The sequence below is a fragment of the Dongia sp. genome, from assembly GCF_041905885.1.
GTDB lineage: Bacteria > Pseudomonadota > Alphaproteobacteria > Dongiales > Dongiaceae > Dongia.
Window position 1 is genome coordinate 56,545 of record NZ_JAYRKD010000022.1, and the last position, 46,033, is coordinate 102,577.

At 66.6% G+C, this 46,033-nt stretch carries 49 protein-coding genes; 28 read left to right on the forward strand and 21 right to left on the reverse strand.

Translation table 11 applies throughout. The features are described 5' to 3' along the window. Positions 1 to 110: 110 nt before the first annotated feature. The 9 genes from ACH2CY_RS20070 (at position 111) to ACH2CY_RS20110 (ending at position 6,777) form a co-directional block, all read left to right on the forward strand. Positions 111 to 935 (forward strand): urease accessory protein UreD, encoded by an 825-nt coding sequence (locus ACH2CY_RS20070; protein ID WP_395021189.1) that lies wholly within the window; start codon positions 111 to 113, stop codon positions 933 to 935. 1 nt (position 936) lies between these two features. Continuing rightward, entirely contained in the window at positions 937 to 1,239 is a 303-nt protein-coding gene (locus ACH2CY_RS20075; RefSeq protein WP_395021191.1) for an urease subunit gamma, read from the forward strand. Positions 1,240 to 1,250: 11 nt separating this feature from the next. Beyond that, the gene (locus tag ACH2CY_RS20080; protein WP_395021193.1) at positions 1,251 to 1,559 is read left to right on the forward strand and encodes an urease subunit beta; all 309 of its coding nucleotides are present in this window, start codon (positions 1,251 to 1,253) and stop codon (positions 1,557 to 1,559) included. Positions 1,560 to 1,561: 2 nt separating this feature from the next. Then, positions 1,562 to 3,271 carry an urease subunit alpha gene (gene ureC / locus ACH2CY_RS20085; protein ID WP_395021194.1) on the forward strand — a complete coding sequence of 570 codons (1,710 nt, stop codon included), beginning with the start codon at positions 1,562 to 1,564 and terminating at the stop codon, positions 3,269 to 3,271. Between the two features lie 112 nt (positions 3,272 to 3,383). After that, on the forward strand, positions 3,384 to 3,845 hold the full coding sequence (locus ACH2CY_RS20090; protein WP_395021197.1) for an urease accessory protein UreE: 462 nt from the start codon (positions 3,384 to 3,386) through the stop codon (positions 3,843 to 3,845). Next, positions 3,835 to 4,545 carry an urease accessory protein UreF gene (locus ACH2CY_RS20095; RefSeq protein ID WP_395021198.1) on the forward strand — a complete coding sequence of 237 codons (711 nt, stop codon included), beginning with the start codon at positions 3,835 to 3,837 and terminating at the stop codon, positions 4,543 to 4,545. Before ACH2CY_RS20090 ends, ACH2CY_RS20095 begins: the two co-directional genes overlap by 11 nt. Further along, positions 4,542 to 5,231 carry an urease accessory protein UreG gene (gene ureG, locus ACH2CY_RS20100; RefSeq protein WP_395021200.1) on the forward strand — a complete coding sequence of 230 codons (690 nt, stop codon included), beginning with the start codon at positions 4,542 to 4,544 and terminating at the stop codon, positions 5,229 to 5,231. Before ACH2CY_RS20095 ends, ureG begins: the two co-directional genes overlap by 4 nt. Further along, positions 5,228 to 5,410, forward strand: a complete 183-nt coding sequence (locus tag ACH2CY_RS20105; protein WP_395021202.1) for a hypothetical protein — start codon at positions 5,228 to 5,230, stop codon at positions 5,408 to 5,410. Before ureG ends, ACH2CY_RS20105 begins: the two co-directional genes overlap by 4 nt. A gap of 29 nt (positions 5,411 to 5,439) precedes the next feature. Further along, positions 5,440 to 6,777, forward strand: a complete 1,338-nt coding sequence (locus ACH2CY_RS20110; RefSeq protein WP_395021203.1) for an ammonium transporter — start codon at positions 5,440 to 5,442, stop codon at positions 6,775 to 6,777. A 98-nt stretch (positions 6,778 to 6,875) separates the two neighbouring features. Here the strand turns inward: ACH2CY_RS20110 and ACH2CY_RS20115 are convergent, their stop codons facing one another. The 3 genes from ACH2CY_RS20115 to ACH2CY_RS20125 are packed head-to-tail and all read right to left on the reverse strand — an operon-like array spanning position 6,876 to position 11,070. Further along, positions 6,876 to 7,655: a ferritin-like domain-containing protein gene (locus ACH2CY_RS20115; protein WP_395021204.1), complete on the reverse strand. Its 780-nt coding sequence runs from the start codon at positions 7,653 to 7,655 to the stop codon at positions 6,876 to 6,878. After that, a complete protein-coding gene (gene bcp, locus ACH2CY_RS20120; protein WP_395021206.1) occupies positions 7,652 to 8,119 on the reverse strand; it encodes a thioredoxin-dependent thiol peroxidase in 468 nt (155 codons plus the stop codon). Before bcp ends, ACH2CY_RS20115 begins: the two co-directional genes overlap by 4 nt. Further along, the gene (locus tag ACH2CY_RS20125; protein WP_395021207.1) at positions 8,116 to 11,070 is read right to left on the reverse strand and encodes a bifunctional [glutamine synthetase] adenylyltransferase/[glutamine synthetase]-adenylyl-L-tyrosine phosphorylase; all 2,955 of its coding nucleotides are present in this window, start codon (positions 11,068 to 11,070) and stop codon (positions 8,116 to 8,118) included. The genes bcp and ACH2CY_RS20125 overlap by 4 nt, the downstream gene beginning before the upstream one ends. A gap of 99 nt (positions 11,071 to 11,169) precedes the next feature. On the opposite strand from ACH2CY_RS20125, the gene ACH2CY_RS20130 reads away from it, so the two are divergent. Further along, a complete protein-coding gene (locus ACH2CY_RS20130) occupies positions 11,170 to 14,355 on the forward strand; it encodes an AsmA-like C-terminal domain-containing protein (protein ID WP_395021209.1) in 3,186 nt (1,061 codons plus the stop codon). Next, entirely contained in the window at positions 14,352 to 14,819 is a 468-nt protein-coding gene (locus tag ACH2CY_RS20135) for a GNAT family N-acetyltransferase (protein ID WP_395021211.1), read from the forward strand. Before ACH2CY_RS20130 ends, ACH2CY_RS20135 begins: the two co-directional genes overlap by 4 nt. Positions 14,820 to 14,846: 27 nt before the next feature. Here the strand turns inward: ACH2CY_RS20135 and ACH2CY_RS20140 are convergent, their stop codons facing one another. From ACH2CY_RS20140 to ACH2CY_RS20160, 5 genes are all read right to left on the reverse strand, one after another. Continuing rightward, positions 14,847 to 15,347 carry a hypothetical protein gene (locus ACH2CY_RS20140; RefSeq protein ID WP_395021212.1) on the reverse strand — a complete coding sequence of 167 codons (501 nt, stop codon included), beginning with the start codon at positions 15,345 to 15,347 and terminating at the stop codon, positions 14,847 to 14,849. Positions 15,348 to 15,448: 101 nt separating this feature from the next. Next, the gene (locus ACH2CY_RS20145) at positions 15,449 to 16,243 is read right to left on the reverse strand and encodes an FAD binding domain-containing protein (RefSeq protein WP_395021213.1); all 795 of its coding nucleotides are present in this window, start codon (positions 16,241 to 16,243) and stop codon (positions 15,449 to 15,451) included. A gap of 13 nt (positions 16,244 to 16,256) precedes the next feature. Next, complete coding sequence (locus ACH2CY_RS20150; protein ID WP_395021214.1) at positions 16,257 to 18,641, reverse strand: xanthine dehydrogenase family protein molybdopterin-binding subunit; 2,385 nt, start codon at positions 18,639 to 18,641, stop codon at positions 16,257 to 16,259. A 1-nt stretch (position 18,642) separates the two neighbouring features. Then, entirely contained in the window at positions 18,643 to 19,113 is a 471-nt protein-coding gene (locus ACH2CY_RS20155) for a (2Fe-2S)-binding protein (RefSeq protein ID WP_395021215.1), read from the reverse strand. A gap of 196 nt (positions 19,114 to 19,309) precedes the next feature. Continuing rightward, a complete protein-coding gene (locus tag ACH2CY_RS20160) occupies positions 19,310 to 19,915 on the reverse strand; it encodes a carbon monoxide dehydrogenase subunit G (protein WP_395021216.1) in 606 nt (201 codons plus the stop codon). A 156-nt stretch (positions 19,916 to 20,071) separates the two neighbouring features. Between ACH2CY_RS20160 and ACH2CY_RS20165 the strand changes: the two genes are divergently transcribed. Together ACH2CY_RS20165 and ACH2CY_RS20170 are read left to right on the forward strand one after the other, a co-directional pair. After that, positions 20,072 to 20,551 carry a DUF1801 domain-containing protein gene (locus ACH2CY_RS20165; RefSeq protein ID WP_395021217.1) on the forward strand — a complete coding sequence of 160 codons (480 nt, stop codon included), beginning with the start codon at positions 20,072 to 20,074 and terminating at the stop codon, positions 20,549 to 20,551. A gap of 8 nt (positions 20,552 to 20,559) precedes the next feature. Beyond that, on the forward strand, positions 20,560 to 20,997 hold the full coding sequence (locus tag ACH2CY_RS20170; RefSeq protein ID WP_395021219.1) for a DUF192 domain-containing protein: 438 nt from the start codon (positions 20,560 to 20,562) through the stop codon (positions 20,995 to 20,997). A 7-nt stretch (positions 20,998 to 21,004) separates the two neighbouring features. Here the strand turns inward: ACH2CY_RS20170 and ACH2CY_RS20175 are convergent, their stop codons facing one another. Both ACH2CY_RS20175 and ACH2CY_RS20180 read right to left on the reverse strand, forming a co-directional pair. Then, positions 21,005 to 22,033, reverse strand: a complete 1,029-nt coding sequence (locus tag ACH2CY_RS20175) for a FecR domain-containing protein (RefSeq protein ID WP_395021221.1) — start codon at positions 22,031 to 22,033, stop codon at positions 21,005 to 21,007. Between the two features lie 258 nt (positions 22,034 to 22,291). Next, a complete protein-coding gene (locus ACH2CY_RS20180; RefSeq protein ID WP_395021223.1) occupies positions 22,292 to 22,903 on the reverse strand; it encodes a LysE family translocator in 612 nt (203 codons plus the stop codon). A 106-nt stretch (positions 22,904 to 23,009) separates the two neighbouring features. Between ACH2CY_RS20180 and ACH2CY_RS20185 the strand changes: the two genes are divergently transcribed. Together ACH2CY_RS20185 and ACH2CY_RS20190 are read left to right on the forward strand one after the other, a co-directional pair. After that, complete coding sequence (locus ACH2CY_RS20185; protein ID WP_395021224.1) at positions 23,010 to 24,026, forward strand: dimethylarginine dimethylaminohydrolase family protein; 1,017 nt, start codon at positions 23,010 to 23,012, stop codon at positions 24,024 to 24,026. A gap of 44 nt (positions 24,027 to 24,070) precedes the next feature. Beyond that, positions 24,071 to 24,700 (forward strand): hypothetical protein, encoded by a 630-nt coding sequence (locus ACH2CY_RS20190; protein ID WP_395021226.1) that lies wholly within the window; start codon positions 24,071 to 24,073, stop codon positions 24,698 to 24,700. 10 nt (positions 24,701 to 24,710) lie between these two features. Here the strand turns inward: ACH2CY_RS20190 and ACH2CY_RS20195 are convergent, their stop codons facing one another. The 6 genes from ACH2CY_RS20195 to ACH2CY_RS20220 form a co-directional block, all read right to left on the reverse strand. Further along, positions 24,711 to 25,181 (reverse strand): PAS domain-containing protein, encoded by a 471-nt coding sequence (locus ACH2CY_RS20195; RefSeq protein ID WP_395021228.1) that lies wholly within the window; start codon positions 25,179 to 25,181, stop codon positions 24,711 to 24,713. A 114-nt stretch (positions 25,182 to 25,295) separates the two neighbouring features. Beyond that, on the reverse strand, positions 25,296 to 25,529 hold the full coding sequence (locus tag ACH2CY_RS20200) for a hypothetical protein (protein ID WP_395021229.1): 234 nt from the start codon (positions 25,527 to 25,529) through the stop codon (positions 25,296 to 25,298). A gap of 175 nt (positions 25,530 to 25,704) precedes the next feature. Beyond that, positions 25,705 to 26,364: an O-methyltransferase gene (locus ACH2CY_RS20205; protein WP_395021231.1), complete on the reverse strand. Its 660-nt coding sequence runs from the start codon at positions 26,362 to 26,364 to the stop codon at positions 25,705 to 25,707. Between the two features lie 131 nt (positions 26,365 to 26,495). Then, positions 26,496 to 26,729: a hypothetical protein gene (locus ACH2CY_RS20210; protein ID WP_395021232.1), complete on the reverse strand. Its 234-nt coding sequence runs from the start codon at positions 26,727 to 26,729 to the stop codon at positions 26,496 to 26,498. A gap of 177 nt (positions 26,730 to 26,906) precedes the next feature. Continuing rightward, a complete protein-coding gene (locus ACH2CY_RS20215) occupies positions 26,907 to 28,298 on the reverse strand; it encodes a glutamine synthetase family protein (RefSeq protein WP_395021233.1) in 1,392 nt (463 codons plus the stop codon). Between the two features lie 75 nt (positions 28,299 to 28,373). Beyond that, positions 28,374 to 29,756: an aspartate aminotransferase family protein gene (locus ACH2CY_RS20220; protein WP_395021234.1), complete on the reverse strand. Its 1,383-nt coding sequence runs from the start codon at positions 29,754 to 29,756 to the stop codon at positions 28,374 to 28,376. 253 nt (positions 29,757 to 30,009) lie between these two features. Between ACH2CY_RS20220 and ACH2CY_RS20225 the strand changes: the two genes are divergently transcribed. The 3 genes from ACH2CY_RS20225 to ACH2CY_RS20235 are packed head-to-tail and all read left to right on the forward strand — an operon-like array spanning position 30,010 to position 31,914. After that, on the forward strand, positions 30,010 to 30,795 hold the full coding sequence (locus ACH2CY_RS20225; RefSeq protein ID WP_395021235.1) for an SDR family NAD(P)-dependent oxidoreductase: 786 nt from the start codon (positions 30,010 to 30,012) through the stop codon (positions 30,793 to 30,795). Then, positions 30,792 to 31,544 (forward strand): SDR family NAD(P)-dependent oxidoreductase, encoded by a 753-nt coding sequence (locus tag ACH2CY_RS20230; protein ID WP_395021236.1) that lies wholly within the window; start codon positions 30,792 to 30,794, stop codon positions 31,542 to 31,544. Before ACH2CY_RS20225 ends, ACH2CY_RS20230 begins: the two co-directional genes overlap by 4 nt. Positions 31,545 to 31,563: 19 nt before the next feature. After that, on the forward strand, positions 31,564 to 31,914 hold the full coding sequence (locus ACH2CY_RS20235) for an Hpt domain-containing protein (RefSeq protein WP_395021237.1): 351 nt from the start codon (positions 31,564 to 31,566) through the stop codon (positions 31,912 to 31,914). Here ACH2CY_RS20235 and ACH2CY_RS20240 read toward each other — a convergent pair. Then, on the reverse strand, positions 31,911 to 32,543 hold the full coding sequence (locus ACH2CY_RS20240) for a response regulator (RefSeq protein ID WP_395021239.1): 633 nt from the start codon (positions 32,541 to 32,543) through the stop codon (positions 31,911 to 31,913). The genes ACH2CY_RS20235 and ACH2CY_RS20240 overlap by 4 nt on opposite strands. Before the next feature lie 202 nt (positions 32,544 to 32,745). Here ACH2CY_RS20240 and ACH2CY_RS20245 point away from each other — a divergent pair, with 202 nt between their 5' ends. After that, positions 32,746 to 33,081: a hypothetical protein gene (locus tag ACH2CY_RS20245; protein ID WP_395021240.1), complete on the forward strand. Its 336-nt coding sequence runs from the start codon at positions 32,746 to 32,748 to the stop codon at positions 33,079 to 33,081. Positions 33,082 to 33,104: 23 nt separating this feature from the next. Here the strand turns inward: ACH2CY_RS20245 and ACH2CY_RS20250 are convergent, their stop codons facing one another. Both ACH2CY_RS20250 and ACH2CY_RS20255 read right to left on the reverse strand, forming a co-directional pair. Continuing rightward, positions 33,105 to 33,404: a PilZ domain-containing protein gene (locus ACH2CY_RS20250; RefSeq protein WP_395021241.1), complete on the reverse strand. Its 300-nt coding sequence runs from the start codon at positions 33,402 to 33,404 to the stop codon at positions 33,105 to 33,107. A gap of 145 nt (positions 33,405 to 33,549) precedes the next feature. Continuing rightward, positions 33,550 to 34,701, reverse strand: a complete 1,152-nt coding sequence (locus ACH2CY_RS20255; protein WP_395021242.1) for an NAD(P)/FAD-dependent oxidoreductase — start codon at positions 34,699 to 34,701, stop codon at positions 33,550 to 33,552. A 227-nt stretch (positions 34,702 to 34,928) separates the two neighbouring features. Here ACH2CY_RS20255 and ACH2CY_RS20260 point away from each other — a divergent pair, with 227 nt between their 5' ends. From ACH2CY_RS20260 to glcF, 5 genes are all read left to right on the forward strand, one after another. Then, positions 34,929 to 35,798: a methyltransferase domain-containing protein gene (locus ACH2CY_RS20260; RefSeq protein WP_395021243.1), complete on the forward strand. Its 870-nt coding sequence runs from the start codon at positions 34,929 to 34,931 to the stop codon at positions 35,796 to 35,798. Between the two features lie 94 nt (positions 35,799 to 35,892). After that, a complete protein-coding gene (ykgO, locus tag ACH2CY_RS20265; RefSeq protein ID WP_379954749.1) occupies positions 35,893 to 36,018 on the forward strand; it encodes a type B 50S ribosomal protein L36 in 126 nt (41 codons plus the stop codon). Between the two features lie 92 nt (positions 36,019 to 36,110). Next, positions 36,111 to 37,595, forward strand: a complete 1,485-nt coding sequence (locus tag ACH2CY_RS20270) for an FAD-linked oxidase C-terminal domain-containing protein (protein WP_395021245.1) — start codon at positions 36,111 to 36,113, stop codon at positions 37,593 to 37,595. A 1-nt stretch (position 37,596) separates the two neighbouring features. Further along, positions 37,597 to 38,826: a glycolate oxidase subunit GlcE gene (gene glcE / locus ACH2CY_RS20275; RefSeq protein WP_395021246.1), complete on the forward strand. Its 1,230-nt coding sequence runs from the start codon at positions 37,597 to 37,599 to the stop codon at positions 38,824 to 38,826. Position 38,827: 1 nt separating this feature from the next. Beyond that, on the forward strand, positions 38,828 to 40,120 hold the full coding sequence (glcF, locus tag ACH2CY_RS20280; protein ID WP_395021248.1) for a glycolate oxidase subunit GlcF: 1,293 nt from the start codon (positions 38,828 to 38,830) through the stop codon (positions 40,118 to 40,120). On the opposite strand, the gene ACH2CY_RS20285 is transcribed toward glcF, so the two are convergent. Continuing rightward, positions 40,107 to 41,204: a M14 family metallopeptidase gene (locus tag ACH2CY_RS20285; RefSeq protein ID WP_395021249.1), complete on the reverse strand. Its 1,098-nt coding sequence runs from the start codon at positions 41,202 to 41,204 to the stop codon at positions 40,107 to 40,109. The two genes, glcF and ACH2CY_RS20285, sit on opposite strands and share 14 nt — an antisense overlap. 113 nt (positions 41,205 to 41,317) lie before the next feature. On the opposite strand from ACH2CY_RS20285, the gene ACH2CY_RS20290 reads away from it, so the two are divergent. Together ACH2CY_RS20290 and ACH2CY_RS20295 are read left to right on the forward strand one after the other, a co-directional pair. After that, positions 41,318 to 41,854, forward strand: a complete 537-nt coding sequence (locus ACH2CY_RS20290; RefSeq protein ID WP_395021250.1) for a tetratricopeptide repeat protein — start codon at positions 41,318 to 41,320, stop codon at positions 41,852 to 41,854. 1 nt (position 41,855) lies between these two features. Then, the gene (locus tag ACH2CY_RS20295; RefSeq protein WP_395021252.1) at positions 41,856 to 42,416 is read left to right on the forward strand and encodes a tetratricopeptide repeat protein; all 561 of its coding nucleotides are present in this window, start codon (positions 41,856 to 41,858) and stop codon (positions 42,414 to 42,416) included. 8 nt (positions 42,417 to 42,424) lie between these two features. Here ACH2CY_RS20295 and ACH2CY_RS20300 read toward each other — a convergent pair whose 3' ends face one another. After that, the gene (locus ACH2CY_RS20300; RefSeq protein WP_395021253.1) at positions 42,425 to 44,443 is read right to left on the reverse strand and encodes a molybdopterin-dependent oxidoreductase; all 2,019 of its coding nucleotides are present in this window, start codon (positions 44,441 to 44,443) and stop codon (positions 42,425 to 42,427) included. An 81-nt stretch (positions 44,444 to 44,524) separates the two neighbouring features. Between ACH2CY_RS20300 and bfr the strand changes: the two genes are divergently transcribed. Continuing rightward, positions 44,525 to 45,004, forward strand: coding sequence for a bacterioferritin (gene bfr, locus ACH2CY_RS20305; RefSeq protein WP_395021255.1), 480 nt, complete (start codon positions 44,525 to 44,527; stop codon positions 45,002 to 45,004). Between the two features lie 195 nt (positions 45,005 to 45,199). Further along, complete coding sequence (locus ACH2CY_RS20310; protein WP_395021256.1) at positions 45,200 to 45,898, forward strand: pirin family protein; 699 nt, start codon at positions 45,200 to 45,202, stop codon at positions 45,896 to 45,898. Positions 45,899 to 46,033 lie beyond the last annotated feature (135 nt).

Below are 46,033 nucleotides of genomic sequence, written 5' to 3' on the forward strand. Positions count from 1 at the left end.
GGAGAGACTTGCGGCTGCGGCGGCGTAGATCCGTCCGTTGAAGCAGAAGGCCGGCTGCCGCGCTGACGCACCACGGCGGCCGGCGCTTTCCTCCATCGGCGCAGGGGGCCATGAACGGGACGCTTGAACTGGCCTTCGACAACAGCGGGGTTGCCGGTGCGACGCGGCTTGCGCACCTGCACCAGGCTGCACCCTTGCGCGCGCTCTTCCCCGAAACCTGCCGGATGGACCTTCCCGTAGTGGCGCTGACCGCGACCTGCGGCGGCTTCACCGGCGGCGATTGCATGTCGACGGCGATCGGGATGGGCAAGGGCAGCAAGGCCATGGCGATCGCCCAGGCGGCGGAGAAGCTCTACCGCTCGACCGGCGGCGAGACGCGGATCGAGATCGCGCTCGACGTCGCGGCCGGCGGCTGGCTGGAATGGTTGCCGCAGGAAACCATCCTGTTCAACGGCGCGCGCATGCGCCGCCGGACATCCATCGATCTCGCGGAGGATGCCGCGGTGCTGGCCGGCGAGATCCTGGTCTTTGGGCGCAGCGCGCATGGCGAAAGCATGACCCGCGGCCTGGTGCATGACGCCTGGTCGGTCCGGCGCAACGGCATGCTGATCTGGGCCGACCGCTTCCACGCCGCGGACGCGCTGCTGATCGAGGCGCTGGAGCATCCGGCGGCGCTCAAAGGCATGCGCGCCGCGGCGATGCTGATCCAGGCCGGCCCCGGCGCCGCGCAGCGGCTGGAATTGCTGCGCGACCTGATGCTGCTGGCGCCGGCGGAGGTGCGCTGCGCCGCGACCCTGGTCAACGGCGTGCTGGTGGCGCGCTGGCTGGCCGCCGATGCGCTGGCCCTGCGGCCGTCTTTTGCCGCCGCCTGGATGGCCTTGCGCAACGCGGCGCAAGGGCTGGCCCCGCGGCTTCCTTCATTCTGGGTGCACTGAAATGCGTCTGACCGAGCGGGAAAAAGACAAGCTGCTGATCGCCATGGCCGCGATGGTGGCGCGGCGGCGGCTGGAGCGCGGCTGCAAGCTCAACCATCCGGAAGCGATCGCGCTGATCGCCGACACCGTGGTCGAGGGCGCTCGCGACGGCCGCAGCGTCGCCGAGCTGATGCGCGACGGCGGCAGCGTGCTCACGCGCGCGCAAGTCATGGATGGCATCCCGGAGATGATCAAGGAGATCCAGGTGGAAGCGACCTTTCCCGACGGCGTCAAGCTCGTCACCGTCCATCACCCGATCCGCTGAAGGTGCCCAAGATGATCCCAGGCGAGCTGATGGTGCTGCCAGGCGAGATGGTGCTGAACGAAGGCCGCGACACGGTGAAGCTCACCGTCGCCAACACCGGCGACCGGCCGATCCAGGTCGGCAGCCATTTCCATTTCTTCGAGACCAATGCCGCGCTCGACTTCGACCGCGCCGCGGCGCGCGGCTTCCGGCTCGACATCCCGGCGGGCTCGGCGGTGCGGTTCGAGCCGGGCCAGTCGCGCAACGTCACCCTGGTGAAGATCGCCGGCGACCGCATCATCCACGGCTTCGGCGGCAAGATCTCAGGGAAGTTGGACTGACCATGGCCTATCGGATGGATCGCCAGACCTATGCGCTGACCTACGGGCCGACCGTCGGCGATCGGTTGCGCCTGGCCGATACCGATCTCATCATCGAGATCGAGAAGGACTACGCGATCTACGGCGAGGAGGTGAAGTTCGGCGGCGGCAAGGTGATCCGCGACGGCATGGGCCAGTCGCAGCGCAGTCGCGCCGAAGGCGCCGTCGACACCGTCATCACCAATGTCGTGATCCTCGACTGGTGGGGCATCGTGAAGGCCGATGTCGGCCTGAAGGATGGCCGCATCGCCGCGATCGGCAAGGCCGGCAATCCCGACACCCAGCCCGGCGTCAGCATCGTCATCGGCCCCGGCACGGAAGTCATCGCCGGCGAAGGCCGCATCATGACCGCGGGCGGCGTCGACTCCCACATCCACATGATCTGCCCGCAGCAGGCCTGGGAGGCGCTCTATTCCGGCGTCACCACCCTGGTCGGCGGCGGCACCGGGCCGGCCGAGGGCACCAGCGCCACCACCTGCGCGCCCGGCCCCTGGCATATCGCGCGGATGCTGCAGGCGGCCGAGGGCATGCCGGTGAATATCGGGCTGCTCGGCAAGGGCAACGCCTCCTTGCCCGCGGCCTTGCGCGAGGAGGTGAAGGCGGGCGTCGTCGGCTTGAAGCTGCACGAGGACTGGGGCACCACGCCCGCGGCGATCGATTGCTGCCTGTCCGTGGCGGACGAGATGGATGTGCAGGTCGCGATCCACACCGACACCTTGAACGAGTCCGGCTTCGTCGAGAACACGATCGCCGCCTTCAAGAACCGCGTCATCCACGCCTATCACACCGAGGGTGCGGGCGGCGGCCATGCGCCCGACATCATCAAGGTCTGCAGCCTGCCTTATGTGCTGCCGTCCTCGACCAACCCGACCCGGCCCTTCACCGTCAACACCCTCGACGAGCATCTCGACATGCTGATGGTGTGTCACCACTTGGACCCGCGCATTCCGGAAGATGTGGCCTTCGCCGAAAGCCGGATCCGGCGCGAGACCATCGCCGCCGAGGACATCCTGCATGATCTCGGCGCGATCAGCATGATGTCGTCGGACAGCCAGGCCATGGGCCGGGTCGGCGAGGTCATCATCCGCACCTGGCAGACCGCGCACAAGATGAAGATCCAGCGCGGCAGCCTCGCCGGCGACCCGGCGCAGCACGATAACGCGCGGGTCAAACGCTATGTCGCCAAATACACGATCAACCCGGCGCTGGCCCAGGGCATGGCGCATGCCGTCGGTTCGATCGAGGTCGGCAAGCTCGCCGATCTGGTGCTCTGGAAGCCGATGTTCTTCGGCGTGAAGCCCGACATGGTGCTGAAATGCGGCATGATCGCCGCGGCGCCGATGGGCGATCCCAACGCCTCGATCCCGACCCCGGAACCGGTGCATTACCGCCCGATGTTCGCCGGCTTCGGGCGCGCGCGCCAGGCGAGCTGCGTCACCTTCGTGAGCGCCGCCGCACTCGCGGACGGTGTCGGCGAGAAGCTAGACCTGAAACGCGAACTCATCGCCGTGAAAGGAACCCGCGCCGTGATGAAGCGCGACATGAAGCTCAACGACGCGACGCCTGCGCTCGAAGTCGATCCCGAGACCTACGAAGTCCGCGCCGACGGCGAATTGCTGGTCTGCGAACCGGCGACGGTGCTGCCGATGGCGCAGCGCTACTTCCTGTTCTGAGCCAAGGGAGGTGCTCTCAGGTGCACACACACTCGTCACACCGCTCACTTTCATCAAGCCGGAACGCCCGCGCCGGCGGATGGTCGTGCGCCGCAGCCGGATCCCGATAACAATGCGCCAGGCACTGCAATGGCATAGGGCCGGGAGCTGGCCGGAGATCGAAGCGGCGGGCACGGTCACGCTCTCCTATGCCGATCGCTGCAAGCGCCGCATCCAGATGACCGACGATGCCGGCGCCGCCTTCCTGCTCAGCCTGCAGCGCGCGGTGCGGCTTTCCGACGGCGACGGGCTGCAGCTCGATCAGGGCGGCTACCTGCGCGTGGTCGCGGGACCGGAGCCCCTGGTCGAGGCGGTGGCGCAGGATGCGCAGCATCTCGCCAAGCTGGCCTGGCATATCGGCAACCGCCATGTGCCGGCGGAGATCGTCGATGGAGTGCGGCTGCGCATCGTCGCGGATTCCGTGCTGGAGGCGATGCTGCGCCAGCTCGGCGCCGCGGTGCGCCGGATCGAGGCGCCCTTCGCGCCGGAAGGCGGCGCCTATGCGCAGCTCGGGATCAACGGCCATGCGCATTGACGCGCAGTCGCCCGGCGGCGACGCCGGCGAATCCGGCTTGCTGCTGCTGCAGGCCTGGCTCTCGCCGGCTTTTCCGGTCGGCGGCTATTCCTATTCGCACGGGCTGGAATACGCGGTGGAGGCGGGGGCGCTGCCGGATCGCGCCGCCCTGCAGAACTGGATCGAGGGCATCCTTCTCTTCGGCGCCGGCCGCACCGACGCGCTGCTGATCCGCGAGATTCACCGCGCCGTCCTGGCGCAGGAGTTCGACCGCTGCGACGAGATCGCCGCCTTCGCTTCCGCCTTCCGCGGCACGTCGGAGCTGGCGCTCGAAGCCTCGGCGCAAGGCGCTGCCTTCCTGAAGGCGCTGATCGCCGGCTGGCCGGAATTCGCCGCGCGCGAGCCGCTGCGCCAGTGGCAGCGGCCGGTCTATGCCGTCGCCTTCGGTGCCGCCGCCGCGGTCGCCGGCATCGACGCCCGGCAGGCGACCGTCGCCTATCTGCATGCCTTCTGCTCCAACCTGGTCTCGGCGGCGTTGCGGCTCATGCCGATCGGGCAGAGCGACGGGCTTGCTTGTCTCGCCCATCTCTCGAAGACGCTGCCGTCGCTCGCCCATGCGCTGGAGCTCACGCCGTTCGACGATATCGGTGCTTCGGCGCTGATGGTCGATGTCTTCAGCATGCGCCACGAAACCCAATACACGAGGCTGTTCCGCTCATGATGGCACCCCAGCTCAGCAATCTCCCCGTCCGCGTCGGCGTCGGCGGACCGGTCGGCTCCGGCAAGACTGCGCTGCTGGAACGGCTCTGCCGCTGCATGGCCGGCAGTTACGACATCGCCGCGATCACCAACGACATCTATACCAGCGAGGACGCGGCATTTCTCACGCGCTCCGGCGTGCTGCCGGCGGAGCGCATTCTCGGTGTCGAGACGGGAGGGTGTCCCCACACCGCGATCCGCGAGGATGCCTCGATCAACCTCGCCGCGGTCGACCAGATCAGCGGCCGCTTCCCCGGGCTCGAATACGTCTTCGTCGAATCCGGCGGCGACAATCTCTCGGCCACCTTCTCGCCTGAGCTCGCCGATCTCACGATCTACGTCATCGACGTCTCGGCGGGCGACAAGATCCCGCGCAAGGGCGGGCCGGGCATCACGCGCTCCGACCTGCTGGTCATCAACAAGATCGATCTCGCCCCCCATGTCGGTGCCGATCTCGACCTGATGGCGCGCGATGCCGCGAAGATGCGCGGGGTGAAGCCGGTGGTCTTCGCCAACATGCGCGACGGGACCGGATTGGAAGCGATCGTCGGTTTCCTGCTCGACGCCGGCGGCTTCCCGCACCGGAAACCCGCCTTCGCCCAGAGCCTGCCGCCGCTCACCGAGTGGAGCCGGGGTGTCGCGCGGTGAACGTCACCGGCCTGTCGCCGAGCCGCCTAGAAAAACGCCAGCGCCCCATGTGCTGCCTATTTGCTGTGCAGAATTTCCGGGCAATCGAACTAAGTCCGCTGAATTCCTTCGCTTTTCAGGTTGGCACGGGGGTTGCTCTTACTGTTGCGCTGCAAAAAGAAAACGGAGGGGCGGCATGAATCGGGCTGTGAGACAGTGGGGTCTCGATATGGATTTGAAGCGGGTCCTGGCATCCACTCTGGGTGTCGGGCTGATGATGTTGCCCGCTCTGGCACTGGCGCAGGATGCCGCCGCGCCGGCTGCGGATGCTGCGGCGCCGGCAGCGGATGCGGCAGCCGCCGCGGCGGCGCCGGCGATCAACAGCGGCGACACGGCTTGGATGCTGGCCTCGACCGCGATCGTGCTGATGATGACGACGCCGGGCCTGGCTCTGTTCTACGGCGGCATGGTTCGCAAGATGAACGTGCTCGCCACGATCATGCAGAGCTTCGCAATCCAGTGCCTGGTCACAATTGTCTGGTTCGTCATCGGCTACACCTTGGCCTTCAGCCCGGGCAACGCCTTCATCGGCAACATGGATCGGTTCTTCCTGGCAGGCCTGACCGTGGATGGTCTGAGCGGCACCATCCCGGAATCGGTCTTCATGATGTTCCAGATGACCTTCGCCATCATCACACCGGCGCTGATCTGCGGTGCTTATGCCGACCGCATGAAGTTCAGCGCCATGTGCCTGTTCTCGGTGCTGTGGTCGATCCTGGTCTACTCGCCGATCGCCCATATCATGTGGCAGGCCGACGGCCTGATGTTCAAGGCGGGCATCCTGGACTTCGCGGGCGGCACCGTGGTGCACATCAATGCCGGCATCGCCGGGCTGGTCGCCTGCCTCGTGCTCGGCAAGCGCATGGGCTATCCGAAGAACGCGATGGCGCCGCACAATCTGGTGCTCGCGGTGATCGGCGCGGGCCTGCTCTGGGTGGGCTGGTTCGGCTTCAATGCCGGCTCGGCGCTCGGCGCCTCCGGACGGGCCGGCATGGCGATGACCACGACCCAGATCGCCACCGGCGCGGCGGGCGTGGCTTGGATGTTCGCCGAATGGCTGACCAAGAAGAAGCCCTCGGTCCTGGGCATCATCTCGGGCGCGGTCGCCGGCCTCGTCGCCATCACCCCGGCTTGCGGCTTCGTGTCTCCGAGCGGTGCGTTGATCATCGGCCTGGTCGCCGGCGTGGCCTGCTACTTCGCCGCCACCGCGCTGAAGCATGCCCTCGGTTACGATGACTCGCTGGATGCCTTCGGCGTGCACGGCATCGGCGGCATCCTCGGCGCATTGCTGACCGGCGTGCTGGCCGACGAAGCGATCGGCGGGATCGCCGGCGGCATGAGCCAACTGATCATCCAGGCCGAAGGTGTGCTCCTGACGGTGGTCTGGACCGGCGTCGGCAGCTTCGTCATCTTGAAGGTGATCGACTTGATCATCGGCCTCCGGGTCTCGGAGGATGTCGAAAGGGATGGTCTCGACCTCGGGCTGCACGGCGAGACCGTGCAGTAAGAGGCGCGACGACCGGCGTCGCGGACGGCACTCCCAGACCGCCCGCGGCGCCGGACCAATCCGGAAACCCGGCTGCAAGACCCCTGCAGCCGGGTTTTCTATTGCGTGTAGTAGGCGGCGGGCATGCCCGCGGCGGCGCGGGCGGTGTCGTTGAAGGGCGGCTTCAGCACGCCGCGGAAATGTTGCTTCAGCAGCGCTTGCCAATGTGTCTGTGGGTCATGGCCCGCGGCCTTCGCGAAATGCTCGAACCAGCGCAAGCCGGCGGCGACATGGCCGATCTCGTCCCGGTAGATGCGGTCGAGCAAAGCGGCGGTGGCGTCATCGCCGGCCTGCCGCATCTGAGCGACGGTTGCTGGCGTCACATCGAGGCCGCGCGCTTCTAGCACCAGCGGCACGATCGCGAGCCGGGCGAGCAGATCTTGCGCGGTCACAGTGGCGGCTTCCCACAAGCCGTCATGGGCGGGGAGATCGCCATAGGCAGCACCGAGTTCCTGCAGCCTTGCCGAGAGCAGCTCGAAATGCAGCGCCTCCTCGTCGGCGACCTTCACCCAGTCGTCGAAAAAGCCGTGTGGCATCGCCTCGGTGCCGAAGCGCGCGATCAGGTCCCAGGCGAGATCGATCGCATTCAGCTCGATATGCGCAAGGGCGTGGAGGAGGGCGACCCGCTTCGCCGCATTGCCGCCTGCCTTGCGCTTCGGCATCTCTTTCGGCGCCAGGAGCTGCGGGCGCTCGGGGCGGGCGGGGCGGTCGGGCGGCTGCGCGCGCCCCACAGCAAGGGAGCCCGCCCGCCAGGCTTCGGCCGCGCGGTGGCTGGCCGCTGCCTTGGCGGCGGGATCGGCGGTCGCGAGGACGTCGACGGCGGCGCCGAGCAGGCTCAATCCAGCGCCTTCACGGCCTTCAGCACCTCATCGACATGGCCGTCGACCTTGACCTTGCGCCAGATGCCGCGGATGACGCCCTTGCCGTCGATGAGATAAGTGGCACGCTCGATGCCCATGTATTTCTTGCCGTACATGCTCTTCTCGACCCAGACCTCGTAATCGTCGGTGACCTTGCCGCTCTCGTCGGCGCCGAGCTGGAAGTTGAGGTCGTATTTCTTCTTGAACTTGTCGTGGCTGGCGACCGAATCCCGCGAGACGCCGAGCACCACCGCGTCCATCTTCTTGAACTTCGGCTGCTCGTCGCGGAAGCCGCAGGCCTCGGTGGTGCAGCCCGGCGTGTCGTCCTTCGGGTAGAAATAGAGCACGATATTCTTGCCCTTGAGCGATGCCGAGGTGAGCTTGCTGCCGCCATCGGTCATCAGGGTGAAGGCGGGCGCCTTGTCGCCGACTTTGAGTGTCATGGGGTTTCTCCCTTTGATGTCGTGGGTTCCGGACCGATGATTGCATGATACGCCGCATGCACGGCCGCGGCGCGCTTCTTGATCAGTTTCTTCAGCGCCTTGAAATCGTCGGCGCCGCCGCTCTGCGCCAGCTGGCGGCGGGTCGGCTCGCGGAGCTTCGCTTCCTCGACCTTGGCGCCGACCACCAGGCGGATCGTCTGCTGCAATTGCCGCCACAGCTTGCCGATCGCCATCAACTGGTCGGCGGTCTTGTCGTCCAGCAGCTTCAGGTCACGGGCGCGTTCCAGCACCTGGCCGCCGTCGCGCGCCAGGATCTCCGGATGCTCGTGGGCGTGGCGGAGCTGGAGATACTGGGCGATGAAGTCGAGATCGACCTGGCCGCCGCGCAGGAATTTCAAGTCCCAGATGTTGTCGCCGCGATATTGCTGCGCCATGCGCAAACGCATGTCGAGAATGTCGGCGGCGAGCTTCTGGGGATCGCGCGGGCGGGTGAGGATCCGCCGGAACACGGTCTCGCAATCGGCCGTCAGCCCCGGATCGCCGCAGATGACGCGGGCGCGGGTCAGCGCCATATGCTCCCAGGTCCAGGCTTCCTCGGTCTGGTATTTCTCGAAGGGCTGCAGGCCGCTGGCGATCGGGCCCGAGGCGCCGCTCGGCCGCAGGCGCATGTCGACCTCGAACAACCCGCCTTCGCCGGTCATCGCCGAGATCGCGTTGATGAAGCGCTGGGCGATCCGCGCGTAATAGGTGATCGGCGCCAGCGGCTTCGATCCGTCGGAGAGCGCGGTGTCCCAGTCCGCGACGCCCGCCGGGATGTCGTAGATGAAGATGAGGTCGAGGTCCGAGGTCACCGTCATCTCGCGGCTGCCGAGCTTGCCGAGCGCCACCAGCGCGAGGCCGCGGCCGGGCAGCTTGCCGTGCTGGCGCTCGAACTCGACGATGGCGCGCGGGAAGAGCTGGGAGAGCGCGATGTCGGCGATGTCGCTCAAGGCCGAGCCCGCCTCTTCGCCGTCGGCCGTCCCGCGCAGCAGCCGGACGCCGATCTGGAACTGGCGGTCCTTGGTCCAGCGGCGGACGATGTCGAGCGCATCCTCGAAATTGAGCGCCTGTTCGAGCTGGCGCTCGATGTCCTCGTTCAAGGCCTGGCGCTGCGGCACCGGCTCGAAGAAGCCGGCGGTGAGCACGCTTTCCAGCAGGGCCGGGCGGCGGCTCAGGCGATCGGCGAGCAGCGGCGCCGAGCCCATGATCTCGGCGACGAGGTCGAGCAGGCCAGGATTGGAATAGAGCAGGGAGAAGATCTGCACGCCGGCGGGGAGTGCCTGCAGGAAGTTGTCGAAGCGGCGGATCGCGAGATCGGCATCGGCGGTGCCGGCCAAGGCCTGCAGCAAGCGCGGCATCAATTCGGTCAGCAGCTCGCGGGCGCGGGCGCTGCGGGTGGCGCGGTAGCGCCCGCGATGCCAGTCGCGCACGAAGCCGGAGACCAGGCTGCCGTCGGGAAAGCCCATCTGCTGCAGCGACTGCACGGTGCCGGGATCGTCCTCGGTGCCGGTGAAGACCAGGTTGCTCGGGCCGCCGAGATCCGGCGCCTCCTCGAACAGCTCGGCATAATGGTCTTCCACCTTGGCCATATGCTCGAGCAGGGTCAGCTCGAAATCGTTGGTGTCCTTGTGGCCGCAGAACTTCGCCAGCACGTCGAGGGTCGGGCCGATCTGCGGCAGTGTCTGGGTCTGCTGGTCCTCCATCATCTGCAGGCGATGCTCGACATGGCGGAGATAGCGGTAGGCGGCGCCGAGGTCGTCGGCGACGTCGCGCTTGGTGCGGCCGAAGGCGACCAGGCCTTCCAAAGTGTCGAGCGTCGCCTGGGTGCGGAGATCGGGATTGCGGCCGCCCCAGATCAGCTGCTGGGTCTGCGCGAAGAACTCGATCTCGCGGATGCCGCCGCGGCCGACCTTGATGTTGTGGCCGGCCACCGCGACGTTGCGAAAGCCCTTGACCGCGTGGATCTGGCGCTTGATCGAGTGGATGTCCTGGATCGCATAGAAGTCGAGATGCTTGCGCCAGACGAACGGCCGGAGCTGCAGCAGGAACAGCTTGCCGGCCTGCTCGTCGCCGGCGGAGACGCGGGCCTTGATCATCGCCGCGCGTTCCCAGTTCTGCCCCATGCCCTCGTAATAGGTCTCGGCCGCCAGCGCCGACATGACCAGCGGCGTGGAGGCGGGATCGGGGCGCAAGCGCAGGTCGACCCGGCAGACATAGCCGTCGGGTGTCGCGTCCTGCAGGATGCGCACGAGGTTCCGTGCCAGCTTCACGAAACACTCCTGCGCGCTGCGCCGGCCGACATAGCGGACCTTGGCCTGGTCGTAGAGCAGGATCAGGTCGATGTCGCTGGAATAGTTGAGCTCATAGGCCCCCAGTTTTCCCAAGGCGAGCACGAAGAAGCCGCTGTCGCGTTCCAGGTCCTCCCGGTCGGGGAGGTCCAACTCGCCGCCGGCCGCACTCCGGTAAAGCAGATGTGAAACGGCGGCGCGCACCGCGGCATCGGCGAATTGGCTCAAGGCGCCGGTCAGCTTTTCCAGGTGCCAAAGCCCGCCGATATCGCAGGCCGCGATCGACAGGGCGGCGCGCCGCCGGGCGATCCGAAGGCGCTGCATGAGGACGGATTCCTCCAGGTCGATCAGCGCCTTGGGGTGCAGTTCCTGAATCAATGTGCTAAACAGCGACTCGGGATCCGAAAAGGCAAGCTGGCGGGCAAAAGCCGGGTCTCGCAGCAGGCATCGTGCGAGGAAGGGGCTGTTGCCGAACACCGATTTCAGCAAGCAGAGCCCGGTCGGGTCCGCGGCAATCTCGGCGAGCTCGGGCTCGGTGCATTGCGACAGGTGGAGCTCCGCCTGGCTCGGATCGCCGGGTTCCGGCAAGGGCCGGTCGGCCAGCAGGCTCAAGAGGGTCGGCATGACAGGGGCGCGGTCGGTCCGGATTGCATTCGGCGCTGAGACTGATGGACGCGTTCGGGCCGGTCAAGCGCCCGACGCTGCCTGCGGGAAAATCCAAAGTTGATCCGGCGCACCACCAAGATCGCGCTGGAAGTGTTGGGCGCGCTGCTGGCCGGCATCGCCTTGCTGGTCGGCTTCCTGGCCTGGCGCCTGATCTATGAGGGGCCGATCCACATGGCCTTCCTGGCGCCCTATGTGGAACGGTCGATCGCCGAGGCCAACCGCGACTTCCGGGTGGAGATCGAGGACACGGTGCTGACCTGGGCCGGCTGGCCGCGCGGGCTCGACCTGCGCGCCGTCAACCTGCATGTGAAGGACCGACGCGACCGCGACCTCGCGGTGCTGCCGCAGGTCTCGCTGACCTTGAGCGCGCGCGCGATGCTGCATGGCCTGATCGCGCCGTCGAAGGTGGAGGTCATCGCGCCCGACCTGATGTTGCGCCGGCGCGCCGACGGCGTGCTGATGTTCGGGTTGCAGAAGCTGGAGCAGGATGCGCCGGCAAATGCCGTGGCGATGCCGAGCCCCGCGGCGGTGATCGAGGAACTGCTGGACGACAGCGATCCGGAGAAGACCGCGGGATACCTGCGCTCGATTTCCATCATCGACGGCAAGGTCGCGATCGACGATCAGCGCGCCGGCATGGTCTGGGCGGCGCATCACCTCAACTTCGAGATCTCGCGCAAGCCGGGCACGACCAGCCTGGGCGGGAACCTGAGCGCCGATCTGCCGCAATTCGGGTCACCCGCGCTGGCGCAGGCCAGCGTCATCATCGATCCCAAGGCAAGCCGGATCGAGGTCGACGCCGCCTTCCAGGGCCTCGACATGGCCTCGCTTGGGCTGATCGAACCCGCGCTCTCCGAGCTGTCCAATTCCGAAGTGATCCTGAGCGGCCGGATGAGCACGCAGGGCCCGATCGGCGGACTGCCCGGGCCGATCGATTTCCAGGTCAACACCGCGAACGGCACGCTGAACCTGCCGGGCAAGACCAAAGAGCCGGTGCCGCTGAAGCTGATGCAGGCGACCGGCCGGATCGATTTCAACAAGGACCTTCTCCATCTGGAGAAACTCGCGCTCGATATCGGCGGGCCGACCATCGAGGCGACCGCCGATGTCGATGGCGCCCTCACCGGCGCGGCCGCCGACGGCGGCGCGCCGCTGCTCACGCTGAAGCTCCGGGCCGAGAAGTATCCGGCGAGCTGGATGGACCGTTACTGGCCGGCGGGCGCGGCCTCGAACACGCGGGACTGGCTGGTGCCGAACATTCCCGAGGGCATGGTCGAATGGGTGACGGCCGATCTCGCCTTGCGCCTGCCGAGCGAGGCCGGGGGCAGCGCGAAGGTCGAGCAGCTCAAGGGCGAGATGTCGACCAGCGGGTTGACGGTGCATTACCTGCGGCCGATGCCGCCGATCACCGACGGCGTCGCGACCGCCAGCTTCGACGCGGATTCCTTCGATGCCGACATCACCGGCGGCCGGGTCGGCGACATCAAGGTGCAGAAGGGCTATCTGCACATCACCGGCCTCGACGTCGAGGACCAGTTCATCAAGGTCGGCGGCGATGTCGGCGCGTCGCTGAAGGATGCGCTGAAGCTGCTCGACCACCCGCGCCTGGGCTATGCCTCGAAGATCGGCTTGAACCCGGACGAGGCCGGCGGCGAGGCGCAGGCCGCGCTCGATTTCGATTTTCCGGCGGAGAAGTCGCTGACCTTCGCCCGGGTCAAGATCAAGGTCGACGCCGAGGTCAAGAACGTGGCGATGAAGCGGATCCGCTTTGGCCAGGATGTGACCGACGGTACGCTCAAGCTCAAACTCGACGAGCAGGGCATGACGGTGAGCGGGCCGGTGAAATACGCCGGCGCCGATCTCGACATCAAATGGTCGCAGGCCTTCGCCGACCAGGTCGACGTGCGCGAGGTCTTCCAGGCCAAGGGCCAGACCTCGACCGGCAGCCGCGCCCTGGTCGGCTACGACTTCCGGCCTTGGGTCGACGGACCGAGCAATGTCGATCTCAAGTTCAGCCGCCGCGACGATGGGCGCGGCACGCTGGAGGCGAAGTTCGACCTGAAGGACGCCGTGCTGGCGATGGATTTCCTGAAATGGCGCAAGCCCGAGGGTGTCCCGGCGCAAGGCGCTTTGAAGCTCAATCTCCAGGGCGACAAGCCGATCGACATCACCGACCTGGCGATCGACGGCGAGGGCTTCTCGATCGCCGGCAGCGCCACCTTCGCGCCGGACGGCGACAGCATCAGCAAGCTCTCGCTGAAGAAGGCCAATATAGCCAACAGCGCGATCATCGATCTGGTCGCCGACTTCTCCAACAACGCGACCAATGTCTCGGTCGGCGGCGGCGTCATGGACGTCGAACCCTGGATGAAAGAGCGCGACCAGCCGGTCTCTCCGCAGGAACTCGATGCCGAGGAGCTGAAGCCGCAGAAGCCCTATTCGATCGCCGGACAGCTCGCCAAGGTACGGCTGTCGGAGGGCGACGAGCTCACCAACATCACCTTCGACATCCGCCACGACCCGATCTGGTGGGACAAGATCTATTTCAACGGCACCCTGCCGGGCGGCGCGCCGATCGTCTTCTCCTATGCGCCGATGGCGGAGGACGGCACCCATCGGCTGCAGGTCGAGACCAACGACGCCGGCGGCGCCTTCAAGACGCTCGGGGTCTATGACTCGATCAAGGGCGGCCAGCTCTCGATCACCGGTACGGTCAACGACAGCGAGCCGCACCGGCCGATGAAGGGACAGCTGCGGATGACTTCGTTCCGCCTGCTGCACACGCCCTTCGCCGCGCGCTTCCTCTCGGTCGCGACCCTGACCGGCCTGGTCGATGCGCTGACCGGGGAGGGCTTCCTGTTCGCCGGCGCCAGTGCCAAGTTCACCAAGACCCGCGGCAGGGTCGATGTCAGCGAGTTCCGCACCGCCGGCCCCTCGATCGGCCTCACCTCCAAGGGCTCGATCGACATGGACGCCAACACCATCGATCTCGGCGGCGCACTGGTGCCGGCCTATGCGCTGAACAGCATCCTCGGCAACATCCCGATCATCGGCGAATGGCTGCAGGGCGGGAAGGGCGAGGGCCTGTTCTCCGCGACCTACTCGGTCTCCGGCGACCTCAATGAGCCGAAGATCGACGTCAACGGTTGGTCGGCTTTGGCGCCCGGCTTCATCCGCAACCTGTTCGAGGGCGAGGACACCGCGCCCTTGACCGAGCGGAAGTCCACCCGGGCGACCAAGTGAATCTGGTGCTGGAACGCGCCAAGGCGCCGACCGCGGAGATCGTCGCGCTGCTCGCCGAGCTCAACGCCGCGCTCGACGTCGGCTATGCGCCCGAGCAGAAGCACGCGCTCTCGCTCGACCAGCTGTTCCAGCCGAATATCCGGTTCCTCGTAGCGCGGGTCGACGGTGCGGCCGTCGCCTGCGGAGGCATCGGCTTCTACGACGGCTATGCGGAGCTGAAACGCATGTATGCAAAGCCCGAAGTCCGCGGCAAGGGCGTCGCCAAGGCCTTGCTGCAGCGGCTGGAGGCGGAGGCGCGTGGCGCCGGTATGAGGGTGATCCAGATCGAGACCGGTAACTTGCAGATGGAAGCGATGCGATTCTACGAGCGCGAGGGATATCGCCGGTGCGATGCGTTCGCACCCTATGCCGCGATGCTGTCGAACGCGATCGCCACCAGCATGTTTTACGAAAAGCAGGTCTAGAAGCCGCTGCGCGGGCTTCGCTGTCGCCTATCCGCCGACGTCGATGATTTTCGTCTCGCAGGGAAGCTCGCGGCGCGTTCCGTCCGCCTCGCTGTAAGTCGCCGTGCATGTCGTGAGTGCGATGCCGGATAGCGCCGGCTCGACTTTCACCCGGATCACCGCGACGTCGTCGCAGACCGAGTCGATGGCGATGCCTTCCGCTAGGAGCGCCGCGCCATCGATCGAAATGCTCGGCAGCCTGGCTGCGCCGCCGCCCATGCAGGCGCCCTCCGCGGGTGGCGCGATGATCTCTAATTTGGCCAGCAAGCTGTGCTTGCCGATCTGGCACGACTGCAGGGAAGTTCCGTCCTGCGCGACCGCGAAGCCCGGCCGGATCGGATCGTCGCCCCCGCTCTTTCGGTTGTAGGGCAGGACCTCGAAAGTGCCCGTGGCGGCGTCGCACTGGAACTGGGCGCCGGCGCGATACCACTCCGCTCGTGCGGACAGACCCCAGGACAGGGCGACAAGCAGCACGAGACAGGAGGCCAAGACGCGCTCAACCATCCGGAGAAGATAGTCTACGCACGCCGGAAACGAAAGAGCCGCCGGTGCTGAACCGGCGGCTCTTCTTCCTCCCAGATACTCTTCTCTTAGCTGGCGCCGGCCGTCGCCCGTGCCGCGAGGGTCGAGACCAGCGCCGCGCGGTATTCCGGCGAGCCGTGCAGGTCGCCGTTGAGGCCGTTGGCGCTCACCTTCACGCCCTTCGCGGCATCGGCCGAGAAGTTGCCGCCGAGCGCCGCTTCCAGCTCTTTCGAGCGGAAGACGCCGGGGCCGGCGCCGGTGACGGCGACACGCACGCCGCCCTTGGTCTTGGCCACGAAGACGCCGACCAGGGCGAAGCGCGAGGCCGGCTGGCGGAACTTGTCGTAGCCCGCCTTCTCCGGCTTCGGGAAGTGGATCGACGTGATGATCTCGCCGTCCTGCAGCGCGGTCTCGAACAGGCCCTTGAAGAAGTCGTCGGCCTTGATCTCGCGCTTGTTGGTCTTGACCGTGGCGCCCAAGCCGAGCACCGCAGCCGGATAATCCGCCGCGGGATCGTTGTTGGCGACCGAGCCGCCGATCGTGCCGCGCTGCCGCACCTGGTGATCGCCGATCAGCGAGGCCAGCTTGGCGAGGGCGGGGATGGTCTTCTGCACGTCGGCCGAGTTGGCGACCTCGCTGTGGGTGGTCATCGCGCCGATGGTGACGCCGTCACCCTCGACCTTGATACCCTTCAGCTCGGAGACCGCGGTCAGGTCGACCATGTCCGACGGCTGTGCCAGGCGCTGGCGCAGGGTCGGGAGCAGGGTCTGTCCGCCGGCGATGAGCTTGCCGTCGGAAGCGGCGCCGATAGCCTTGGCGGCATCGGCGACCGAAGTCGGGCGGTGGAATGCGAAGTTATGCATGGCTGCGTCCCCCTTATTCCGCCGCTTTCTTCGCGGTCTGGATGGCCTGCCACACTTTGTGCGGCGTGGCCGGCATGCTGATGTCCTTGACGCCCAGCGGCAGCAGGGCGTCGAGCACGGCGTTGATCACCGCGGGAGGCGAGCCGATCGCGCCGACCTCGCCGACACCCTTCACGCCCAGCGGGTTGTGGGTGCAGAGGGTGACGTGGTTGGCGACCTTGATGTTCGGCAGGTTGTCGGCGCGCGGCATGGCATAGTCCATGTATGAGCCGGTCAGGAGCTGGCCGCTCTCCTTGTCATAGGCCGCCGCCTCGAGCAGAGCCTGGCCGATGCCCTGGCCGACGCCGCCATGGACCTGGCCTTCGACGATCATCGGGTTGATGACCCGGCCGATGTCGTCGACCGCGGTGAAGTTCAGCACCTGGACCTCGCCGGTATCCGGATCGATCTCCACCTCGCAGATGTGGCAGCCGCCCGGATAGGTGAAGTTGGCCGGATCGTAGAACGCGGTCTCCTCCAGGCCGGGCTCGAGCTCGGCATGGGGGAAGTTGTGCGGCACGTAGGCCGTCAAGGCCACGGTGCCGAACGGCACCGACTTGTCGGTGCCGACCACACTGAACACGCCGTTCTTGAACTCGACGTCGGCGACCGAGGCTTCCATCAGATGCGCGGCGATGCGCTTGGCCTTGGTGATGATCTTGTCCATCGCCTTGACGATCGCCGTGCCGCCCACCGCCAGCGAACGCGAGCCGTAGGTGCCCATGCCGAACGGCACCTTGCCGGTGTCGCCATGGGAGATCTCGACGCTCTCGATCGGAATGCCGAGGCCGTCCGAGACCAGCTGCGAGAAGGTGGTCTCGTGGCCCTGGCCGTGGCTGTGGCTGCCGGTGAACACCGTCACCGAGCCGGTCGGATGGACGCGGATAACGCCGGATTCGTAGAGACCCGCGCGCGCACCCAAGCTGCCCACGACTGCCGAGGGGGCAATGCCGCAGGCTTCGAGATAAGTGGAGATGCCGATGCCGCGGAGCTTGCCCTTGGCCTTGGAATCCGCCTTGCGCTTGTCGATCCCGGCCCAGTCCGACATCTTCAATGCGGTGTCGAGGGTCGCGAAATAATCACCGCTGTCATATTGCAGGGCGACCGGGGTCTGGTAGGGGAAGGCGTCCTTCGGGATGAAGTTCTTCCGCCGGATCTCCACGCGGTCGATCCCGGTCTCGCGCGCGGCCTTCTCGACCAGGCGCTCCAGCAGGAAGGTCGCTTCCGGCCGGCCGGCGCCGCGATAGGCATCTACCACCGCGGTATGAGTGAAGATCGCCTTTACTTCGGCATAGATCGCCGGCGTCGAATACACGCCCGCGAGCAAGGTCGCGTAAAGATAGGTCGGCACGCAGGGCGCGAAGGTCGAGAGATAGGCGCCCATATTGGCCTTGGTCGCGACGCGAAGGCCCAGGAACTTGCCGTCCTTGTCCATGGCGAGCTCGGCATGGCTGACATGGTCGCGGCCATGCGCATCGGTGAGGAAGGCTTCCGAGCGATCCGAGGTCCACTTCACCGGACGCTCGACCTTGCCGGCCGCCCAGGTGACCAGCGCCTCTTCCGCATAATGGAAGATCTTCGAGCCGAAGCCGCCGCCGACGTCGGGGGCGACGACCCGGAGCTTGGATTCCGGAATCTGCAGCACGAAGGCGCCCATCAGCAGGCGGATGACATGCGGGTTCTGGCTGGTGGTGTAGAGGGTGAAATCGCCGCTCGCGCGGTCGAAATCGCCGATCGCGGCCCGGGGCTCCATCGCATTCGGAATGAGCCGCTGGTTGACGAGGTCGATCTTGGTGACATGCGCGGCCTTGGCGAAGGCGGCGTCGGTCGCGCCCTTGTCGCCGATATGCCAGTCGTAGCAGACGTTGTTCTTGGCTTCTGGCCAGACCTGGGCCGCGCCGGCCTTGTCGGCGCTGTCGAGATCGATGATCGGCGTCGTCTCCTTATAGGTGACGTCGATCAGCTCGGCCGCGTCGCGGGCCTGAGCATAGGTCTCGCCGATGACGAGTGCCACCTGGTCGCCGACATGCCGCACCTTGTCCTTGCAGAGCGGGAAGTGCGGCGGCTCGACCATCGGCGTGCCGTCCTTGGAATGGACCAGCCAGCCGGCGGGCAGCCCGCCCTTGTCGTAGTCGGCGCCGGTCAGGATCGCGACCACGCCCGGCGCCTTGGCGGCCTTGGCGGTGTCGATCTTGACGATATCCGCGGCCGCGTGCGGGCTGCGCAGGATATAGGCGTAGGTCTGCCCCGGGCGGTTGATGTCGTCGGTATAGGTGCCGCGGCCGGTCAGGAAGCGATAGTCTTCCTTGCGCTTGACGCTGGCGCCGATACCCGTCGGGTTTCCGGTTCCTTCAGGCATATCACTTCCCTCCCATGGCTTGGGCGCCGGCCTTCACGGCCTTGACGATGTTGTGATAGCCGGTGCAGCGGCAGATGTTGCCGTCGAGCCCGTGGCGGATCTCCTCGTCGGAGAGGTTGGTCTTGCCGTTGACCAGGCTGACCGCCGCCATCACCATGCCCGGCGTGCAGAAGCCGCATTGCAGGCCGTGGTTGTCGCGAAACGCCTCTTGCATGGGATGCAGCGTGCCGTTCTGCGCCAGGCCTTCGATCGTGGTGATCGAAGCGCCCTCGGCCTGCAGCGCCAGCATGTTGCAGGACTTGATCGCCTTGCCGTTCAGATGGACGGTGCAGGCGCCGCATTGGGCGGTGTCGCAGCCCACGTGGGTTCCGGTCAGGTGCAGCTTCTCACGCAGGAAATGGACGAGCAGCGTGCGGCCCTCGACCTCACCGGTGACGGCTTTTCCGTTCACCGTCATGGATACGGTGGGCATTGGTAACCTCCCTATGATCGCGGCGGCGCCGATTGCCGAACCGCCGAACGCCGGTTGCCCCGGTCTTCTTGGCAGGCGTTAAGTATGAGCGTGTTCCGAAACGGGGGTCAAGGCGCGCAGGATAACAGTGCGCCGGGACCGGGATGGTTCGGCCCTACCGATCCAACGGGGCCGATCCCGGTCAGCGCGTCGCCGGTCAGCGCGTCGCCCACCACACGATGGCGGCGGCGATCACGATCAAGCCGCCGATCCAGACCACGGGCGGGAGGCCCTTGGACTTGCCTTCCACCGGCGGCACGGCGCCGGGCGCCATTGCCGGTTCCGGCGGGGGGCCTTCCGCGGTCGCCGCCGTCCCGGCCTGGGCCTCGACCGTGGCGGCGAAGGTCGCGAAGAACTCGTCGGCCATCTTGCGTGCCGCGCCATCAACCAGGCGCGAGCCGATCTGCGCCAATTTGCCGCCGATCTGGGCGCGCACCTCGTACTTAAGCAGGGTGCCGCCTTTCTCGGCATCCTCGAGCCGCACCTTGGCGCCGCCCTTGGCGAAGCCCGCAGCGCCGCCGGAGCCTTCGCCGGTGATCGTGTAGCCGTTGGGCGGATCGAGGTCGCTCAAGGTCACCTTGCCGCCGAACTTCGCCTTGACCGGGCCGACCTTGGCGGTGACCTGGGCCTGGAACTCGGTGTCGGAGGTTTTGTTCAGCTCCTCGCAGCCGGCGATCGACTGCTTCAGGACCTCGGGATCATTGAGCCCCGCCCAGACCGCCTGGCGCGGCGCATTGATCCAATGTTCTCCCGTCATGTCCATGGGGCAGTCCTCTTGAAATGGGCGTCCACCTTTCCGGGCGATCCGGCCCAAGTCAAGGCGGAGCGCGGGTGGTGCACCAATGGTGGCCCGGTTGCATGAGCGGCGGAACGCCGACGTGAGTTGATCTTTCTCAAGCGGCTCGGGCTTAATGCGGCCATGGCGGACTCGCGGACCCGGATCACCAACAAGCGCGGCACGGCCGGAAGCGGCTTTGCCGATCCGGCGGTGGCGGCCGTGTTCGCCGCCTATCCCCGGCGGGTCCAGGCGAAGCTCCTGGCCTTGCGCCAGCTGATCCTGGAGACCGCGGCGAAGACGCCGGGCGTCGGTGCGCTCGACGAGACCCTGAAATGGGGCCAGCCCAGCTACCGGACGAACCAGACGCGGAGCGGCAGCACGATCCGCATCGACCGGGTGAAGCCGGCGGCGGGCGACGACAGCGAGCGCTATGCGCTCCATGTCCACTGCCAGACCACCCTGGTCTCGACCTTTCGAGAGCTCTATCGCGGCCAGCTCAGCTTCGGCGGCAACCGCAGCATCCTCCTGGATGCCGGCCGGCCGCTGCCCAAGGCGGCGCTCCGCCATTGCATCGCGCTGGCGCTCACCTATCATCGCGGCGGTGCGAAGGATTACCTGTGAGCTTGCGCTTGGTACGTCTTCTGTTGGGGCTGGTCGCAGCCCTCATTCTCGGCCTTGCTTCGGCGCAGGCCGAGCCGCTGGTCATTCATGCCGGCGGCAGTGCCTACAAGTTCGAGGTCGAGGTCGTCACCACGCCGGAGACCCGGGCCCAGGGGCTGATGTACCGCAAGTCGATGGCGGCCAATGCCGGCATGCTGTTCATTTATCCGGGCGAGCAGGCGGTCTCGTTCTGGATGAAGAACACGCTGATCCCGCTCGACATGCTGTTCCTGAAGGCCGACGGCAGCATCGCCCATATCGCGCATAGCGCGGTGCCGCTGGACGAGACCCCGATCGATTCCGGCGCCGCGGTCAAGGCGGTGCTGGAGGTCAACGGCGGCACCGCCGCGGCGCTCGGCATCAAGGAAGGCGACCGGGTGGAATATCCGGACCGGCCGAGCCGGTAGCGCGCGCTTATTTCAGCTTGCCGCCGCCGCCGGACTTGCTGCCCAGGCCACCGCCGGACCCCTTACCCCCGCCGCCGGAGCTGGACGAGCCGCCGCCGCTATTGCTGCTGCTGCCGCCACCCGAGGACGAGCTCGAGGAGCCGCCGTTGGAAGTCTTGTTGGGCGAGCTGTTGGGCGAGCTGCTGGAATTGGGGCTCGACGAACTGCCGCCGCTCAAGGACGAGGCACCGTTTGCCGAGCTTGAGGAGGCGGAGGTCGCGCTCGATCCGCCGGAACTCGCCGGATCGACCAGGCTGTCGGGCCCGTCGGATACGGCGCCGGACGCGTTCGAGAGGGCCTCGGCTTCTTCCGTCTCCTCGGCCTCGTCGGCCGGCGCGCCGTCGCTGACGGCGGCCTCGGTCTGCTCCATCAAGCTGTCGAACATTCCCGGGGGCGAAGCCTCGATCGTCTCGATGCCGGTCTTGCGGACAACCACCCAATAGCCGGCCTGGACCAGCTTCGGGAACTGGGCACTCGGAAAGTCGGTGCCGACTGAGACCCGGCCTTCGTTGACATAGACGCGAGTCTCCTCGCTGGCCGCGACCATGATCCATTCCGTGCCGCGCACGGCGGAATAGCCGATCCCGGTATGGATCTCGAAGCTGGAGCCGCTGGTCGGCGACGACTTCGCCGCCGCGGCGCGCAGCAGGCCGATCGGCAGGTTGAGCAGGATGCTGCGCCGGCCCTCGGCCGGGGCGAACTTCGCCTGGTCGATCTCCAGCCGCGTGTTCTCGCCGACCTGGACCAGCGAGCCGTCGGCGAAGCGCAGCTTCACCCGTGCCCCGTCATCCGTCGCGATCGAATCCCCGGCGCTGAGCTCGGCGCCGGCAGCCAGCGGTGAACGGGAGCCGTCGCGCTCCAGGGAGGCGGTTCCACGCACAGCGACCACCTGGCAATCGGCCTCGGCCCAGGCGAGGCCGGATGCGCCCGCGAGAGTCGCTGCGGCGACCAGGAATGACAAAATGATCCGCCGCAGCGGCAGGCCGAGCCAGCGCATATCGAAGATTCCCCCGAGTTGTAGCGGGACGGACTATTGCAATTTCGGGCTCGGGCCGGATATGCGCGATATCACAACCCTGGGCCTTTGCGGGCGACGCGACTGAAATTCCATCGGCTATCGATAGATCGATCGCCGGCCCGTCCAGCGTGGCCACCGATCACTCAGCCCCAGGTTGAATAGCGCCGCGAACTCCATCAGAAAATCGAATTGTTTTGAATGACCTTATTATGAAGCCTAATAGGCTCGCCGGATGGACTAGCGATCGGCGACCGCCAGCTTGGCGCCCAGGGCCACGAAGGCGCCGGCGAAGGCGCGCCGCATCCAGGTGAGGATGCGGGGCCGGGTGATCACGTGGCTGCGGATCGCGGCGGCGAACAGGCCATAGCCGACGAACACCACGAAGGTCAGCAGCATGAACACCGCGCTGAGCTCCAGCATGCGCGCCAGCGGATGCGCCTCGTTCGCCTGCACGAATTGCGGCAGGAAGGCGAAGAAGAAGATCGAGAGCTTGGGATTGAGGATGTTGATCAGGATCGCCTGGACCGTGACCTGCAAGACCGAACGTCCGCTGTTGTCCAGCTCCACTTTCAGCGCCCCATGCTCCTTCAAGGTCATCCAGGCCATGTAGAGCAGGTAGGCGACGCCCGCATACTTGAAGGTATGGAAGGCGACGGCGCTGGTGTGGAGCAGGGCGGCGAGGCCGAGGATCGCGGCGGCCATGTGCGGGACGATGCCGAGGGTGCAGCCGAAGGCCGCGACCACGCTCGCTTTGGGTCCGCGCGAAAGGCCGGCGGCCAGGGTGTAGAGCACGCCGGTCCCCGGCGAGGCGACGATGATCAGCGTCGTGATCAGGAAGTCGAGGCTCATGGCGCGGCATTCCCCAAATGGTCCGGCAGCTTACCGCATTGATCCGGTCGCGCAAGCAAGCGGCGAGCGCTACACTCGGTCTCGTCCTCATTGATCGGAGCCTGGCATGGCCGACGAAGCAACCGAATCCTCAGCGCACTGGATCTACAACCAGACGGTCAAGATGTTCGCCGCCGGCGCGACGCCGGAATTCGAGGCGGAGGACGAGCTGGAGAAATACTGGGGCCGCGCCTGGGGCATCGACAACGACGTCGGCCGGATGCGCGCGGTGCTGGTGCATCGCCCGGGCGATGAGTTGAAGGTGGTCGATCCGAAGAAGCGGATCCCGGAGATCGGCTCTTACGGCGACGTGAAGGAAGGCTGGTATTTCCAGAGCGACCGCGTGCCGCCGCTATCCGAAATGCAGGCGCAGCATGACGGGCTCACCGCCGCCCTGCGCGCCGAGGGCATCGAGGTCTTCGAGGTGGAGGGCGACGCGGGGAAGCGCCTCAAATCCTGCTACACCCGCGATCCGCTGATCATGGTGAAGGGCGGCGCCATCGTCTGCCGCATGGGCGCCCGGATCCGCCGCGGCGAGGAGCTGGCGATCACCCGCACCCTGGCGAAGATCGGCGTGCCGATCCTGCGCACGCTTTCCGGCTCGGCGCTGATGGAAGGCGGCAGCTTCGCCTGGATCAACGAGAAGACCGCGGTCATCGGCTGCGGCATCCGCGTCAATCGCGAGGGCGCGGCGCAGGTCGGCGAGGTGCTGAAGCGCCAGGGCGTCGAGCTGATCGTCACCGACCTGGTCGGCTACGACATCCATATCGACGGCGCCTTCCTGATGGTGGACAAAGAGCTGGCGCTGATCAATCCCGCCGGCCTCTCTTACGCCTTCCTGGAGGAGTTGAAGCGCCTCAAGGTCGAGACCATCGAGATCGAGCCCTCCGATTACGGCTGGATCGTGAATTCCCTCGCGGTCGCGCCGCGCAAGCTGATCATCCCGGAAGGCGGCTCGAATCGCATCCTCGACCAGCTGGCGAAGAAGGGCGCCGAGTGGAAGGCCTTGCCCTACGACGCGATGCACTTGAATGGCGGCGGCATCCACTGCTCGACCACGCCCTTGATCCGGGACCGGGTCTAAGGGCCAAGCTTGACCGATCCCGACCCGGCTCGCATGATCGCGGTATGCTGACGGCGCAGCAGCTTCTCGATGCGATCTGGGGGCCGGCCTATCTGGTCGATCACGCGGGAAAGATTCTGCTGGTGGGCCGGCGGCACTGGCAATCCCATGTCGGCAGCGCGCCGGGCCAGCCGGATCCCAAGAGCCTGGTCGGCCGCAATCTATTCGAATTCATCTCCGGCGGCGACGTGCAGGCGCTCTACCGGCAGATCCTCTCGCGCATTCGTTCGGATCCGGAACATGTCTGGGAGCTGGACTATCGCTGCGACTCGCCCGGCATGATGCGCGCGCTGCGGATGACGGTCGCGGCGGTGGCGGATGCCGAACCTGGCACCGCCCTGTTCAGCTCGCAGATCCTGCGCGAGGGGCAGCGGCCGCCGCTCTCGATCTTCGAATACGACAAGGCTGTCACTCTGGTGGATCCCTCGGTGCCGCTGTTGGTGATCTGCAGCATGTGCCATCGGGTGCTGGCCGAACCGGGGCACGAGGATGACGCGGCCAGCTGGGTCGCGCCGGAGCAATACTACCGCACCGGTGGCAGCCCGCGTGTCTCCCTGAGCCACGGTCTCTGCCCGGTCTGCTATGCGCAATTCATGGCCGAGGTGGGACTGCCGGCGCGGCAGCCATCGGCTTAGCGCCAAAGGTTCAGCGCCCGAGCTTCGACAGAAAATCGACGAACAGCATCAGCATGTCCACCCGCTCGGGATCGGCGCCCAGCGGCAGCACGGCGGATTCGATGAACAGGAACTGCTTGTGCGGTCCGACATAATTCGGGCGGATGAAACGCGGCAGGCGGTTCTCCACCACCCATTGGTGATGCATCCAGATCGGGTTGGGCGGCCGCTGCTGCTCGATCTCCGACCAGCGCTTGCCGATCCAGTTCTCGCCCATATGGTCGCGCAGCTTGTCGCCGATCAGGCGGTAGCGGAAGTCGAGCGGCGCCTGCTCGACGTCCAGCAGCATCATGCTGCGGGCGAGCTTCGGTGCTTCCATCAGCGGATCGAAGTCGGCGCGGGCCGGGAAGGGGCGATCGCCCCGCTTGCCCCGCCAGTAGCCATAGCCCTCGCGCAGGATCGGCGAGATCACTTCCGGGTATTCGACGACGGGAGAAGCCATGATCGACATGGCGGCAGCATAGCCGCGGAATTCCGCGAAGGGGAGACGCCTCGGACAGCGAATGGGCGGAGCCTGAACACTCCGCCCATTGCGGCAATCGCGGGATTGGCTGGATCAGTTCGGCGTAGTGGTCTGCTGGGTGGTGGTGGTCGAGGTCGCGCCGGAACCGTCCGGCGCCGGCGACGTGGTGGTCTGCTCGGTGGTGGTCTTGGTCGGGCCGATCGCGCCGCCCTGCATGAGGAAGAAGCCGAGGGCGACGATCACCACCAGGCCGCCGACGATGAAATAGAGAAAGCTGTTGCCGCCGCGGCCGCTGCCGCCGGCATTGTTGTTCGTGGATTCTGCCATTTCGCTCTCCTGAAGCCGATGCCCGGCGCATGGCCCGGGCACACCGAATCCGGGCGAAGCCCGCCCATTAGCCCGAAACCCCGCGCAGAAGCGGAGTTCCTGGATTCGGAGAGGAGGCGTGGAAAATTCCGTCGCGCCGCGACGGAACTTTCGAGGTTTCGGAGCGCGGCCCGGATCAGCGCTTGCGGGCGAGCGTCAGCCCATCGCCGATCGGCGCCAGCGCCAGGGTCACACGCTCATCATTGCGGACCTTCTCGTTGACCGCGCGGATCGCCTTTGTGTCCTCGTCGTTCTGCTTCGGGTCGGCGACGTCGCCGCCCCAGAGCACATTGTCGATCGCGATCAGGCCGCCCGGGCGCACCAGCCGCATGGCGCGGTCGTAATAGTTCGAGTAGTTGGTCTTGTCGGCGTCGATGAAGGCGAAGTCGAAGGGTTCGACGTCGGCGGCGATGAGCGCGTCGAGCGTCGCGACCGCCGGCCCGAGGCGGAGCTCGATCTTGCTCTCCAGCCCGGCGCGGCGCCAGTAGTCGCGGGCGACCCTGGTATATTCCTCGCTGACGTCGCAGCAGATCAGCTTGCCGTCGGCCGGCAGGGCGCCGGCGATGCAGAGGCTGGAATAGCCGGTGAAGGTGCCGACCTCGAGCGCGCGGCGGGCGCCGGTCAGCTCCACCAGCAGGGCCATGAAGGCGCCCTGCTCGGGACCGATCTGCATGCCGGCGCCCGGCAGCTTCGCGGTCTCGTTGCGCAAGTCCTTCAGCAGGTCGTTCTCCCGCGTGCCGAATTGCACGAGGTAGTCGTAGAGACGGTCGTCAAGCTCCAGCGAGCGGCGCGCCATGGTCTGGTCCCCGATGAGATGTGGATATGACGTTCAGCGCCGCGCCGCGGTCGTCTGGGAGCGGGCGAGATCTTTTTGCCGATTCCGTCGCGGGTCGCGCGTCGCCGGTTGTCGGCGCCGGCGCAACCGCCTCAGTGTGCGTGCGCGTCCTGGATGCGGACGTATTGGTTGCCGGCCTCGAGCGCATTCTGGGCCACGGTCTTGCGCCGGCTGGGATCGGCGACGCAGAAGATATGCGCATAGGGGGTGCCGTCGATGCCCTGGAACAGGTTCGCGACCTCCCACACCATCAGCGGCGAATCGCCGACCCGATACCGATTGCCGACGTGAACCTGGACCGGCTTTCTGCTTCTGAAGAGACCCAAGGCGAACTCCGCTGTCTGACCTGTTCCGGCCCCGGCCGGCGCATCTTTCAGAGAAGCGAAGCCGGCATTAGGGCCTTGATTTGACAGAAAACTACCACGCACGCCGGTGCCGCTACAAGATGCCGTTAATTTACCATGATGCAGCGTGGAAACGCCGCATCATGGCGCGTTCCGGCGTCAGGCGTTCCTCAGGTACCAGTCGTAATCGAGCTCGGTCACCTGGGCGTGGTAGCGGTCGTATTCGGAACGCTTGATCGCGGTGAACATCTGGTGGAAGCGCGGGCCGAGATAGTCGCGCATCGCCGTCGAATTGGCGAAGGCGTCGAGCGCCAGGTTCCAGTGCCGCGGCAGGCTCAGGCCCTGCTCGGCGGCCAGCGTGTAGCCGTCACCCACGATCGGCGCACCGGGATCGATCTTGTGGGTGATGCCGTGATGGATCGCGGCCAGCAAGGCGGCGACCGCCAGGGTCGAGTTGGCATCGGCGCCGCAGATCCGGTGCTCGACATGGCGCGACGAGGCCGGGCCCGCGGTCACGCGGAAGCTGACGGTGCGGTTGTTGACGCCCCAGGTCGGCGCCACCGGCGCGTAGAGATTGGCCTGGAAGCGCTTATAGGAATTGGCGTTGGGGGCGAAGATCGCCATCGCATCGCCTAGGAGCGCCTTCATGCCGCCGATCGCGAACTTCAGGAGATCGTTGCCGGTCGGGTCGTCGCTGGCGAAGGCGTTCTTGCCGTTCTCGTCGGCCAGGCTGACGTGGAGATGCTGGCCGCTCCCCGCCAGTCCGTTATGCGGCTTGGCCATGAAGGTCGCCTCGAGGCCGTGGCGCATCGCCGTGCCCTTGACCAGGCGCTTGAAGACCTGCGCCTCGTCGGTCGCGCGCAAGGCATCGGCGCGGTGCACCAGCCCGACCTCGAACTGGTTCGGCGCGTTCTCCGAGATCGCCGATTCCAGCGGCAGGCCGGCCGCTTCGCCGAAGGCGTAGAGATCGTCCAGGAAGGGCTGGAAGTCGTCCAGCTCGCGCAAGCCGTAGGCCTGGATATGCTTGCTGCGGTGCCCGCTGACCGGCGAGGCCGGGCCCTGGCCGGGCGTCTTCTGGTCCATCAGGTAGAATTCGAGCTCGCAGGCGATCACCGGCGTGAGATCGAGCTCCTTGAAGCGATCGACCACGCTTGTCAGGACATGGCGCGGATCGACGTTGCAGGGCGCCCCGTCGAGCTCATAGACCGAGAGCATCACCTGGGCGAAATCGTTGTCGAGCCAGCGCGCCGGCTGCAAGGTACCCGGCACCGGGCGGCCGAGCCGGTCGGCATCGCCGTCGCTCATCACCAGGCCGCTTTCCTCGACATCCTCGCCGTTGATGTCGAGCGCCAGCATGGTGCCCGGGATCATCCGGGCATATTCGAAGATGCCGCGAACGTCGCGCTTGCGGAGATTCTTGCCGCGCGGCACGCCGGACTGGTTCACGAAGAAGATCTGGACGTTCTCGATCTCCGGGTGCGCCGCGAAGAAGGCGTCGCATTCCTCGACGCTGGCAATTCCGGTGGGGGTGGCTTTCTGCTGCATGTTCATGACCGAAGACTCCTTGGACGATTGAATTCAGGTTGAGGCGTTTCGCTTCGAATGCCCGGCTTGCCCCGGGCAGCCTCATGCCTTCAGTTCGTCCAGACAGCCTCCGACGGTGGCCACCAGGTGATCGACCTGTTCCGCCGTGGTCGCGGGCGAGAGCAGGGTCATGTTGTGGAAGGGCGCGATCAGCACGCCGCGGTTCAGGAGATAGAGATGCACCGCGAGCTCGAGATGCGGCCGCATCGCGGCCTTGGCCTCGGCGCCGTTCTTGGGGCGCGTCGGCGAGCAGACGAACTCGGCTCTCGCGCCGACATTGGAGACATGCCAGGGCACGTTGCGCCGGTTGATCTCCTTCTCGACGCCGCGGGCCAGACGCTCGGAGAGATCGAGCATGTGCTTGTAGTTGGCTGGCGTCATCACCTCGGCGAGGTTGGCGCGCATGCAGTGGAGCTGCAGCGCATTGGCGCTCAAGGTGGTGCCGATGCCGCTGTAGCCGGGGCCTGCCTCAGCTTCCGCCTTGCGCATGCGGTCGGCCATCTCGGCGGTGAAGCCGAAGACCGAGGTCGGAATGCCGCCGGCAACCGGCTTGCCGAGGGTGAAGAAGTCCGGCTTCAGGTTGTGCATGCGGGTATAGCCGCCATAGCCGGTCGAGATGGTGTGGGTCTCGTCGATGATGAGGAGCGTGCCGTATTTCTTGGCGAGCTGCGCCATGCCGTCGAGATAGCCCGGCTGCGGCAACACCATCCCGATGTTGGTGAGCGCGGGCTCGGTCAGGATGCAAGCGACGTCGCCGGCTTTCAGCGCGCGCTCGATCGCGTCGAGATCGTTGAACTCGACCACGACGGTGCCTTGGGTCAGGTCGTAGACCTGGCCCATCAACCCGACGCGGTTCGCGGGCTTGCCGTCCTGGTCGAGGCGCAGGAAGGTGTCATCGACGGCGCCGTGATAGCAGCCGCTCATGATCAGCACTTTCGGCCGCTGGGTGATGGCGCGGCACCAGCGGATCACAAAGCGGTTGGCATCGGTCGCGGTGGTCGCGACCTGCCAATAGGGTAGGCCGAACATGTCGGACAGCAGCTTGCCCACCACCGGCACGTCCTCGGTCGAGAGCATGTAGGTGAGGCCGCGTTCCGACTGCTCGCGGATCGCGCGCACCACGGGTTCGGGTGAGTGGCCGAACATCGAGCCGGTGTCGCCGAGGCAGAAGTCGTCGTATGCGTGGCCGTCGACGTCGGTGAGGGTCGCGCCCTTGGCTTCCTTGGCGTAGAGCGGGAAGGGCGTCGACCAGTCGAGCATCCAATGCATCGGCACGCCGTTGTGCCAATGCGCCTTGGCGCTCTCGGCCAGCTTGGCCGAGGTCGGGTTGGCCTGCAGGAAGCGGTCGCGCTCCCGCTTCAGCATGGAATCGATCTGCGCGGACGCGATGCCCGGAACGCTGCGCGCGGCTTCAGTCTGTTGCATTCAAACGCACCTCTGCCGCGGTGCGCTCGCAAACCTTGCGTGGAGAGGATGAGCGCGCCGGGGCTACATATTGGTTATGTACCGCATGCACGGCGCGACGGTGTCTTGAGAGGAGGCCGGGGAATTAACGATCCCGGCAGGCGACTACCGCTGGGCGAGAGTCATAGCGATTGCCCGGGGGCTATGCAAGGGGGTGGTAAGCTGTGCGTCAGCGAAGCATGATGAAGCATTGCGCCACATCGGATTGGGGAAAATGAAGACCAAGGGAAATGGATATGAAGGCCGGGTCGCCTTGGTGACCGGCGCCGGTGCCGCGGACGGCATCGGCTTCGCGGCGGCGAAGCTGCTGGCCGAGGCGGGTGCCAAGGTCGCGATCACCTCCACCACCAGGCGGATCCAGGATCGCTTGAAGGAGCTGCCCGGGGACGCAGCCTCGAAGGCCGCCTTCATCGCCGACTTGAGCGACAATGCAGAGGCGAAGGCTCTGGTCGCCGCGGTGAAGAAGAAGTTCGGCCGCCTCGACATCCTGATCAACAACGCCGGCATGGTGCAGACCGGCAAGAAGAACACCGCCTCGCCGGTCGAACGGATCGACGACGACGAATGGCGCCGCGCGCTTTCGCTCAACCTCGACACCTGCTTCTTCGTGACCCGCGCCGCGGCGCCGATCATGCAGCGTCAGCGCTACGGCCGCATCGTCAACGTCTCCTCGGTCAGCGGACCGCTGGTGACCTTTCCGCGGGGCGGCGCCTATTGCACGGCGAAGGCGGCGATGACCGGCTACACGCGTTCGCTGGCGCTGGAGCTGGCGCCGCTCGGCATCACTGCGAACGCAATTGCGCCGGGCTGGATCGCCACCGGCTCGCAGTCGGCGAAGGAGAAGCGCGCCGGGCGCAACACCCCGGCGCGTCGTTCCGGCCGGCCGGAGGAAGTGGGCGCCGTCGCCTTCTTCCTGGCCGGCGAGGCCGCCAGCTACGTCACCGGCCAGCTGATCGTGGTCGATGGCGGCAACATCATTCAGGAGATCAAAGGGAATTGACCAGCACGAAAGATGACCGGATCGTTCTGATCACGGGCGGCTGCGGCGGCATGGGCCGCGCCATCGCCGCGCGCTTCCTGGAAGCGGGCGCGAAGATCGCGGCCGCGGATCTCAACCCCAAGGACCTCGCCTCCGGCGTGTTCGGCATCAAGGCCGACGTGACCAAGGTCGCCGACTGCGAACGCATGGTGCGGGAGACGGTCGCGCAATTCGGGCGGCTCGACGTGCTGGTCGCCGGCGCCGGCATCTGGACCGAAGGCCCCGCCGACGAGGCCACCGAGGCCGAGTATGACAAAGTGATGGACGTCAACCTGAAGGGCGTGTTCTTCACCAACCGCTATGCGATCCCGGCGCTGGAGAAGACCGGCGGCATCATCGTCAACATCGCCTCGGATGCCGGCCTGGTCGGCAATGCCGGAGCGGCGATCTATTGCGCCTCCAAGGGCGGCGTGGTGCTGCTGACCAAGGCCTTGGCGGTGGAACTCGCGCCGCGCGGCATTCGCGCCGTCGCGATCTGCCCGGGCGACGTCGCGACGCCGATGCTGGACTACCAGGCCAGCGCCTTCGGCGGCGGCGATGCGGAAGGCTATCTTGAGAAGCTCCGCAGCAAGTATCCGCAGAAGGCCAAGGCGCGCTTCATCACCGCCGAGGAAGTGGCGGAGCTGGTCTATATGTCGGCCTCGCCGCGTCTCGGCGCCCTGACCGGTGCCGCGCTTGCCTTCGACTTCGGCCTTTCGGCGGGCTCCTGAGCGCATGGAGCCTTGAATCATGGCGGTGGACCGGCGGCCGATCGACCAGATGGTGCTGGATGTCGGCGGCGAGGCCTTCCAGCGCCTCGCGCGCCTCTTCGAGGAGGAGACGCGCGGCGCGGTGGTCGCGCTGCGCAGCCTGCTAGGGACCCAGGATTGGCGCGAGCTTGGCCGCCAGGCGCATTCGCTCAAGCACGCCACCAGCAGCTTCGGCCTTGCGGATCTCGCGGCGATTGCTGCGCTGATCGAGCAAGCCGCCGATGCGCAAAGAGGCGCGGAGGCGGAGGCCCAGCTCGCCCGCCTCGAGGCGGAGGTGGATGCCGATCTGGCGGAGCTCGACCGGGTGCTGCGGAGGATGGCCGTCGGTTAGGCGTGCATCTCCAGCGCCGGCTCGCCGTTGGGCGGCGCTTCATGCCAGGTGGCGAGCTTGCGGTAGATGGTGGAGGCGCTGATCTCCAGCAGCGCGGCGGCGCGGACCACGTTGCCGTCGCAAGCGCGGATCGCCTGCTCGATCGCGTTGCGCTCGGTGACGTGGAGCGGCAGGACCTTCGGGCCGTTGCCATTGCCGCCGTTCTCGCCGGGACCGGCATGGCCGCTCAGGCTCTCGACCATCGAGTTCAGGCGACGGCGCTCCAGCACGTTGCCCAGGGTGATCAACAGCCGGTCGGCGTTGAATGGCTTCACCAGGAAGTCGAGCGCGCCCTCGCGCATGGCCTCGACCGCGCGGTTGAGCGAGCCGTCTGCGGTGATGACGACGACCGCGACCTGGAATTCGCGGGTGCGGATGTGCTTCAGGACATCGAGCCCGTCCATGTCGGGCAGGCGCAGATCGAGCAGCACCGCATCGGTGGGGCTGCGGGCGATGTCGTCCAGGGCTTCCTGGCCGGTCATGCAGTGCCGCGCCCGGAACGGTCCGCGCTTCAAGTATTCCAGATAGACCCGCGCCATCGAGGGCGTGTCCTCGATCAGCAGCACGTCGGAGAGTTCTGAATCCGTCATACGCGTCCCCCCGGATTCGATGTCGAAAGTTAGACTCACTCAGCGGAGCGCGGCAATAGGAACCTTAGGACCATGGTTTACGGCCGAGGCTTTTGTTGCCGACTCCTGGGACCTTCCCTATAAGGAGTGCGTCGCTTGGGGAAAAGACCGGCCGGCGCCGCAACAGGGAGCGGTGGTATGGCTCGGCCGGCGAAGCGGATAAATGGACGGAATCGATCAGAGACGCGAACCGCGCTTCAGTTTTGACGGCGCCACCATCCTGGTGTTCGACGACGCCGAGGAGCGCCGCACGGTCGCGGTCACCCATTACTACAACGTCTCGCGCCGTGGCGCCTGCGTGCTGCCGCCGGCGACCGGCGGGCTCGCGGTCGGCAGCCGGCTGACCATGCTGCCCCAGCCCTATCTCGAAAAGCGCGAGGTGGTCGTGGTCAATTGCCAAGCGGGCTCGCTGCATCTGGAACTGCCGGACAGCCAGGAATTCAGCGAGTTCGAGGTGGCCGAGATGATCCGCGCCATGCCGCGCGAAGAGCTGGCCTGAGGCGGCTCAGGCCGTCGGCCCGGTCACTCTTTCGGAATCAGCGACGAGATCACCACCGCGCCCGGGAACACCATCGCCATATGGGTCGGCGTGATGCGCAGCACCGTCGCGATGGTCGGGCCGATGTTCGGCAGGTCGAGGCTGACCTTGTCCCCGACATGAACCGGACCGGCGGTCTCGACCAGGGCGCCGTGCAGCGAGATATCGACCAGCTTGCACAGCACGCGATCGCCGCGGATGGTGACATGCGCCGGCAGGTTGACGACGAAACGTGGGTCGTGGCGACGGTCATCGCCACCCGCGTCGATCTCATTCTTGGCCATCAACCGAACCCCTGGACACTTCGATGCGCTGATCTTGGATGCGCAAATGGCGGCGCTTTCCGCGACTCACGCGGCCCCGGCGCCGATGGCGCACATCGTGCCACGCGACCCGGGAGAGCGCCAAGAGATTAATCCCCCAAAGAGTTTAACCAACCGTAACCGCCGACTCGCGCAAAGCCGTGCGGCCCGGTGCCAGATCGGCCGGGGTCAGGCCGCGCTCCCGGAGGTCCTCCGGCAAGCTGCCGGTATCGATCAGCGCCGCGGTGGCGCGGCCCAGCACCGGCGACATCATGATGCCGTAGCCGCCCTGGCCGGCGAGCCAGAAGAAACCCTCGGCTCGCGGGTCGAGACCGACCACCGGGCAATGATCGGGCACGAAGGAACGCAGGCCGGCCCAGCTCCGCAGGATCCGCTCGATTTTCAGCAGCGTATGCCGCTCCAGGTAGTCGGCGAGCTCGGCCATCACCATGTCGTCGGGATAGGCGTCCATAGGATCGACCGGAGTCTCGTCGCCGGGCGATGCGAGGATGCGGCCGGCTTCCGGCTTGAAGTAGTGCCAGGTCTCGATCACCTCGCCGACCGGCTGGGTCGGCTTGCAGAAATCCGGCGGCACCTCGACCAGGATGACCGTGCGCAGGCAAGGCTGCAGGCCGATCCGCGGCGCGCCCGCCAGGGCGCCGATGCGATCGGCCCAGGCCCCGGCGGCGTTGACCACGATCGGCGCGCGAAAGCGCTCGTTGGCCGTGACCGCGGTCCATTGACCGCCGCTGCGCTCCAGCGCCGTCACGTTGGCGGAGACGGCGAGCCGTCCGCCGCGCGCCTTGAAGCCGCGCAGATAGCCCTGGTGAATTGCCGCCGCGTCCATGTCCATGACGCCCGGCTCGTAGATCGCGCGGCGGAACACGCCGGGCCGGATCAACGGGCAGAGTTCGATCGCCTGCTTCAGCGAGATCTCCGCGATCGGGTGCGCGGGCGGTGCGTCCTTGAGCAGCTTGTCGATCGCGTTCTCGGGATCGTCGATGCCGAGCGTCAAGGCGCCGCGCGGGGTCAGCAGCGGATGCTCGGCGAAGCCCGGGGGCGGCGCGCTGAAGAAGGCGCCGGCGGCCTGGCAGATCTCGCGGACCGGGGCCGGTCCGTAATTCGGCGTGTAGAGCGCGGCCGACCGCCCGGAGCTGTGGTAGCCCGGCTGGTCTTCCATCTCCAGCAGGATGGTCTTGCCGAGCGCGGCCAGTTCCCAGGCCGCGGCGGCACCGGACACGCCGGCGCCGATCACCAGGAAATCGCAATCTGTGGTCATCGTGGATCTTAGGGGGCTGATCTCAAAGGGACAGTTCGGGGCGCCGTGGCAGGCGCCGAGGCGGGGCCGACAATAGAAGCTTTCGTTAACGAAAACATCCGTATATTCACCGCTCTTGCAACCTTTCCGCAGGTCGGAACATGGGGGCGGCCCTGGAATCCAGCGCACCGCCAACTGCCAAGCCATCCTTCAAGACGCGCTTCAAGGCGTGGTGGGAGGGTTATGACGTGGCCGATCTGATGGACGCGCCGCCACCGGTGCCGGAGCCGGTCCTGGGTCCCGTCGAGCCGGTCGCTACGCCGCCGGAAGATATTCCTCCGCTGGAACAGCCCTACATCAAGATCGCCCAGATCATCTGGGGCGAGAGCTTGGTGGGGCCGGGCGGTACCGCCGCGATCCTCACGCTGGTGAAGCCCTTCGCGCTCGATCCCAGCATGACGGTGATGGACTTCGGGTCCGGGCTGGGCGGCGGCACCCGGGCGGTCAGCGAAGAGTTCGGCGTCTGGGTCCAAGGCTTCGAGCCCGATGCGATCATGGCCGAAGGCGGCCAGGAGCTCTCGACCAAGAAGGGCATCAAGAAGGCCGAGATCAAGCCTTGCAGCGTCAAGGACTTCCAGCCCAAGGCCGGGACCTACGACTGCATCTTTTCCAGCGAAGCGCTCTACATGGTGCCGGAGAAGGAGAAGCTGCTCGCCAACTTCGAGCGGGCGCTGAAGGCCCGCGGGCAGATCGCGCTCACCGACTTCGTGCGCACGCCCGGCACCAAGCCTGACGATCCGCGCCTGAAGGGTTTCGTGACCCGGGACGGCAAGGCGGGGCATTTCTGGCTGGGCGACGACTATCTCGCCAAGATGAAGGGCCTGAAGTTCGATGTCCGGGTCGATGAGGACCTGACGGCGACCTACCGCACCCACGTCATCGAGGCCTTCGTGAATTTCACCCAGGATCCGGCCGCCGCCGCCGCCGCCCGCGCCCATCCCGAAGCGGCGGTCGCCGAGGTGGCGCTCTGGACCAAACGGGTCGCTGCGCTCGATTCCGGCGCGCTGCAGCTCCGGCGCTATTACGCCATCAAGATGGGCAGCACCAAGTCCTCTTGACGGATCAATGGGTTAGGTCGATCTGCCCGGGGTTGACAGGGCGCAGCCGCGCCACTATGTTCCGCCCGCATTTTTAGTTCGAAGGATACCGGCCATGAAGGTCATTCACTCGCTGAAGTCGGCCAAGACGCGGCACAAGGATTGCCGTATCGTCCGCCGCCGCGGCCGGGTCTATGTGATCAACAAGACCAACCCGCGTTTCAAGGCGCGCCAGGGCTAACAGCCCAGGCGAAAGCCAAGCTTTTCTACGAACCGCGCGTGGCCCTGCCCCGCGCGGTTTTGTTTTGCGCGGGTTTCGGCAATAGTGCAGCCATGCTGATGCCTGCCCCGGACTCGAACACGATCGCGCAGAAGGCACGCCTGGCTGCGGCCTTGGCCGAATTGCTGCCGCCGGAATCGGTGATTGCCGATCCGATAGCGCTGAAGGCCTATGAGTCCGATGGCCTCACCGCCTATCGCCAGGCGCCGCTGCTGGTCACCCTGCCGCGCAGCACGGCGGAAGTCTCCGCGGTGCTGAAGTTCTGCGCCGAGAATAAGCTCAAGGTCGTCCCGCGCGGCGCCGGCACGTCGCTGTCCGGGGGCGCACTGCCGCTGGCCGATGGCGTGGTGCTGGGTCTCGGCAAGCTCAACAAGATCCTGGAGATCGATCTCGAGAACCGCTGCGCCGTGGTGCAGCCCGGCGTGCAGAATCTCGCGATCAGCAACGCCGTGCTGGCTTCGGGCTTCTACTACGCGCCGGATCCCTCGAGCCAGATCGCCTGCACCATCGGTGGCAATGTCGCGGAGAATTCCGGCGGCGTGCATTGCCTGAAATACGGCCTCACCACCAACAACCTGCTCGGTCTCGAAGTCGTACTGATCTCAGGCGAGGTGGTGCGCTTCGGCGGCAAACATCTCGACGCCGGCGGCTATGACCTGATGGGCATCATGACCGGGTCGGAAGGCCTGCTCGGCGTCGTCACCGAGGTGACCGTGCGTCTCTTGAAGCGGCCGGAGACGGCGCGGGCCCTGGTCGCGGGATTTCCCAGCAACGAGCAGGCCGGCGCCGCGGTCGCCGCGGTGATCGGCGCCGGCATCATCCCGGCCGGCATGGAGATGATGGACCGGCCGGCGATCCACGCCGCCGAGGATTTCGTCCATGCGGATTATCCGCTCGATGCCGAGGCGCTGCTCATCGTCGAGCTCGATGGCCCGGGCGTCGAATGCGATCACCTGCTGCGGCAGGTGACCGAGATCGTGAAGGCCAATGGTGCCTCGACGCTGCGGGTCAGCGAGAGCGAGGCGGAGCGGCTGAAGATCTGGGCCGGGCGCAAGGCGGCATTTCCCGCGGTCGGGCGGATCTCGCCTGATTATATCTGCATGGATGGGACGATCCCGCGCCGGCGCCTGCCCGAGGTGCTGACCCGCATGGCGGAGCTCTCCAGGAAATACGGCTTGCGGGTCGCCAATGTCTTCCATGCCGGCGACGGCAACCTGCACCCGCTGATCCTGTTCGATGCCAACAAGGGCGAGCTCGAGAACGCGGAAAAATTCGGCGCCGACATCCTGAAGCTCTGCGTGCAAGTGGGCGGCGTGCTGACCGGCGAGCATGGTGTGGGCGTCGAGAAGCGCGACCTCATGCCGGAGATGTTCTCCGAGCTCGACCTCGATCAGCAGATCCGGTTGAAATGCGCCTTCGATCCCGATCAGCTGCTCAACCCCGGCAAGGTCTTCCCGAATCTGCACCGCTGCGCCGAGCTTGGCCGCATGCATGTCCGCGGCGGCGCCTTGCCTCATCCCGAATTGCCGCGGTTTTAGAATGGAATTGCTCAGTCCAGCCTCTCTGGAGGAGGCCGCCGATTGCGTGCGGGCGGCGATCGCCGACAAGGCGGCGCTGGAAATCCTCGGCGCCTCCAGCAAGCGCGGCTTCGGCCGACCGGTCGATGCCGCAAGGCAGATCACCACCGCGGCGATGTCGGGCATCATCTCGTATCATCCGGAAGAGCTGGTGCTGGTGGCGCGGGCCGGCACGCATATGGCGGAGATTGCCGCAGCGCTCGAGGAGAAAAACCAGTTCCTCGCCTTCGAGCCACCGGATTTCGGCAAGCTCTATCCGGGCGACGATGCCGGCAGCAACCGCACCGGCACCCTGGGCGGCATCCTCGCCACCAACCTCTCCGGCCCGCGCCGCTTCAAGGCCGGTGCCGCGCGCGACCACTTCCTCGGCTTCACCGCGGTCAACGGCCGCGGCGAGATCTTCAAGGGTGGCGGCCCGGTGGTGAAGAACGTCACCGGCTACGATCTGCCGAAGCTGATGGCCGGCTCCTTCGGCACGCTCGCGCTGATGGACGAAGTCACGGTCAAGGTGCTGCCGCGCCCGGAGAGGACGCGCACGGTGCTGCTTTACGGCCTGGATGCGGCGGCGGCCAATGCGGCAATGACCAAGGCGCTGACCGGGCCCTACGACATTTCCGCGGCGGCTTTCCTGCCGCAGATCCAGGCGCAGTCATCCGATTGCGACTATGTGGGCGCGCAGGGCAGCGTAACCGCGCTCCGGGTCGAAGGCTCCGGACCGGTGGTGGAGCATCACTGCGCCGCCTTGCGCCGCGATTTTGCCAAGGACGTGGGGGGCGCGACCGAGGAGCTGCACAGCGCCAACTCGATCACGCTCTGGCGCGAGATCCGCGACCTCCATCCCTTCTTCGACATCGACACCATCCTCTGGCGCATCTCGGTGCCGCCGGCCCATGGCGCCGGGGTCGCGGCCAGCTGTGCGATCGACATTCCAGGCAGCAACTTCCTGCTCGATTGGGGCGGCGGCCTGGTCTGGCTGTCGAGCCCGGCCAGCGGCGGTGCGCATGCGGAGCAGGTGCGGCGCGCCTTCCAGCGCTGCGGCGGCCACGCCACCCTGGTGCGGGCACCCGAAGCCGAGCGCCGCAAGGTCCAGGTGTTCGAAGCCGAAGGGGCGCGGGCGCTGACCGAGCAGGTGAAGCGCGCCTTCGATCCGGAACGCGTGCTCAATCCCGGTCGCATGTTCGAAGGCATCTGACATGCAGACCAGCTTCACCCTGGCCCAGCTCGCCGACCCGGATACCGCGGAATCCGAGAAGATCCTCCGGGCCTGCGTGCATTGCGGTTTCTGCACCGCGACCTGCCCGACCTACGTGCTGCTCGGCGACGAGCTCGATTCCCCGCGCGGGCGCATCTATCTCGTCAAGGAGATGTTGGAGCAGGGCCGCGCCGCGACCGCCACCGAGGCCAAGCATATCGACCGCTGCCTCTCCTGCTTGAGTTGCATGACGACCTGCCCCTCGGGCGTGCATTACATGCACCTGGTCGATCACGCCCGTGCGCATATCGCCGAGACTTTCACCCGCCCCGCCGACGAACGCTGGCTGCGGCGGCTGCTGGCCTTCGTGATGCCGCGGACCGGTCTCTTCCGGCTGGCGATGATGGGTGCGGCGTTGGCGAAGACTCTGGGCGGCGCGCGGTGGCTGCCGGGCAAGCTCGGCAACGCGTTGAAACTGGTGCCGGGATTCCCGAAGGGTCCGTCGAAGACCGATCGGCCGCAGGTCTTCCCGGCACAAGGCCCGCGCCGCGGCCGGGTCGCCTTGCTCGCCGGCTGCGTGCAGCCGGTGTTGCGGCCGGAGATCAATGCGGCGGCGATCCGCCTGCTCAATCGGCTGGGGGTCGAGGTGGTGGTGCCGGAAGGGGCCGGCTGTTGCGGCGCGCTCGGCCATCACATGGGCTTCACCGACCAGTCGCACCGCCTCGCGCGCAACAACATCGCGGCCTGGCAGAAGGCCGGCGAGATCGACGCGATCCTGGTGACCGCATCGGGCTGCGGCACGACGGTGAAGGATTACGGCTACATGCTCCGTACCGAGGCCGACGTCCGGGAAGCGGCGGCGCAGGTCAGCGCCAAGACCCGCGATATCACCGAATACCTGGCGATGCTCGGCGTCTCGGGTTCAGTGCCGAAGCTGAAAGTCGCCTATCACTCCGCCTGCTCGATGCAGCACGGGCAGAAGATTTCCGAACCGCCGCGCGCGCTGCTGAAATCCGCCGGCTTCGACGTCGCGGAGATCCCCGAAGGCCATCTCTGCTGCGGCTCGGCCGGCACCTACAACCTGCTGCAGCCGGAGCTCTCGGCGCAGCTCCGCGACCGCAAGGCGGCGAATATCGCGAGCACCGCGCCCGACCTCGTGGCCACCGGCAATATCGGCTGCCTGCAACAGCTCAGCAGCGCGATCGACGTGCCGATCGTCCACACGGTCGAGCTGCTCGATTGGGCGAATGGCGGACCGATGCCGGCGGAGCTCAGCGCGCTTAGGACTGCGTGAGCCCTTTCATCGCGCGCTCGGCGACATCGATCGCGCGGTCGAACACCATCTTCTTCCAGTCGTCCTTGTCCGGATAGAAGGCGGCGCGGATCTGCGACTTGATCTCCTTGCCCTTGGCGTTCTCGAGGTCGCCATGGACGTGGAGCCAATTGTCGGCGCGGACCGCCAGCAGCATCTCCTCCAGCGGCAGGGTACCGTATTCCAGGGTGACGCCGGTGACCTCCGCCTCCGGGATGGTATCGGTGATGGCGATCTGGGTGTCGCCGGTGACCACGGTCGAGGTCGAGGTGCCGTCGTCGGTCGCGGTCGCGTCGTTGTACCAGTCCTTCACCCGCGCGGTGCCCGGATCGCCGGCGAGATGGTTGCAGATGATCTCGCCATAGCCATAGGGGCCGAGGCCGGTGTGAAGATCGATGAAGGCGATTTTTCGGACATGATCCGAATGCGGCTTCAGGATCGCGCGCATCGTGCGGTTCGACCAGCCGGCTGCCTTGCCGCCGTAGAACACGCCTTCATTGTCGAAATACTGGCCCTGGGTGATTGCCGCCTGCAGCGCCCAGGCGCCATGCTTGCCGGCATAGGCCTGGAACTGCGCGCGGTTGCGGTTCTCGCCTTCCCGGCTCCATTCGTCCGGGCAGATCGAATTGCGGAGCTCGCGATAGCCCGGGTTGTCCGGCGTCGGCTTGCCGTGATCGACGAAGTTGCGGTTGAGATCGATGTTGTCCTCGGTCACCCGCCGCACCCAGGCGAAGCCATAGGGATTGATCGCATGGACCAGCAGAACCGCGGTGTCGGGCGGAAGCTGCTCGAATATCCCGCTCTGCAGCCAGCCCGTCTCGATGCCGGAGCCGCAGAAGCCCTCGGCGCCGTGGGTCCCGGCCTGGGCGAAGAACAGGCGGCTCGCATCCTTGGGGCCGAGCCAGGCGGTTTCGGTGCTCAAGTCCCCGCCGTCCGGCCCTCTTTCCGGATTGGCGCGGCTGGCCAGGGTCGCGCCCGCTGCGCTGGCGGCCTCGCGGAAACGCTGCCGGCCCTCGGCAAACGTGCCCGGGAACACGGCGGCGGGTGAGGAAATCTTTACGGCCATCTGCTACTCACAATTCTGCGAAGGCGCGAGATTAGGCGCTGAACCCGAATCCCGCCAAGCGTATGCTGGAGGATGCTATGAGGCCTCTCTCGGGGAAAGTCCTTATTGGCGGCATGGCCGCCATCTGGTTTCTTCTCGCCGGCGCGGGAATTGCCGCGGCCGACCAGAAGGATGCGCGCCTGCCGCCCCTGTTCGAGCAGTTGAAGGCGGCACCCGATCCGACGGCGGCGCTGGAAATCGAAGCGAAGATCTGGACCATCTGGCTCGAGGCCAATGACCCGGCGATCGACCAGCTGATGACCGAAGGCAACGCGGCGATGGATAAGGACAAGTTCGGAACCGCGCTGGAGAAGTTCAACGCGATCGTCGCGCAGAAGCCGGATTTCGCCGAGGGCTGGAACAAGCGCGCGACGGTCTATTACCTGATGGGCAACTACCAGCAATCGCTGGCCGACATCGACCGCACCCTGGAGCTCGAGCCCCGGCATATCGGCGCGATTTCGGGTCTCGGCCTGGTGAACATCAAGCTGGAGCGCGAAGAGGCCGCCGCCGATGCTTTCCAGCGTGTGCTGGCGATTGACCCGCAGAACGGCAGCGCGAAGAACAACCTCGATATCGTCCGGGAAATCCTGAAGAGGAAGCAGATCTGAAATGCGCAAGGCTTTGCTTGGATCGGCCCTGCTGGCCGCTCTTGTCTCCTTCGGCTCCTTGGCGACATTCGCCGACCAGCGCGATCCCAATCTCCCGACCCTGTTCAAGTTCCTGAAGTCGGCGCAGCACAGCGATCAGGCCGGCCTGGTCGAGGACAAGATCTGGGAGATCTGGTCGGCGACCGGAGATCCCGAGCTCGACCGGCTGATGGTGACCAGCTCCACGGCGATGGCGCGGGGCGACTACAAGGGCGCGCTCCTGGACATCGACCGGATCCTGCAGGCCAAACCGGATTTCGCCGAGGGCTGGAACAAGCGCGCCACCGTCTACTTCCTGATGGGCGACTACCAGAAGGCGATCGCGGACATCGACCGCACCTTGGAGCTGGAACCCCGCCATTTCGGCGCGCTCTCCGGCCTCGGCATGTCGAACATGAAGCTCGGCCGCGACGCCGCGGCGGCGGACGCCTTCCGCCGCCTGATCACCATCGACCCGCTCTACCCCAACGCCAAGCGCAACCTGAAGCTGGCCCTGGATTCGCTGAGCAAGAACTCGATCTGAGCCGGTAGCTACGCCGGCGCGATCGTCACCTCGACGCCGTGGACGGCGCTGCTTTCGGCCATGTCGGTCTTCTCGCCGGGATTGAGCGCGTTCACGTTGAGATGCCCGGCCAGCAGCTTCGGCCAGCGGCTCTTATGCGCCAGCGCGACTCCGCGCGGCACGATCTCACCGATATCGATGCGCATCACCAGGCGTCCGGTCTGATTGGCGACCGCGGCATTGTCGCCGACCTTCAGCGACAGCCGCTCGGCGTCGGCCGGATGCAGCAGGATGGTTTCCGGCCCGATCTTCTCGGCGATCTTGGCGTCCTCGTGATAGCTGCTGTTCATCAGCCAGGGTGAAGCAGGGGAGAGCATGCGGAAGCGGCCGGTCTCGGGCCGCGGATCGGCCCAAGGCTGCGGCAGGGCGGGGTGCCCGTCCGCCGCGGCCCGGGCGCTCTTCAGCTCGATCTTGCCCGACGGCGTCGGGAATTTGAGATCGGCGAAGGTCGGCACCGGCTCCGGTGACAGCGTGACGGTCGCCTTCTCCTTCAGCTCCGCAAAGCCCGAGAGGCCCGTCTGCCGCGCCAGCGTGTCGAGGATGGACGCGTCGTCTTCATAGAGCTCCGGCTCGTTGAAGCTCATCGCTCTTGCAAGACGGCGGAAGATCTCCTGATTGGGCAGCGATTCGCCGATCGGCTCGATCGCCTTGGCCTGGACCGAGAGGCCGATATGGAAATAGGGCGAGACGATGTCGTCGAATTCCAGGAAGCCCGCCGCCGGCAGGATGAAATCCGCGAAGTCGGTGGTGTCGGTGGCGAAGCAGTCGACCGCGACATGGAAGAGATCGTCGCGCTTCATGGCCTGGTGGAGGTCCGCCTGCCGCGGGTTCGAGGCCGCGATGTTGACGTTCCAGGTGATCAGCGCGCGCGCTGCCTCAGGCTTGCGCAGGATATCGACCAGGTCCATGTGGCTGCCGACGCGCTTCGGCTTGGCGCGGAGATGCGGCGCCTCGATATAGTCGCCGTCGAGTCCGCGGCGCGCGCCGCCGTTCAGGAACAGGAAGCCCGCGCCCGGCTTGGCGAAGTCGCCCTTCAGCGCCGAGAGCATCGCCACGGCGCGGAACACGTTGCCGCCTTTCGGCTGGCGCTGCAGCCCCTGGCCCATCCAGAGCAAGGCCGGGCCGGCGCCGAACAGCCGCGCCGCCTCTTCGATCTGCTGAGCGGGCACGCCGGTGATCGGCGCCGCCCATTCCGGGGAGCAGCGCGCGATCTCGGGCTCCAGCTCGTCCCAGCCGATTGCGTTCGCGGCGACGAAGGCGCGGTCGATCTTGCCGTCCCGCCGCAGCACATGGGCGATGGCGAAGGCCAGTGCGGCATCGCTGCCGGGGAAGGGCTGCAGGTGCAGATGCGCCGCCGCCGCGGTCGAGTGCTTCACCGGATCGACCACGATCAGCTTCGCGTCCGTCTCGCGGATCCAATGCTTGTGCTGGTGCGGCGCCGAGGCATGCGGGTTGGCGCCCCAGATCAGGATCGTGGTCGCCTGCTGGGCCATGCGCGGGTCGAAGCCTTCGGACCCCGTCCCGTACATATAGCCGAGTGCCGCATGCCCGGCCGCGTTGCAGATCGAATCCGGATCGACCTCGCTGGCGCCGAGCCGGTTCAGGAATCGCTGCGGAAAGCCGCCGGCGATCAGCGAGCAGGTGCCGGTGTAATGCGTGTGCCAGATGCTCTCGGCGCCATGCGTATCGGCAAATCCCTTCAGCCGCGCCGCGATCTCGGCGATCGCATACTCCCATGTGACCGGCCCGAAACGCGCCTCGCCCTTCGGCCCGACCCGCTTCAGCGGCCGAGTCAGTCGGATGTTGGGATCGATCCAGGCCCCGTTATAGGCGATCGCGCATTTGCCGCAGAGCGCACCGCGGCTCACCGGATGGTCGGGATCGCCCAGCACCTTGATCTTGCCGTCGGCCCGTTTGGCAACCGCGATGCCGCACGCGTCGTAGCAGTCGCGCGGGCATGTGGTGCGAATGATTTGCGTTGGCGGCATGCGGATCTTATCGCTGATTGTTATCTCCCTGACATCAGAGTAGAAGATCGGGGACTAATTCACAATGCGCGGGAGCCGGCCATGAAGGGCGACAAGAAGGTCATCGAGCACCTGAACATCGTGCTCAAGAACGAGCTCACCGCCATCAACCAGTATTTCCTGCATGCCCGCATGCTGAAGAACTGGGGCCTGAAGAAGCTCGGCGAGCACGAGTATCACGAGTCGATCGACGAGATGAAGCATGCCGACAAGGTGATCGAGCGAGTCCTGTTCCTCGACGGCTTGCCCAATCTGCAGGATCTCGGCAAGCTGATGATCGGCGAGAACGTGCAGGAAATGCTCGAATGCGATCTCAAGCTCGAGATGGCCGCCCACAAGGATCTGAAGGCCGCAATCGTCCATTGCGAGAAGGTCGAGGACTTCGTTTCCCGCGAGATCTTCGTCGACATCCTGGAATCCGAGGAAGAGCATATCGACTGGCTGGAGACCAACCTGGGCCTCATCAAGCTCATGGGCCTGCAGAACTTCATCCAGTCCTCGTCCGAGATCAGCGGAAGCTGACCGCGCCGCCTTCAGTGCGCCTGTCAATGCGCCCAACCGCCATTTCGGGATAGCCCTGGGATGGCGGTTTCCATTTGGCTCAGCCGGTGAACAATCCGTTCACGCCGGGCAGTCTTTACGAACCCCCTGTCTAACCCCAAATCTCCGTCCATCAGAACGGGCCCCTATCGGCGCCCGCGCACGGAGTATCCGATCATGATCGACGTCAGACCCTTCAGTTCGCTCGGCGGCGCCAACCATGGCTGGCTGGACGCCAAGCATCATTTCTCCTTCGCGAGCTATTACGACCCCGACCGGATGGGATGGGGCGCGCTGCGGGTCTGGAATGACGACACGATCGCGGCCGACAGCGGATTCCCGCCGCATCCCCATGCCGACATGGAGATCATCACCTATGTCCGCGAGGGCGCGATTACGCACGAGGACAACCAGGGGAACCGCGGGCGCACCGAGGCCGGCGACGTCCAGGTGATGAGCGCCGGCACCGGCATCCGCCATTCGGAATACAACCTCGAATCCGAGGCGACCCGGATCTTCCAGATCTGGATCATCCCGAATGCCCGGGGTGGCAAGCCGAGCTGGGGCTCGAAGCCGTTCCCGAAGGACGACCGTTCGGGCCGCTTCGTGACCCTCGCCAGCGGGATCGAAGGCGACAGCGACGCGCTGCCGATCCGCACCGACGCCCGCGTGCTCGGCGCCAACCTGAAGGCCGGCGAGACCGTGGAATACACGCTCGGCGGCCGGCGCCACGCCTATCTCGTGCCGGCCAAGGGCAAGGTCGAGGTCAACGGGGTCGCTCTCGCCGCCCGCGACGGTGCCGCGATCGCCGAGGTGGAAACGATCCGCGTCACCGCCGTCGAAGACGCCGAAGTCGTGCTGGTGGACGCGGCCTAGCGGCTAGCTGTCGTTGCCAAGCAGGTTGTTCAGTCGGTGAGCTGGGGGAGCGGCCATGATCCCGGCATGGGGTCGGTGGTGATTGTACCAATGTAGCCAGCCAGGCATGTCGGAGCAGCGATCGGCTGAAGAAGC

What these genes read in the sequence shown, in the direction of transcription:
- ACH2CY_RS20070 (WP_395021189.1), top strand. Translation starts at nt 111, where the DNA reads ATGAACGGGACGCTTGAACTGGCCTTCGACAACAGCGGGGTTGCCGGT.
- ACH2CY_RS20075 (WP_395021191.1), top strand. Translation starts at nt 937, where the DNA reads ATGCGTCTGACCGAGCGGGAAAAAGACAAGCTGCTGATCGCCATGGCC.
- ACH2CY_RS20080 (WP_395021193.1), top strand. Translation starts at nt 1,251, where the DNA reads ATGATCCCAGGCGAGCTGATGGTGCTGCCAGGCGAGATGGTGCTGAAC.
- ureC (WP_395021194.1), top strand. Translation starts at nt 1,562, where the DNA reads ATGGCCTATCGGATGGATCGCCAGACCTATGCGCTGACCTACGGGCCG.
- ACH2CY_RS20090 (WP_395021197.1), top strand. Translation starts at nt 3,384, where the DNA reads ATGCGCCAGGCACTGCAATGGCATAGGGCCGGGAGCTGGCCGGAGATC.
- ACH2CY_RS20095 (WP_395021198.1), top strand. Translation starts at nt 3,835, where the DNA reads ATGCGCATTGACGCGCAGTCGCCCGGCGGCGACGCCGGCGAATCCGGC.
- ureG (WP_395021200.1), top strand. Translation starts at nt 4,542, where the DNA reads ATGATGGCACCCCAGCTCAGCAATCTCCCCGTCCGCGTCGGCGTCGGC.
- ACH2CY_RS20110 (WP_395021203.1), top strand. Translation starts at nt 5,440, where the DNA reads ATGGATTTGAAGCGGGTCCTGGCATCCACTCTGGGTGTCGGGCTGATG.
- bcp (WP_395021206.1), bottom strand. Translation starts at nt 8,119, where the DNA reads ATGACACTCAAAGTCGGCGACAAGGCGCCCGCCTTCACCCTGATGACC.
- ACH2CY_RS20125 (WP_395021207.1), bottom strand. Translation starts at nt 11,070, where the DNA reads ATGCCGACCCTCTTGAGCCTGCTGGCCGACCGGCCCTTGCCGGAACCC.
- ACH2CY_RS20145 (WP_395021213.1), bottom strand. Translation starts at nt 16,243, where the DNA reads ATGCATAACTTCGCATTCCACCGCCCGACTTCGGTCGCCGATGCCGCC.
- ACH2CY_RS20150 (WP_395021214.1), bottom strand. Translation starts at nt 18,641, where the DNA reads ATGCCTGAAGGAACCGGAAACCCGACGGGTATCGGCGCCAGCGTCAAG.
- ACH2CY_RS20155 (WP_395021215.1), bottom strand. Translation starts at nt 19,113, where the DNA reads ATGCCCACCGTATCCATGACGGTGAACGGAAAAGCCGTCACCGGTGAG.
- ACH2CY_RS20160 (WP_395021216.1), bottom strand. Translation starts at nt 19,915, where the DNA reads ATGGACATGACGGGAGAACATTGGATCAATGCGCCGCGCCAGGCGGTC.
- ACH2CY_RS20165 (WP_395021217.1), top strand. Translation starts at nt 20,072, where the DNA reads ATGGCGGACTCGCGGACCCGGATCACCAACAAGCGCGGCACGGCCGGA.
- ACH2CY_RS20175 (WP_395021221.1), bottom strand. Translation starts at nt 22,033, where the DNA reads ATGCGCTGGCTCGGCCTGCCGCTGCGGCGGATCATTTTGTCATTCCTG.
- ACH2CY_RS20180 (WP_395021223.1), bottom strand. Translation starts at nt 22,903, where the DNA reads ATGAGCCTCGACTTCCTGATCACGACGCTGATCATCGTCGCCTCGCCG.
- ACH2CY_RS20185 (WP_395021224.1), top strand. Translation starts at nt 23,010, where the DNA reads ATGGCCGACGAAGCAACCGAATCCTCAGCGCACTGGATCTACAACCAG.
- ACH2CY_RS20190 (WP_395021226.1), top strand. Translation starts at nt 24,071, where the DNA reads ATGCTGACGGCGCAGCAGCTTCTCGATGCGATCTGGGGGCCGGCCTAT.
- ACH2CY_RS20195 (WP_395021228.1), bottom strand. Translation starts at nt 25,181, where the DNA reads ATGGCTTCTCCCGTCGTCGAATACCCGGAAGTGATCTCGCCGATCCTG.
- ACH2CY_RS20200 (WP_395021229.1), bottom strand. Translation starts at nt 25,529, where the DNA reads ATGGCAGAATCCACGAACAACAATGCCGGCGGCAGCGGCCGCGGCGGC.
- ACH2CY_RS20205 (WP_395021231.1), bottom strand. Translation starts at nt 26,364, where the DNA reads ATGGCGCGCCGCTCGCTGGAGCTTGACGACCGTCTCTACGACTACCTC.
- ACH2CY_RS20215 (WP_395021233.1), bottom strand. Translation starts at nt 28,298, where the DNA reads ATGAACATGCAGCAGAAAGCCACCCCCACCGGAATTGCCAGCGTCGAG.
- ACH2CY_RS20220 (WP_395021234.1), bottom strand. Translation starts at nt 29,756, where the DNA reads ATGCAACAGACTGAAGCCGCGCGCAGCGTTCCGGGCATCGCGTCCGCG.
- ACH2CY_RS20225 (WP_395021235.1), top strand. Translation starts at nt 30,010, where the DNA reads ATGAAGACCAAGGGAAATGGATATGAAGGCCGGGTCGCCTTGGTGACC.
- ACH2CY_RS20235 (WP_395021237.1), top strand. Translation starts at nt 31,564, where the DNA reads ATGGCGGTGGACCGGCGGCCGATCGACCAGATGGTGCTGGATGTCGGC.
- ACH2CY_RS20240 (WP_395021239.1), bottom strand. Translation starts at nt 32,543, where the DNA reads ATGACGGATTCAGAACTCTCCGACGTGCTGCTGATCGAGGACACGCCC.
- ACH2CY_RS20245 (WP_395021240.1), top strand. Translation starts at nt 32,746, where the DNA reads ATGGACGGAATCGATCAGAGACGCGAACCGCGCTTCAGTTTTGACGGC.
- ACH2CY_RS20250 (WP_395021241.1), bottom strand. Translation starts at nt 33,404, where the DNA reads ATGGCCAAGAATGAGATCGACGCGGGTGGCGATGACCGTCGCCACGAC.
- ACH2CY_RS20255 (WP_395021242.1), bottom strand. Translation starts at nt 34,701, where the DNA reads ATGACCACAGATTGCGATTTCCTGGTGATCGGCGCCGGCGTGTCCGGT.
- ykgO (WP_379954749.1), top strand. Translation starts at nt 35,893, where the DNA reads ATGAAGGTCATTCACTCGCTGAAGTCGGCCAAGACGCGGCACAAGGAT.
- ACH2CY_RS20270 (WP_395021245.1), top strand. Translation starts at nt 36,111, where the DNA reads ATGCTGATGCCTGCCCCGGACTCGAACACGATCGCGCAGAAGGCACGC.
- glcE (WP_395021246.1), top strand. Translation starts at nt 37,597, where the DNA reads ATGGAATTGCTCAGTCCAGCCTCTCTGGAGGAGGCCGCCGATTGCGTG.
- glcF (WP_395021248.1), top strand. Translation starts at nt 38,828, where the DNA reads ATGCAGACCAGCTTCACCCTGGCCCAGCTCGCCGACCCGGATACCGCG.
- ACH2CY_RS20285 (WP_395021249.1), bottom strand. Translation starts at nt 41,204, where the DNA reads ATGGCCGTAAAGATTTCCTCACCCGCCGCCGTGTTCCCGGGCACGTTT.
- ACH2CY_RS20290 (WP_395021250.1), top strand. Translation starts at nt 41,318, where the DNA reads ATGGCCGCCATCTGGTTTCTTCTCGCCGGCGCGGGAATTGCCGCGGCC.
- ACH2CY_RS20295 (WP_395021252.1), top strand. Translation starts at nt 41,856, where the DNA reads ATGCGCAAGGCTTTGCTTGGATCGGCCCTGCTGGCCGCTCTTGTCTCC.
- ACH2CY_RS20300 (WP_395021253.1), bottom strand. Translation starts at nt 44,443, where the DNA reads ATGCCGCCAACGCAAATCATTCGCACCACATGCCCGCGCGACTGCTAC.
- bfr (WP_395021255.1), top strand. Translation starts at nt 44,525, where the DNA reads ATGAAGGGCGACAAGAAGGTCATCGAGCACCTGAACATCGTGCTCAAG.
- ACH2CY_RS20310 (WP_395021256.1), top strand. Translation starts at nt 45,200, where the DNA reads ATGATCGACGTCAGACCCTTCAGTTCGCTCGGCGGCGCCAACCATGGC.